Annotated in this window: 49 protein-coding genes, 1 pseudogene and 1 riboswitch (2 of these 51 cut by a window edge); of the genes and pseudogenes, 28 read left to right on the top strand and 22 right to left on the bottom strand. The window is 41.8% G+C overall.

The features are described from left to right. From TY16_RS06895 to TY16_RS06880, 4 genes are all read left to right on the top strand, one after another. On the top strand, positions 1 to 450 hold the 3' portion of the coding sequence (locus tag TY16_RS06895; protein ID WP_043931086.1) for a DUF5381 family protein. The gene continues 15 nt to the left of window position 1, outside the view; only the last 450 of its 465 coding nucleotides appear in the window; its start codon lies off the left edge, out of view; it ends in the stop codon at positions 448 to 450. Positions 451 to 816: 366 nt separating this feature from the next. Further along, a complete protein-coding gene (locus tag TY16_RS06890) occupies positions 817 to 1,326 on the top strand; it encodes a hypothetical protein (protein ID WP_043931085.1) in 510 nt (169 codons plus the stop codon). 348 nt (positions 1,327 to 1,674) lie between these two features. Continuing rightward, entirely contained in the window at positions 1,675 to 6,663 is a 4,989-nt protein-coding gene (locus TY16_RS25120; protein ID WP_052342628.1) for an immunoglobulin-like domain-containing protein, read from the top strand. 396 nt (positions 6,664 to 7,059) lie between these two features. Further along, positions 7,060 to 7,689 carry a lysozyme inhibitor LprI family protein gene (locus TY16_RS06880; RefSeq protein ID WP_043931083.1) on the top strand — a complete coding sequence of 210 codons (630 nt, stop codon included), beginning with the start codon at positions 7,060 to 7,062 and terminating at the stop codon, positions 7,687 to 7,689. Between the two features lie 101 nt (positions 7,690 to 7,790). Here the strand turns inward: TY16_RS06880 and TY16_RS06875 are convergent, their stop codons facing one another. Both TY16_RS06875 and TY16_RS06870 read right to left on the bottom strand, forming a co-directional pair. Next, on the bottom strand, positions 7,791 to 8,348 hold the full coding sequence (locus tag TY16_RS06875) for a DUF2812 domain-containing protein (RefSeq protein WP_043931082.1): 558 nt from the start codon (positions 8,346 to 8,348) through the stop codon (positions 7,791 to 7,793). After that, entirely contained in the window at positions 8,348 to 8,686 is a 339-nt protein-coding gene (locus TY16_RS06870; protein ID WP_043931080.1) for a PadR family transcriptional regulator, read from the bottom strand. Before TY16_RS06870 ends, TY16_RS06875 begins: the two co-directional genes overlap by 1 nt. Before the next feature lie 303 nt (positions 8,687 to 8,989). Here TY16_RS06870 and TY16_RS06865 point away from each other — a divergent pair, with 303 nt between their 5' ends. The 4 genes from TY16_RS06865 to TY16_RS06850 are packed head-to-tail and all read left to right on the top strand — an operon-like array spanning position 8,990 to position 11,773. Then, on the top strand, positions 8,990 to 10,066 hold the full coding sequence (locus TY16_RS06865) for a bacteriocin class II family protein (RefSeq protein WP_043931078.1): 1,077 nt from the start codon (positions 8,990 to 8,992) through the stop codon (positions 10,064 to 10,066). Positions 10,067 to 10,086: 20 nt separating this feature from the next. Further along, a complete protein-coding gene (locus TY16_RS06860; protein WP_043931077.1) occupies positions 10,087 to 10,854 on the top strand; it encodes a hypothetical protein in 768 nt (255 codons plus the stop codon). Next, complete coding sequence (locus TY16_RS06855; RefSeq protein ID WP_043931075.1) at positions 10,854 to 11,513, top strand: hypothetical protein; 660 nt, start codon at positions 10,854 to 10,856, stop codon at positions 11,511 to 11,513. The genes TY16_RS06860 and TY16_RS06855 overlap by 1 nt, the downstream gene beginning before the upstream one ends. Then, positions 11,510 to 11,773, top strand: a complete 264-nt coding sequence (locus TY16_RS06850) for a DUF4176 domain-containing protein (RefSeq protein WP_043931074.1) — start codon at positions 11,510 to 11,512, stop codon at positions 11,771 to 11,773. The genes TY16_RS06855 and TY16_RS06850 overlap by 4 nt, the downstream gene beginning before the upstream one ends. A 71-nt stretch (positions 11,774 to 11,844) precedes the next feature. On the opposite strand, the gene TY16_RS06845 is transcribed toward TY16_RS06850, so the two are convergent. Continuing rightward, complete coding sequence (locus TY16_RS06845; RefSeq protein ID WP_043931073.1) at positions 11,845 to 12,183, bottom strand: nuclear transport factor 2 family protein; 339 nt, start codon at positions 12,181 to 12,183, stop codon at positions 11,845 to 11,847. 121 nt (positions 12,184 to 12,304) lie between these two features. On the opposite strand from TY16_RS06845, the gene TY16_RS06840 reads away from it, so the two are divergent. After that, a complete protein-coding gene (locus tag TY16_RS06840) occupies positions 12,305 to 12,616 on the top strand; it encodes a hypothetical protein (protein WP_043931072.1) in 312 nt (103 codons plus the stop codon). 96 nt (positions 12,617 to 12,712) lie between these two features. On the opposite strand, the gene TY16_RS06835 is transcribed toward TY16_RS06840, so the two are convergent. Next, complete coding sequence (locus tag TY16_RS06835) at positions 12,713 to 12,946, bottom strand: DUF2188 domain-containing protein (RefSeq protein WP_043931071.1); 234 nt, start codon at positions 12,944 to 12,946, stop codon at positions 12,713 to 12,715. Positions 12,947 to 13,518: 572 nt separating this feature from the next. Between TY16_RS06835 and TY16_RS06830 the strand changes: the two genes are divergently transcribed. The 7 genes from TY16_RS06830 (at position 13,519) to TY16_RS06800 (ending at position 21,250) form a co-directional block, all read left to right on the top strand. Continuing rightward, positions 13,519 to 14,535: a glycosyltransferase family 2 protein gene (locus TY16_RS06830; RefSeq protein WP_052342627.1), complete on the top strand. Its 1,017-nt coding sequence runs from the start codon at positions 13,519 to 13,521 to the stop codon at positions 14,533 to 14,535. Beyond that, positions 14,532 to 15,617, top strand: a complete 1,086-nt coding sequence (locus tag TY16_RS06825) for a polysaccharide pyruvyl transferase family protein (protein WP_043931070.1) — start codon at positions 14,532 to 14,534, stop codon at positions 15,615 to 15,617. Before TY16_RS06830 ends, TY16_RS06825 begins: the two co-directional genes overlap by 4 nt. 18 nt (positions 15,618 to 15,635) lie before the next feature. Continuing rightward, positions 15,636 to 17,159, top strand: coding sequence for a lipopolysaccharide biosynthesis protein (locus TY16_RS06820; protein WP_043931068.1), 1,524 nt, complete (start codon positions 15,636 to 15,638; stop codon positions 17,157 to 17,159). 370 nt (positions 17,160 to 17,529) lie between these two features. Continuing rightward, positions 17,530 to 18,057, top strand: a complete 528-nt coding sequence (locus TY16_RS27065; protein WP_043931067.1) for an acyltransferase — start codon at positions 17,530 to 17,532, stop codon at positions 18,055 to 18,057. 386 nt (positions 18,058 to 18,443) lie between these two features. Beyond that, a complete protein-coding gene (locus tag TY16_RS06810; protein ID WP_043931066.1) occupies positions 18,444 to 19,535 on the top strand; it encodes a plasmid pRiA4b ORF-3 family protein in 1,092 nt (363 codons plus the stop codon). Between the two features lie 187 nt (positions 19,536 to 19,722). Further along, positions 19,723 to 20,484 carry a DUF6612 family protein gene (locus TY16_RS06805; protein ID WP_043931065.1) on the top strand — a complete coding sequence of 254 codons (762 nt, stop codon included), beginning with the start codon at positions 19,723 to 19,725 and terminating at the stop codon, positions 20,482 to 20,484. A gap of 148 nt (positions 20,485 to 20,632) precedes the next feature. Continuing rightward, positions 20,633 to 21,250 carry an acetate uptake transporter gene (locus TY16_RS06800; protein WP_043931064.1) on the top strand — a complete coding sequence of 206 codons (618 nt, stop codon included), beginning with the start codon at positions 20,633 to 20,635 and terminating at the stop codon, positions 21,248 to 21,250. Between the two features lie 309 nt (positions 21,251 to 21,559). Next, positions 21,560 to 21,642, top strand: a riboswitch (cyclic di-GMP riboswitch). A 658-nt stretch (positions 21,643 to 22,300) separates the two neighbouring features. Here TY16_RS06800 and TY16_RS25115 read toward each other — a convergent pair. The 4 genes and pseudogenes from TY16_RS25115 to TY16_RS06790 form a co-directional block, all read right to left on the bottom strand. Continuing rightward, entirely contained in the window at positions 22,301 to 22,894 is a 594-nt protein-coding gene (locus tag TY16_RS25115) for a DUF2628 domain-containing protein (protein ID WP_052342626.1), read from the bottom strand. A 138-nt stretch (positions 22,895 to 23,032) separates the two neighbouring features. Continuing rightward, positions 23,033 to 23,098 (bottom strand): annotated as a pseudogene (locus TY16_RS27265) (zinc-ribbon domain-containing protein); the annotation flags it as partial. A gap of 316 nt (positions 23,099 to 23,414) precedes the next feature. After that, a complete protein-coding gene (locus tag TY16_RS27060; RefSeq protein ID WP_269320274.1) occupies positions 23,415 to 23,549 on the bottom strand; it encodes a hypothetical protein in 135 nt (44 codons plus the stop codon). A 270-nt stretch (positions 23,550 to 23,819) separates the two neighbouring features. Then, on the bottom strand, positions 23,820 to 24,434 hold the full coding sequence (locus TY16_RS06790; RefSeq protein ID WP_043931062.1) for a PH domain-containing protein: 615 nt from the start codon (positions 24,432 to 24,434) through the stop codon (positions 23,820 to 23,822). A 327-nt stretch (positions 24,435 to 24,761) separates the two neighbouring features. Between TY16_RS06790 and TY16_RS06785 the strand changes: the two genes are divergently transcribed. After that, a complete protein-coding gene (locus TY16_RS06785) occupies positions 24,762 to 26,954 on the top strand; it encodes a glycoside hydrolase family 3 protein (RefSeq protein WP_052342625.1) in 2,193 nt (730 codons plus the stop codon). Positions 26,955 to 27,205: 251 nt separating this feature from the next. Here TY16_RS06785 and TY16_RS06780 read toward each other — a convergent pair whose 3' ends face one another. The 6 genes from TY16_RS06780 to TY16_RS06755 all read right to left on the bottom strand — a co-directional run bounded on the left by TY16_RS06780 (position 27,206) and on the right by TY16_RS06755 (position 33,855). Beyond that, positions 27,206 to 28,906, bottom strand: a complete 1,701-nt coding sequence (locus TY16_RS06780; protein ID WP_043931061.1) for an alpha-keto acid decarboxylase family protein — start codon at positions 28,904 to 28,906, stop codon at positions 27,206 to 27,208. A 360-nt stretch (positions 28,907 to 29,266) separates the two neighbouring features. Then, positions 29,267 to 30,310: an ATP synthase beta subunit C-terminal domain-containing protein gene (locus TY16_RS06775; RefSeq protein ID WP_043934564.1), complete on the bottom strand. Its 1,044-nt coding sequence runs from the start codon at positions 30,308 to 30,310 to the stop codon at positions 29,267 to 29,269. A gap of 293 nt (positions 30,311 to 30,603) precedes the next feature. Next, on the bottom strand, positions 30,604 to 31,017 hold the full coding sequence (locus TY16_RS06770) for a hypothetical protein (RefSeq protein WP_231505577.1): 414 nt from the start codon (positions 31,015 to 31,017) through the stop codon (positions 30,604 to 30,606). Between the two features lie 162 nt (positions 31,018 to 31,179). Then, positions 31,180 to 32,394 (bottom strand): aminotransferase, encoded by a 1,215-nt coding sequence (locus tag TY16_RS06765; protein WP_043934563.1) that lies wholly within the window; start codon positions 32,392 to 32,394, stop codon positions 31,180 to 31,182. Beyond that, positions 32,394 to 32,897: an Lrp/AsnC family transcriptional regulator gene (locus TY16_RS06760; protein WP_043931059.1), complete on the bottom strand. Its 504-nt coding sequence runs from the start codon at positions 32,895 to 32,897 to the stop codon at positions 32,394 to 32,396. The genes TY16_RS06765 and TY16_RS06760 overlap by 1 nt, the downstream gene beginning before the upstream one ends. 313 nt (positions 32,898 to 33,210) lie before the next feature. Beyond that, a complete protein-coding gene (locus TY16_RS06755) occupies positions 33,211 to 33,855 on the bottom strand; it encodes a 2OG-Fe(II) oxygenase (protein WP_043931058.1) in 645 nt (214 codons plus the stop codon). 705 nt (positions 33,856 to 34,560) lie between these two features. On the opposite strand from TY16_RS06755, the gene TY16_RS06750 reads away from it, so the two are divergent. Then, complete coding sequence (locus TY16_RS06750; RefSeq protein ID WP_043934562.1) at positions 34,561 to 35,379, top strand: histidinol-phosphatase; 819 nt, start codon at positions 34,561 to 34,563, stop codon at positions 35,377 to 35,379. Between the two features lie 951 nt (positions 35,380 to 36,330). Here the strand turns inward: TY16_RS06750 and TY16_RS06745 are convergent. Continuing rightward, positions 36,331 to 40,449, bottom strand: coding sequence for a phosphodiester glycosidase family protein (locus TY16_RS06745; protein ID WP_231505576.1), 4,119 nt, complete (start codon positions 40,447 to 40,449; stop codon positions 36,331 to 36,333). Between the two features lie 363 nt (positions 40,450 to 40,812). Beyond that, the gene (locus TY16_RS06740) at positions 40,813 to 41,703 is read right to left on the bottom strand and encodes a glycerophosphodiester phosphodiesterase (protein ID WP_043934560.1); all 891 of its coding nucleotides are present in this window, start codon (positions 41,701 to 41,703) and stop codon (positions 40,813 to 40,815) included. Positions 41,704 to 42,375: 672 nt separating this feature from the next. On the opposite strand from TY16_RS06740, the gene TY16_RS06730 reads away from it, so the two are divergent. Further along, positions 42,376 to 43,173 (top strand): hypothetical protein, encoded by a 798-nt coding sequence (locus TY16_RS06730; protein WP_043931056.1) that lies wholly within the window; start codon positions 42,376 to 42,378, stop codon positions 43,171 to 43,173. A gap of 359 nt (positions 43,174 to 43,532) precedes the next feature. On the opposite strand, the gene tatC is transcribed toward TY16_RS06730, so the two are convergent. Together tatC and TY16_RS06720 are read right to left on the bottom strand one after the other, a co-directional pair. Then, positions 43,533 to 44,267 (bottom strand): twin-arginine translocase subunit TatC, encoded by a 735-nt coding sequence (gene tatC, locus TY16_RS06725; protein ID WP_043931055.1) that lies wholly within the window; start codon positions 44,265 to 44,267, stop codon positions 43,533 to 43,535. 146 nt (positions 44,268 to 44,413) lie between these two features. Beyond that, positions 44,414 to 44,614 carry a twin-arginine translocase TatA/TatE family subunit gene (locus TY16_RS06720; RefSeq protein WP_043931054.1) on the bottom strand — a complete coding sequence of 67 codons (201 nt, stop codon included), beginning with the start codon at positions 44,612 to 44,614 and terminating at the stop codon, positions 44,414 to 44,416. 387 nt (positions 44,615 to 45,001) lie between these two features. On the opposite strand from TY16_RS06720, the gene TY16_RS06715 reads away from it, so the two are divergent. From TY16_RS06715 to TY16_RS06680, 8 genes are all read left to right on the top strand, one after another. Beyond that, positions 45,002 to 46,447, top strand: a complete 1,446-nt coding sequence (locus tag TY16_RS06715) for an alkaline phosphatase PhoX (RefSeq protein ID WP_043931053.1) — start codon at positions 45,002 to 45,004, stop codon at positions 46,445 to 46,447. A gap of 182 nt (positions 46,448 to 46,629) precedes the next feature. Next, positions 46,630 to 47,094 carry a hypothetical protein gene (locus TY16_RS06710; RefSeq protein ID WP_043931052.1) on the top strand — a complete coding sequence of 155 codons (465 nt, stop codon included), beginning with the start codon at positions 46,630 to 46,632 and terminating at the stop codon, positions 47,092 to 47,094. A 697-nt stretch (positions 47,095 to 47,791) separates the two neighbouring features. Further along, complete coding sequence (locus TY16_RS06705; protein WP_043931051.1) at positions 47,792 to 48,067, top strand: hypothetical protein; 276 nt, start codon at positions 47,792 to 47,794, stop codon at positions 48,065 to 48,067. A gap of 40 nt (positions 48,068 to 48,107) precedes the next feature. Next, positions 48,108 to 48,800 carry a peptidase E gene (locus TY16_RS06700; RefSeq protein WP_043931050.1) on the top strand — a complete coding sequence of 231 codons (693 nt, stop codon included), beginning with the start codon at positions 48,108 to 48,110 and terminating at the stop codon, positions 48,798 to 48,800. Positions 48,801 to 48,838: 38 nt separating this feature from the next. Then, a complete protein-coding gene (locus tag TY16_RS06695) occupies positions 48,839 to 49,537 on the top strand; it encodes a response regulator transcription factor (protein WP_043931049.1) in 699 nt (232 codons plus the stop codon). Between the two features lie 2 nt (positions 49,538 to 49,539). Beyond that, entirely contained in the window at positions 49,540 to 50,556 is a 1,017-nt protein-coding gene (locus TY16_RS06690; protein ID WP_231505575.1) for a sensor histidine kinase, read from the top strand. 202 nt (positions 50,557 to 50,758) lie between these two features. Then, a complete protein-coding gene (locus tag TY16_RS06685; protein WP_043931046.1) occupies positions 50,759 to 51,523 on the top strand; it encodes an ABC transporter ATP-binding protein in 765 nt (254 codons plus the stop codon). After that, positions 51,513 to 53,459: an FtsX-like permease family protein gene (locus TY16_RS06680; protein ID WP_043931045.1), complete on the top strand. Its 1,947-nt coding sequence runs from the start codon at positions 51,513 to 51,515 to the stop codon at positions 53,457 to 53,459. Before TY16_RS06685 ends, TY16_RS06680 begins: the two co-directional genes overlap by 11 nt. 114 nt (positions 53,460 to 53,573) lie before the next feature. Here the strand turns inward: TY16_RS06680 and TY16_RS27260 are convergent, their stop codons facing one another. The 3 genes from TY16_RS27260 to TY16_RS06665 all read right to left on the bottom strand — a co-directional run bounded on the left by TY16_RS27260 (position 53,574) and on the right by TY16_RS06665 (position 56,301). Then, a complete protein-coding gene (locus TY16_RS27260; RefSeq protein ID WP_043931044.1) occupies positions 53,574 to 54,839 on the bottom strand; it encodes an ATP-binding protein in 1,266 nt (421 codons plus the stop codon). A gap of 201 nt (positions 54,840 to 55,040) precedes the next feature. Continuing rightward, on the bottom strand, positions 55,041 to 55,856 hold the full coding sequence (locus TY16_RS06670; protein ID WP_043931043.1) for a protein phosphatase 2C domain-containing protein: 816 nt from the start codon (positions 55,854 to 55,856) through the stop codon (positions 55,041 to 55,043). Then, positions 55,849 to 56,301 carry an HIT family protein gene (locus TY16_RS06665; RefSeq protein WP_081772910.1) on the bottom strand — a complete coding sequence of 151 codons (453 nt, stop codon included), beginning with the start codon at positions 56,299 to 56,301 and terminating at the stop codon, positions 55,849 to 55,851. Before TY16_RS06665 ends, TY16_RS06670 begins: the two co-directional genes overlap by 8 nt. A gap of 143 nt (positions 56,302 to 56,444) precedes the next feature. Between TY16_RS06665 and TY16_RS06660 the strand changes: the two genes are divergently transcribed. Next, a complete protein-coding gene (locus TY16_RS06660) occupies positions 56,445 to 56,885 on the top strand; it encodes a GyrI-like domain-containing protein (protein ID WP_043931041.1) in 441 nt (146 codons plus the stop codon). Positions 56,886 to 57,019: 134 nt separating this feature from the next. On the opposite strand, the gene TY16_RS06655 is transcribed toward TY16_RS06660, so the two are convergent. Continuing rightward, positions 57,020 to 57,671 carry the 3' portion of a PTS transporter subunit IIC gene (locus TY16_RS06655; RefSeq protein WP_043931039.1) on the bottom strand. Its footprint extends 377 nt past the window's final position, so the window shows 652 of its 1,029 coding nt (coding positions 378-1,029); its start codon lies beyond the right edge, outside the window — the gene reads right to left on this strand; its stop codon occupies positions 57,020 to 57,022.

Raw genomic sequence — 57,671 nt, 5'->3', positions numbered from 1 at the left:
TATAAAACATCTACGATTTTAGGACGTTTGGCTGTATGTATTGGTTTTGTTATTACCGGGATATCCTTGATTCTGGCAAGTATATATTTGGAAGCAAGCTTTATTCGTAAATTCTTTTCGATTATAGCGGGGGTCCTTGGCATAATCTTTTTCGGAAGGATGGGGCTGATGGTTCTGATTCTGCTGTTCAGTGATAAGGAGATGTTTCGCTATGATCAGGAATCGATTATTGTGAAGAATCGGAAGCTCAACTTGAACAAAATTCGGAAAGTGGAAGTAGAGAACGAGATCCCGACCGGGTTTTTAGGAATCAAGACGCCGGCCTTTATCTTAAATACCCATGATAGGGAACAGATTTTCATTTATACCTATTATTGCATTTCTAAGAAAGACTATCCGGTTATAAATCGAACGCTGAAGGATATCGTGAGCGATAGGACTAAGAGGTAGGGGGCTGTCACTCCCTGTTTTTTCTTGTTTCAGGCGGATTGTTCCACGAGATGTTGCTGCGGGAGTTCGTTGAGATGCCTGGCACCACCCGAATTTTTTTGTTTCATGAGTAGGTGTTCCACGCAGGTTAGGATGGCTTTGCCAGTTTGGTGTGAGAGTGCTGGGCAGTATAGGCCTGCGCTCCTTTTTTGCGTGGTTAAGCAGGTGGATTTGGGTTGTTTTTGCTGAAAAGGAAAAATAAGTATGACTAAAGTACCATATTTGTTGAAATATTAGGAAATGTTGTTATAATAAAAAATGTTGTCTTTGTACACATTTTGATTGTGTATGAAAAGAACATATCAAAAAATAAGGGGGAAGTAATCGATGAAAAAGAAATGGTTAGCAGTAATGACACTGGCACTTGCTCTTGCATTGGCAGCTTGTTCAAACAGTGACCAGAAGGCAGATGATAAGGAGTCAAAAGATTCTGCGGCATCTACGGAGGAAAAAGCGAATCCGAAAAAAGCTCTTGTCCAATTCTATAATAATCTCGTAAGTGAAATTAATGCGCAGGACGCTGGTTTAGGTGCCTACATGGGTGCGGAAAAACCGACAGCTGAAGAGAAAACTGCTGCAGCAGAGTCTGCAAGCAATGTTGCTAAAGCGGTATCCGGTCTAGAAATTCCGGAAGAGTTGAAGGATCAAAAAGCGGATCTTGAAGCTGCGCTTAAAGACTTTAGCTCATCGTATGAGCAAAAAGCAGAGGAACTGAAAAAGCCCGCACCTGCCTTTGAGGCAAGTGACGCTACTTTTGCGGCTGGCCAAGAAAAGCTTGGAAAAGTTTTTGAAGCCGTTGGATTAAGGCAACCGGATTTGAGCAAAGAAGTGAATTAATAGATTTAGGCCCCGTTTTTAACGGGGTCTTTTTTATGCCTTTTAATTTATGCCTTTTAATTAGTTTTTTCTTATTGGAAGTTGTTCCACAGCGGTGCTTACATCCCTTCTCATACCCCCACTCAGGTACCTGTCCTACTCCGGTTGGTGAATAACCAAGGCCAGCACTTCGTCCCCTGCCTCAACTTTACGATTTTTTTCGATTTCAAACGGGTCTCTGCTCGTCAAGGATATTCCATTTTTTCCATAAATTATTTTCCAAAAGGTGCTAAACTATTTCCTTGTAATCAGCTACACTATAAAAGTCAATATCTAGTAAAAATGCTGGTTACACAGGGGGAAAGGTTAATGAGCAAGAAGGTTATTCCGCTGTTTTTGGTTATGGTGCTGCTGGTTGGCTTGCTGCCGCAAAACTTGGTGCTCGAGGGAAAAGCGGAGGGTTTGCTGACAATTGAAGCTGCCTCAAAATATAAAGGGTTTATTGCTTCCGAGGAGCATAGAATTTCTGTTCTCCAGGAGGACGGCACAGTTCTGGAAACAGCTTTTACCGACGAGAAATCGGAAATTAGTGAGTGGAAGGATATTAGGTTCCTATCTTCCATGGATGGTAGTACCGTTGGTTTGAAGAAAGACGGCACGGTTGTAGTTACAGAAGATTATCAACCAGAGTTAACCCAGCAGGTAGCGGACTGGAAGGGTATTAAAGAAATTTCTAGTAACTGGGCCTCTCTTCTGGGGCTTAAGGAAGACGGAACTGTCCTTTTTGCAGGAAGATACGGATATGATGTTAGCGGTTGGAAGGATATAGCCTCGATTTCTGCGGCTGATGAGATGTATGCGGGGTTGAAGCGGGATGGGACTGTTGTTGTAACAGGGCGTAATGCTCCACCTGCTGAGGTGGAACAGTGGAAGAATATTGTCGCTGTTACGGCTGGAAATACCCATATAGCCGGATTGAAATCGGATGGAACCGTCGTGGCATCCGGCTTATTAAAAGACCAGGTAAGCAGCTGGACAAATATTGTTGCCATTTCTTCAGGGGACGAGCATCTTGTTGGTTTGAGGAGTGATGGCACGCTTGTCGGTGCTGGCAGGAGTCATGAAGGGCAATTGAATTTTTCCGATTGGAAAAATATCGTTGCCGTTCAAGCAACAAATTATTTTACCGCTGCGCTAAAAAGTGATGGTACGCTCCTTGTTGTGGGTGATTCGTTTGGCGGGCAAAAGCAGGTGGGCAGCTGGACGGATATTACCGCCATTTCCGCTGGGGAAAAGCATATTTTAGGCTTGAAAAAGGATGGAACGGTTGTTGCCCAGGGCGGTACGGGCTATGGGCAGGCATTTGTTGGGAATTGGAATGATATTGTCCAAATTTCGGCGGGACGTGCCACTAGCTTTGGCGTTAAAAAGGATGGCACGGTCGTATCTGCCGGGAATACCGGCAATGGGGAACGAAAAGTGGAGGGCTGGACGGACATCATCCAGGTGTCTGCTGGAGATTCCCATACTGTCGGGTTAAAGCGTGACGGAACGGTTGTAGCTACTGGCTATAATTATAGTGGTCAAACAAAGGTAGAAGACTGGCGTGATATTGTCCAAGTATCCGCAGGGGAGTTCCACACAATCGGAGTAAAGTCTGATGGGACAGTAATTGCTGCAGGTCAAAATGAATACGGGCAAGGTGACGTTGGCAGCTGGACCAATATAAAGCAGGTCGCAGCTGGCTCGACATATACGGTTGGACTCAAGCATGATGGAACCGTTGTTGGAACCGGTCTTAGAAGTGACATCATGAACTTTGATGGATGGAAAGATATCAAGTCGATTGCTTTAGGATGGCGGCATGCAGTTGGCCTGAAACAGGACGGAACAGTTGTTGCCACTGGCCTGAATTCGTTTGGACAGCTAAATGTTGAAGAGTGGAAAGACATTGTTGCTATTTCCGCTGGAAAGGATTACACGGTCGGCTTGAAGAGTGATGGAACTGTGGTTTCAACTAGCTGGGATGTGAACGCCGCTTCATCCGCAGTATCAGTCGACAAAAGGGTTGCCAAGCCGGGCGATACGGTTCATATCATATCGAAGAATAACCGCTTTTTTACGAAACAAAGCAATGCATTTACCCTGAGTGGCTCTGTTGCCTTCACTGGTGAATTTGATGAACAGGGAGTAGCATCATACTTGGTGGACAAAGGTGATGTTGGGCGGGTATCAATTTCGATGCCTGGTACGACTGACTTTTTCGGAAACCCATTTGCAAAATCCGAGTTATTCCAGGTTGTTCCGTTAAAGTCGCTCACTGTGTCAAAAAGTGAGGCAAAGCCTGGAGAAAAAGTGACGTTCACAGCAGAATTTTACCAGCCTGTAAAGCCTGGTTTCAGGCTTGCGCTTACCGGGGCTGTCAAGCAGACTGGAGTGTCGATGACAGAAGTATCGGGAAGTAATGGATTGAAGTATATGTACCAATATACAGTTCCGGCCGATTACTCTAAAGGTTCTGTCCATGCGGAAGTGAAGGATATTGTTTTGACCGATGGAACCCGTTTTGATCCGTATCTGGAGGCTAACATATTTACTAAGATTGGCAGGACCGCTCCGGTTACGTCTCTGACCGTTTCCCATGAAAAAGCAAAGCTCTGGGATTTGGTGATAATTAGGGCCAGTTTTTCTGAAAAAATGAAAGCCGGCGTAAAGCTGTCGCTTGAAGGCGGAGCAGAGCTCCAAGAAGTTGTGATGTCAGAGGTTGAGGGCAGCGCTGGGAAGGAATTTGTCTATGGCTATTCAGTGCCATGGGGAGCTTCGGGCCAAGTACGTGCCTCATTAACTGACATGGTTGATTACGCCGGCAATTTTTACGACGAATATAAAAAAGACAATTTATTTATAACGGATGGTCTCCCGCCAATCGTTGAAAAGGTTGAATCTTCAACGGACAAGGCGAAGCTCGGGGATAAGGTGCTGGTTACCATGACATTAACAGAACCTGTCAACCCCGGCGTCAAGATGATTCTGCTTGGGGGAACGCCGCATCAAAATGTGGACATGTCTGTGGTCCCAGGCAGCAATGGACTTCAGTACAGCTACGAATACACTGTTACAAGCCAGGATCAAGGAATGATACAGGGGCTTTTCCATGATTTCCAGGACGACTTTGGAAATTCAAGCACCAATTCAACTCACGATTTATTTTTTGCTGATGGGAAAAAACCTGAACTTGTATCGGTGACCACAGATGAAAAGGTATATGGACGAGGCGACTTTGTTCATGTCGTTGGTGAATTCAGTGAGCCCCTCAAGCCTGGTGTGAAAATCAAACTGTCAGGCGCGGTTAATAAGGAATTTGCAATGTCGGAAGTGGCAGGCAGCGAGGGCAGGAGGTTTGAGGTCTACCTTGAACTAAACGAAAGCTCTTTTGGGCAAGTCCACGCTCAATTTACTTCTATTGAAGATATGGCTGGTAATACCGTTTCCATATCCAGACCAGGACTGTTCTATATCAGCAATGGAGCCAACGCGAATTTGGCTGGCATTTCTGTTGGCGGGTACCAGTTGAACATACCATTTTCGCCTGATGTAACAGAGTATGAAGCAATTGTACCGATTTCTGCTGGCACCGTCATGGTAAACGCAGAACCGGAAGACCCGAGTGCAGTTGTAACAGGGATAACTCCAGTCAACTTGGTATTTGGCAACAATGTTCATGTTATTAAGGTTACTTCGAAGAATGGCACGGTAAAGGAATACAAGTTGACAATTAAAGCTGTTGACACGGACAAGCCGATTTTTAAAGGAATCACAGATCCCAGCATTAAGGCTGGAAGCAAATTCGATTCGCTTGCAGGAATTACGGCTGTTGACACCATCGATGGCGACCTGACGGGCAGTATCAAAGTGACCGGAATTGTTAATACAGGCAAACCGGGAAATTATCTGCTAGAGTACTCTGTTTCCGATAATGCAGGCAACACAGCTAAGGCCACGCGGACTGTGACAGTTATCGATGACCAACAGCCAGTTTTCTCAGGTGTGGCAGACAAAACAGTCTTTGTGAATGCGAGTTTCAATCCTCTCGATGGAGTGAAAGCAACAGACAATGTTGATGGGGATTTGACATCAAGCATTGTGATGGACGGGTTGGTGAATTTGAAGGTTGCAGGTACGTACTCAGTGACGTACACTGTTACTGATTCATCCGGAAACAAGGCGGCCGCTGTGCGGAAAATAACCGTGAAACCGGCAGCGCCTATTCAGGTGAAGGCAGCTTCTGCTTCCTACAACAGTATCAAAATCAGCTGGGGTGCAGTGAGCGGAGCGACTGGATATGAAGTGTACATGGCAACTTCGCCGTCGGGAACCTACTCGTATGCAGGCTCAACTTCAACGACAAGTTTTACAAAAGGAAGCCTGGCAACCAATGCCACGTACTATTTCAAAATACGTGCATATCAGACGGTGGGCGGGTCCAAAGTTTACAGTGATTACTCAGCTGCGGGTTCCGCAAAACCTGTTCCATCCGTTCCAGGTTTCGTCAAAGCAGCTTCTGCATCCTATAACAGCATCAAAATCAGCTGGGGAGCAGTGAGCGGGGCAACGGGGTACGATGTGTACCGGGCAGCGTCCAGCACAGGAAAGTATACTTATGTTGGCACAACCAAGTACGCAAGCTTCACCAATACAGGATTAGCAACAAACAGTCCTTATTATTACAAAGTCAGGGCCTATCGCCTGGTTGGCACAGTTAAAGTATACAGCGGATATTCAAGTACGGTCACCGCCAAGCCGGTTCCGTCAGTCCCGGCATCCGTAAAAGCAGCTTCCGCGTCCTATAACAGCATCAAGGTCAGCTGGGGAGCAGTAAGCGGAGCAACAGGATACGCCGTGTACAGAGCTACCTCCAGTACAGGCACCTATTCCTATGTTGGGACAACGAAAGCAACCAGCTTCACGAACTCAGCCCTGACAACCAATAAGCTTTATTATTATAAAATCAGGGCATACCGGACAGTTGGAAAGATTAACGTATATAGTGGATATTCCGCAGCGGTTTCAACTAAGCCATTGCCTTCTGTCCCTGCGGGTTTCACAGCTGCGAGGTACACCTCATCAAGCATCAAACTTACATGGGGCAAGGTAGCCGGTGCGACTGGATATGAAATCTCCCGGTCCACTACTAAAAGCGGAACCTATAAAACCATTAAAACGACAAGCTCGGCTTCCTTTATCAATACCGGTTTGGCTAAAGGAAAAACATACTACTACAAAGTCCGGGCATACCGGTTAGTAGGCAAAACGAAAATCTACAGCGGCTGGACTGTAATTAAAAGTGCGCGGTTGTAGGGGGATGGGCTACCTGTCACTGGTACTCCGCACATAACAAGGTAAATTTATTTCATAATGTAAGAAACCAGGGAGACACCTCCCTGGTTTTTTTTTGTAAGGTCACAAACAAACTTTGTGGCAGAAAGGTGGTGGAACTGCTGGGTTATTTGCTTAAGGTAAGTATTTTGTAAAGGTGTTTGTGGTGAGTGGGTATTGATTTTTTAGGATACTGATGCATTTCGAAGTGAAGTTGTAAGAGAGGAAGACGGGGAGCGTGCAGGAACTTATTAGGTTATAGGGACTTGAGGGCGTCGACCAATTTTTCACAAAAAAGAAAGGGAAGTTGGCCCTAACGCTTTTGGAGGAAAATAGTGGAATTGTTATGATAAACTATTACTAGTGAGGAGGTTTGGGATGAAAAGTAAAAGATTGGTAGTAGTAGGAGTGCTTACGGCGGCATTTGGGTTATTGACTGCTTGTGGGAAGCCGGCTGATGAGTCAAGTAGTCAACAGGTCAACGGTGCTGCACCAAGTTCCAGCGAGCTGGAGGGTGATGGCTTAGGGGAGCAGGAGTTAGTCTTAACAGAGCAGGTAACCGTTGTAAATGAAGATGGGTCCACCGAAATATATAGCGAGGACAATAGCATTTCTGCTAGTTCAGACGGCGAGGAGTTCGGTAGTCAGGGGACGGGAAGCCTAAAGGATGAGTATCTAAAGAAACTGAATGAGATGGAAGAAGAGGACAGGCGTTCGGCCGTCGGGACAACCACTGCTGAACTGGAGGAACAAGAGGCGGAGCGGTATGAGAAGTGGGATAAGGTATTGAACAAGATTTATCGTGTGCTGGAGGAACAGCTTAGCCCGGAGCAGATGGAAAAGGTGAGGGAAGAACAACGGAGCTGGGTTAAACAAAGGGATGAAGCTGCGAAGGAATCATCGCTGAAATATAAAGGCGGTTCACATGAAGCATTAGAATATGTGGCCACGCAGGCGATTCTAACTAGGGAGAGATGTTATGCGTTGGTTGCGAAGTATATGGGGTAGGGGCAGATGCCTGGCACCACCAGTTTATTCCACATGGGAAGAGCGGGCAACAGGGACGGTTTGGCTAGCCAATGGGAAGCAGAACCGTCCCTGTTACTTTTTTATAAACCTGACCGTCGCCATTTGCTTACTTTGTACATATATCCAAGGTACGGGAGTCCGGTGAATACTAAGCAGATTACCCCAACTAACTGCAGAAGGGCAAATAGGGATTTTATTATCAATTCATTTGAATTAAAAATCTCAAGGGATGCAACAAAATTATAAGCAACAACAATACAGATATTAATGAGGAGAGTAATTAAAGCGGCTTTTCCCATGGACTTTTTTTCATTTTCATATTTTTCAAGGATGGAAGGTTTATCGGTATAGATAGGGGCAACCCCTTTGGGTGCGCTGAACAAGTGAATATAGTCGCCGCTGCTTCCTTCATGCTTCCAGCCCGCTTCCTCAAAATAAGCGAAGTAATCCTGGTCCGCTCCTTTACGGTAGTCAATTGCATATTGAAGGTCCTGCGGAGATGATTTTTTCAGCTTATATCCCAAAAAGTAAAACTTATCAAAGAGCCAGCCTTCCTGTGCCAGTTCCCCGAGTTTTTCCATGTCCTTCTCTTCATCAAAAGCCAAACCGCCACTCGCGATATACTTCGTTCGTGCCATTATTTTGAAGCCTCCTTCTTCATTAGAATGTTTTTTGCGTGCTGGATCATCATTTCCCGGCGATGTATATCTTTTTTCAGCAACTCCAAACCCTTTTCCGTTGCGATATAGGTCTTTCGCTTGTCAACTTCATCCCCCAATTGCTCAATCATTCCCGCTGCCAGGAGCTTTTTTATTGTTGTATACATGGAAGCTGGACCAATGGTAAATTCATTTTTCGTCAGTTCTTCAATGTTTTTCATAATTAAATATCCATGTCTGGCTTCAACCAGTGAAAGCAGAATATAAAAAGAAGTATCTGTCAGTTCACCGGTTTCCAGTACATCATTTCTTGCCATTGTATCCCCTCATTTATATCGTTTAATGATATATCATTAAATATAATATATCGTTTAATGATATAGGAGTCAATACAGAGGTTCGAAAATAATAAAATTTCCATTGTGTAATTCTCCTGGATTACAATTTGGATACTGGAAGATACTCTCGGTGTGTCAGGGCAGAGAAGGGACAAAATAGAAGTTGTAATTTTTCACTATGAAAATAGTAAAAAGTTAAATTTTGTTATAAAATAACTTTGATGGAACTTTGTACATATAATTTAAATTTTGGTATGCAAATGGGAAGTGAGGATTGCCTGAATGATTAGAATCAATATCGGTAATGTGAAGAGTGATATTGCCCGTGTTCAATCAATTTCCTCTAAGTTAAATCAAATCGAATCACAGCTTGTTTCCATAAAAAGCGGGCTTGATCCCAGGATTCAGGCTCGCCTGGGTATTGGAGCCTCGCTTTCATCCACAGTAAATAACGTTAGGGATTTGGAGACTCAAATCAAGGCTCTTACGTCTTTTCTGGAAATGGCTGCACAAAAATATGAACGTGCAGAAAAGCATATTGCGAACCGCGCCTTAACCGTTATGAGGATCGGGAGTGAAGGAGCACCAGGAAAGAGCGGAAGTACAGTTCTTGAGAAGGCAACAAACTCGGGCGGGGAAAAATCCCAACTTACTGCCCGGTGGGATTTAGGGTTAGCTGAGTTTCTTACTCACAATGAAATCAACTTGATTCGTGATTTATTAGTGGAGTTGCCGCTGGTTGGGCTCCCGGCATATTACCATCTTCCGCGCTTTGTTGTTGATGGTAAATACCTAAAGGTTTTTAACAGTGAGACATACCATGGCGGCCAGGGGCTGGCAAGAAGATATACAATTGAAAACATAAAAAATAATAAGTACCCCCATGCGACAAGGCTTTACAGAGTCTCTAAATGGGTGAAAGGTGTTAACTTTGTTTCAAGAGTGGCCCCATGGGTTTCCGGAGCTGCGGAGAGTTATAAAGAACTCACGACTGATAAAAACATATCGACAGAAAGAAAGGTTAGTAATGCGGTTATTGCTGGCGGGGCATCTGTTGGTGTGGGGATTGCAGGAGCAAAGATTGGAGCGGCGGTCGGCACCATGATTGCACCGGGCGTTGGGACGGTTGCAGGTGCAGTTATCGGTGCGGGTGTGGGTGTCTTATCGGCATATGTTGGCGATAAGCTCCTTAAGGCTGAAGTTTGGGGCAGCGGAAATAATAAGAAATCTACATTAAGTGTTGTGCAGGATGTTGTAGGTGATGGTGTTGAGGCGGTCGGAGGTGCTGTAAAAGGGGCGGCACAATGGGTTGGCAGTCTGTTTGGTTCAAAGCCCAACACCGGGGCTAGTACTGGTTAGACGTGAAAAGGAGACCGATCATGACATATGAATTAACAGCAAAGGAAATTGGCTTTTTATATGTGATCCTCGAACAGCCTTTGCCGCTATTTATTGATGACCCTTTTGCTGATGTTACTGCTGAAAAACTGGAGGAAGAATGGAAGTTTTTTTGCGGTTCCTCCTTTTTAAAGGGATTCTTGAAGCTGAATGAAGAGGGAAATCCATACATAGCAGATGAATTAATGGATCAGCTGGCTGTCATTCTTACAGCAGAGCAAGTGATTTCAGTTGTAGAGAATGACGAAGTGAGCAAGGTGCTTTATATTGGCGAAGGAACGGAAAAAAATATCGTGATAGACATTTTTGAAAATCACTATTCATTATCCCTTTTTGGCCGCCGCGAATTTTTAAAAGAATTGCTTGGCAGCGTTTCGACTGAAAACTCCCAAGTGAATGAATTCCATTTTGATATGGTTCTTTCGGAATTTGATCGTTTAGTAGAAGTATTTTATGATGAAGGGGCTGAGGGCCTGTTTCAACAATGTGAGAAGTTGAACTTGCCTTCACGTTCCATTCTATCAATTATTAAGGCAGTTAACTCCCCAGATTGTACTGTTTTTCTAACAGAAAGCCTTCGCCACAGAGAAACTGCGATGACGATTGTTTTTAATGAAGCAGGGACTATCAAACTTGTAACTTCTGTTTATTCAGGCAAAGGTGATAGAGCCATTCTCAGAGAGGCTAAGGTAGAAAGGCTGCCTCAACTGTTACTAATAGACGTGGAAAAAGTGAAAGGGGAAGTGTGATGAAAACAGGTAAAACTCAGCCTCTGTATCCAAAGTCTACAGACATGAAAAAGAATTTCCGCTTTATAACGGTGGCCTTTTTCATTCTCGGTCTGTTTGTTTCGTTGCTAAGTTTACAGTCATTCTCAATCCTGCCCTTGTGGCTGAAAATAAGTATTATTTTTATTCTTATCGGATACGTGGGCCTTTTTGTTTACGGATTTACACTTATAAAGCAATTTAAATTTGATAACTGGGTGAAATATGGAAGATTTATTTTACTTTTCCTTGTAATCCTTAGTATTCAATTACTGCTAACATCGAATGCAATGTTTATTGCTGGAGTTAAGGAAAATGTAATAAATGAGCAGGCAAACTTTCTGCAGTTTACCTTTCTTCTATATCTAGCTGCCGCGGTCGTATTTTTTATCCTGTCTCTTTTTATATCTTCACCCCAGTTGAGAAAAGTAAATAGTCAAAAAGCATATGTGATAGGCTCTATTTCCGCCGTGGTGGTCATCGCTATTGTATTTGTTATTTTGAATAAGGTAAAAGGGGCTGTATTTACAAATCCAGATACTGTTGCCACTGCTTATCAGTTCTTTATGGCGTCAGTGCTGACACTCTTCCCATCGACAGTTTTAGGAACTAGTATGAAACGTGGAGGTTCTAAGAAGTGAAAAAATACTTACCTATTGGTTCAATCGTTCTCCTAAAAGGCGGCACAAAAAGAATTATGATTTATGGAAGGCAGCAAAAGGAGTTGCAATCCGATAAGGTTTGGGACTATATTGCCTGCCTTTATCCTGAAGGAAACTTAAGCGAGGACTATATGTACCTATTTAATCATGATCAAATCGAGAAGGTCTTTTTTATCGGCTTCCAGGATGAAGAAGAACTGGAATTTGCAAAAGAAGCCCTGGCTTTAAATGTGAAGTGAGTTATTTGATTATATGGAAAGGCCTGCAGTTTGAACTGCAGGCCTTTACTTTATGCATGAGAAAAAATGCGTTATTTTACGAACCAAACGTTAATGATTTGATCTTTGGAAACTTCATAGATAGCAATGGCCTCGACTGCTTCACCGTTTGCCCTTCCTGTTACATATTCGTGGTCGATGACAATATTGCCTTTCACGGTTCTCGACTTAAGTTCGGCATGCTGATTGGGATTTGCCTGAAATAAATTAGCATACCTTTCCCTGAATTGTTCAATGCCGGAGAGGGTGACCTGGTTGGATGGGAAATCCCGAACCACCACATCCTCACTGTAAACAGAAACAAATGCATCTAAATCCTGCTTGTTATATGCGTCTAATTGCTGCTGTGCCAATTCCTCTGGACGCGTCATATTACGGACCTCTTTTCTATAGGTGGATTGTTTTTACTATACCTTATCATTTAGTAAATCTACCAATTTTGAATAAGGGAATTCTGTTGTATAATGATAAGTAAAAGGAGGTGAAAATGCTATGGAAGAAAGGCTTGCGCGAATGGAACATATGATAAGCCAATTAGTAGGGATGGTCGCTAAAACAACCAATTTGCAGCTAGAGATGCAACGTGACATGAGAGAAATGCAGGGTGACATGAAAGCAATGCAGAGCGATATGAAGGTTATGAGGGCGGATTTCGAAACTGAAAAGCAAAAAAATGCGGATCGGCATGACGAGATTGTCGGCAGGCTTAAGAGTATGGAAATAGACCAGGATTATATTTGGGAAAAAACTGCCCGAAATGAACGTGAAATTGAAGTACTTAAAAGAAGATTGAACCTCATATGATATTCTTCAGAATTTCCTCTTTCAATCATCCGAGTTCCTTGATAATTTTCAATTGATTAGAATGGCCGGGTTACCATTACCCGGCCATTTTTGATGCTAATTTTTATCCTTTGGTGGATTGGGGTCGTTGCCATAGCTATTGGCATTTGAAATTTTTCCATCTTTATTATGAATGCGGTGTTCAGTCTGGTCCTGCTTTGCTGCACGTCGGCCGCTTTCTTCCGCTGCCGCTTTAGTTTGATGGTGGCTGATTGTCTTGCCGTCTTGTTTATTATCCCAGCCGCCGTCTTTGTTCGGGACTGTATGGACAGCCGTTTTCCTTTCTGCCATAAGGGTTCACCTCGCTATTGGTGTGTTTTAGCATAAATGTTCCCTTTTATATGGATATGTGAAACATGGTTGAACTACAAACACCTATAATATTTTCTCAATATTCTGCACTTTAATAATTAATTTCAAAATCGCTGAATTAATTTTAAAATCGCCGAATTAATTAAAAAATCGCTGAATTAATGCTCAAAACCGCCGAATTATTTTTCGAGGGCAAAGAGCTAGTGGAAAAAGACTTCCAATTGGTTCGTAACACACCGAATTAATGGTTAAATATGTAAATATGGTTATTAAATGCTTAATTCAATGATAATTTGGTTTAAGTTTGAGCAGGGGATGATCTGTTTTTTTATAATAAATAAGATTTTAGTATAAAAATGGTTTTCCGGCAAAATCTTGTTATTCATATAACTTTAACCCGCTTGATATTAAAAATTTACAAACTACTGATATGATTCTAAAAGATTGTTCTATCTTCCGCGTGTCGTTATCCGCAGAAAAGGGATTAAAATTGTACTGAAAGAAATTTTTCCAATCAATAAAATACAAATTTGGCAAGGGGAACTCTTTCAATGACGGTTAGTATCATTATACCAATTTACAATGGCGAGTTATTTTTAGCCAAATGCATAGAATCGGTTATGAACCAAACGTATGACGATATAGAGATTATCTTAATTAATGACGGCTCAACTGATAATAGTATCACTATTTGTGAGAGCTATCAGAAAATGGACAAAAGAATAAGAGTTTTTGATCGGCCAAACTCTGGAGTTAGTGACACTAGGAATTTTGGGATTAGTGTATCCAGCGGAGAGTATATTCAATTTGTTGATTGTGACGATTCTATAAGTAATGACATGACTGAAGCATTAGTTGCGGAGATTCAATATGACCAAAGTGAATTGGCGATCTCTGGGTATAAGATTATGGATCTTGACGATAACTTAATTGAAGAGATTCGTATAGGACACGGTGGATGTATTGATAAAAGTGAGTTTTTCAACCTTTTCGGTGAATTTTTCGAAAAAAAAGGATTATTAAATTCGCCATGCAATAAAATGTATGTAAAAAAAATCATAGTAGATAACAATATCCTGTTCCCTAAGGATTTTTCACTGGGAGAAGATTTATTATTTAATCTGAAGTATATGGAAACGATTGATTCTATATCTCTTATTGACCAGTCTTTCTATTCATATTATCGGGTCAACAATCAATCTTTGACATTGAAATATAATAGCAAGAGACTGGAAGCTCAAGAATTTATTTATCAGGAATTACGAAAGTTTATGGCCAAATACGGAGTTTATCAAAGCAGGAATAAAATTATTCTGGAAAGCAAATATATTAAGGCTATTACAGACGCAATGATATCGTTTCTTCTAAACGATAAGATGGCTAAGGAAGAAAAGAGACGTACCATTAAAAATATCGTTAACACAAAGCAATTTAACGATTCTTTAAAACTAGCTAAATTAAACCTCAAATATAAACTATTTATTTTTTTATTGCAGAGTAATTTTGTTTCATTGACTTTGCAATTACTGAACTTAAAGAAAAAAATCAACTCAGTGGTGACTCAATGAAAAAAGTAATGATTACAGCCTATTTAAATAGCAACTTGGGGGATGATTTGTTTATAAAAATCCTTTGCGACCGCTATAAAGATGTAAATTTTTATATGCATGGCAGCCCAAGATACAAAGATAATTTTAAAGAAATAAAGAATCTCACTTATATTAGTCAAAACAAGATTTATTCTCTGATCGATAAAGTCTCTTATAAGGTAAATAATTTTTCTTTAATAAGGAGAATTACAAATAGACTTATGGATGCCCACGTTTATATAGGGGGATCCTTATTTATACAAAATGATAGCTGGAAATCAAAATGGGCAAAACACAAGCATTTACTTTTGAAAAACAAACCAAATTTCTTAATAGGAAGTAATTTTGGGCCTTGGACTGATCAAGAATTTTATATGGCCTATAAAAAGGCTTTTTCACATTATACGGATATTTGTTTTCGGGATATGAAATCTTACAACCTATTTAAAGAATTGAATCATGTCAGATATGCACCCGATGTTGTTTTTAACCTGGACGTTGATACGTCTGCGATGAATGATAAGGGGAAAGTAGGTATATCCCTTATTGATTTGAGTGAAAGAGATGGCCTTAAAGAGTATAAAAAGGACTATCTTGATACGATCAAAAAAATGGTCGATTATCTTGTTTCCCAAGGAAAAAAGGTAACGCTATTCTCTTTCTGTAAAAAAGAAGGGGATGAAACGGCTTTAAATGAAGTGTTGCGTTTATTGGATTCGGATGCCAGGAAGTCGGTGAATTCTTATTTGTATAACGGGGACCTGAATGAGGCTATTGAACTGTTAAGTGATATGGAAACCATCGTTGCTACCCGTTTCCATGCGATGATCCTGGGGATTAGATTAAAGAAAAATGTATTTCCGATAATATACAGCGATAAAATGCTTACTGTTCTGGACGATATGGGATTCCAGGGTGAGATTATAAAACTTAATGAGTTGAAAAAGTTTGATATTGAAAAACTGAATTCGACTATTAACTTACCAGACAGTATCGATGATTATATGGAGGAGTCGAAAAAACAATTTAAGGAATTAGATAAACTATTACTCAGAGAATAAGATAGGAATTTTTTAAAAATGAGAACAAAAAATTCAGTGAAAAATATTGCGTTTGGGCTGCTTAATCAAATTATATTTCTTCTTTTAAATTTTGCTGTAAGAACAGTCTTTTTAACCACATTAGGTGTTGAGTATTTAGGGATAAATGGACTTTTTACAAATATAATAACGATATTATCACTTGCAGACCTAGGCATAATCGGAGCTATGACTTTTAGTCTCTATAAACCTATTAAAGAGAATGACGAAGTAAAGCTAAAAATCCTGATGACTTTTTATAAAAGGTTTTTCAGAAAGGTTTCTGCAAGTGTTTTAATTATAGGCTTAGTCATTTTACCTTTTTTGCCGTATATCATTAAAGACTCTGATTCGATTCCTTATTTAAATACCATTTATATTCTCTTTGTATTGAACTCTGTTGTATCCTATCTTCTGGTTTATAAAAGAATCTTTTTGGTAGCTGATCAAAAGAATTATATAGTTTCTTCAATCACAACATTTTTTACTCTTGTCACTAGTATCGTACAAATATTAACGCTTTTAGTATTTGAGAACTTTATTTTATATACAGTTATATCGATATTAAGTACAGTGTTGCAAAATCTATATATTTCTAAAAAGGTGGATAAGTTATATCCTTTCTTGAAGGAACCTATCGATGAGGAATTAGACGGTGATGAGAAAAAGACTATATTCAAAAATACGTATTCTGCTTTTTTATATAGAATTGCTTCAACAGTCATTAATGGTACAGATTCTATAGTTATATCTGCCTTTATCGGCATTTCGTATGTGGGGCTTTACTCTAATTACCTAATGATAACGACCTCTCTTAACAGGATTATGAATCAAATATTTAATTCACTTACTGCCAGTGTAGGTGACTTAAATGTTAACGAAACACAAGAAAAAAAATACAGTATTTTCAATACGGTGCTTTTAGTAGCCTTTTGGCTTTATGGTGTATCATTAGTATCCTTGTGGCAGTTAACTGACCCCTTCATAACACTTTGGATAGGTGAAGAGTATCTTTTAGATAAACTTGCTCTTTTCGCTATTGTGTTGAATTTTTTCATTAATGGAATGCACAATGTCAATGTTATTTTTAGAGATGGGGCAGGGCTGTATCAACTAGGGAAATACAGGCCGATCTATGCAGCCATCATTAATATTGTGGTTTCTATTATCCTGGCAAAGTATTTAGGAGTAGCAGGAGTTCTATTCGGAACCATTATAAGCAGATTAGCCACTTTCTTTTGGTATGACCCGATGATTATTTTTAGAGAAAGCTTTAAACGCTCCTCTAAAGAATATTTTTATAAGTATTTCTTGTTTATATTGGTCATGGCACTCAGCGGAGTCATCATTCATTTCTTGTGCTCTATTTATCAAAATGGGACGCTGTTCTCATTTTTATATCAAGTGATGGTGTGTTTAATTGTTTCCAATCTAGTCTTGTTTTTATATTTTAGAAAAAAAGAAGAATTCAAAGTTTTGGTCAATCTTTTAATAGGTATGAAGAATAGATTGCGGCAAAATTAAAAGGCATTGTTAAATGTGATTTATTAACATACCCAACAAAAGGAGAATGCTGGATTTTCGCTTCAGGCAATTCGCTTTCCGCGGGCGGTATGGGAGCTTGTCTAGCTGCAGCTCCTAGCTCCTCGAGTCGCTTCGGTCCTTCAGCTGAAGTCAAAGAACGACTTCTGCTTCAGGCCCTCCAGCGCTTGTCGGAGCTGGGCAGTCGCTTCGCTTTTCTTACTCCTCGGCGCGAGCGCCTGTGGGGTCTCCCCTGGCCAGCTATTCCCGCAGGAGTCTCGCATCCTCCGCTACAATCAACTTGCTTAATAATACATTGTTGATTTAACACCTTCTAGAATTATTCTCTAAGTAAATAGGGAGCCTTGCTACTATGATAATTAAAATAATAAAGAGACTAACAGGTAAGAAAGATAAAAAGGTGAATTTCAAGCATTTAGGCGAGAATGTGGAAATCCACAGAAGTAATAAATTTCTTAGCCCAGGTGACATTTCTATTGATGATCATGTTTATATTGGGCCTGATAATCAATTTCTGGGGTATGGTGGTATTACGATTGGAAGTGGAACAATAATCGCTCATAATTGTGAAATTATGACCAGAAACCATAATTATGATAGCGAGGATCTTCTTTCAATACCATATGATACCAAATATATATATAAGCCGGTTGTGATAGAATCAAACGTTTGGATTGGTTCCAATGTCTTAATTGTACCAGGTGTTACAATTGGAGAAGGTGCGGTTATCGGAATGGGAGCAGTCGTAACTAAAAACGTTCCTCCTTGTGCGGTAGTAGGAGGGAATCCAGCAAAAATTTTAAAGTATAGAAATAAAGAGATATATGAAAAACTGAAAAAGGAAGACAAGATTTACTTGAAAATGAAGAACCACTTATAAAAATACTTGTAGTTAGGGCGCTTGAAAAACAGAGTCTTATCTACAGGTATTTTTTTATATTAATTCGGTACTTAGGGATTAGAAGGTAAGGGGAATATTTTGAATATTCCGCACTTTAAGAATTAATTTCAAAATCGCTGAATTAATGATAAAAACCGCTGAATTAAATAAAAAATCGCTGAATTATTTTTCGAGAACAAAGAACTAATGGTAAAATACTTCCAATTGGTTCTGGTACACTGAATTAATGGATAAATTTGTAATTTTGCGATGGTTAAATGTTATGTTCGATGATAAAAGGGTTCTGGTTTGTGTATAGGATGATTTGTTTTTTTATTAATGGTAAGATTTTAGTATATAAACGGTCAGAAATTGGGAGTTTTTAAATGAAACTACATTGTACGAAGAAGCTGTTGGGTAAGCTGGATGTTGTGCTTGATGATGGGACTGAGGAAAAGCCTTTGTTCTCGTGGCATGCGAATTTGCTGACGATGAATCGGAGGCAGGCGGTTGTCCTGGTGAATGACAGCAGCCGTTTTGTGGTTGTATTGTATGGTTTGAAAGCGAAGGATTTTAAGAAGCTGGACGAGCTTGCTGTACAGGGTATCCGGGAAGCGTTAACGTCTGAGGGGATTAAAAAAGAGGTTATAGATGCTTATTTGGAAGCGATGGGCAAGGTTGTTTTTTCAAAAACAAGTGACCGGAAGCTTGTTGCACGTTTAAACCGGCAGTGCATGGAAATTGAGTATTTTAGCGATGAGGTTTTAGAAAATGAGATGTTCCAGTTGGCCTTGGGAAAAAGGATAAACCGTATTCTTGTCGGGGATGGAAAAAACAGTTATCTCTACCCGAATGAGGTGATGTACCGGGATCTTGAGGAGTTTTCGGGTGGGCCTGTGATTGGTATGCCTGCTGTACAGCTGAAAATTTCGCTTTCGTTTATGGATGAGCAGCATAAGGTGTGGCGGAGGGTGATCGTGCCGCTGAACCGGACATTTGCTGATCTTCATACTATTATCCAGACGGCTTTTGGATGGGAAGATTCCCATTTACATGAGTTCTATCTATATAAAAGTGCGGATGAAAAGCCGTTTCTTCATGTTGCGGGTCCCGAGTTGATTTTATCGCATCCAGTTGAAGGGTTGGTAGCCCATCTGGAAGATGCCACCAGGTTGGCTGAGTATCTCCCGGACTGCAAGCTGTTGCAGTATGTGTATGACTTTGGTGATGATTGGCGGCATGACATTGAGGTGGAAGCGGTGATTGAGGAGTATGATAAGGCGCATCCAGTTTGCCTGGCTGGTGAGGGAAACACACCGCCGGAGGATGTCGGCGGGGAAGGCGGCTATGCCGAGTATCTGAGAATTACCTCTGACCCCAATGATCCTGACTATGATCATATGGTTAGCTGGGGCAGGTCGCAAGGGTATCGAAAGTTCGACATAAACCAGATCAACAGACTGTTGAGGCACGAATAGTAAAAAAATCCCCTTTGGTTGGGGATTTTTTACGTTATACCACTTTTTTAGGTACAGGCCCCGGCTTGTTTTTACAGGATGATATGAAACACATTCCTGTTCTTTTTTTGAAAAATGCAAAATTTTTTGTGATATTGATATCCATTAACTGGTAAGATGGAAGCAAGGCGTAATCAAGGAGGAGAAAATGAAAAAAATTACGGTTGTGATAGCTAGTCTGATTCTTATGCTTATCATTAGCGGTTGCGGTACGAAGGTGACCAAGGAAGAAGTCGTTTCGGGGGCAGTCAAAAAGTCGTTGAACAGCTTTGAAACCGATATGAAGACGGAATTTAAGATTAGCTCCAATGGACAGGACATCAGTTCAACGACAGATATTGCCTTGGTTTACAAGGATGACCCTTTTATAACGCATATGAAAATGAGTATGATTGAAGGGGAAATCGAGTTATACATAGATAAGGAATCAGCCTATATGAAGATGCCTGGGGAAGAAGGCTGGATCCAGGCTCCGACTGGCAGTATCCCCGAGTTTGAGGAAATGGCCAGCGGAGATTCAATTAAGAAAGACCTTGAAAAAATAAACGAGTTTAGTGAGCTCTTTTCTTTTGAACAAAAAGACGGCGGCTATGTCCTGGACGTCAAGCTTGACGAAAATTCTTCCGACAAAGAAAAGGAACTTGTCACGAGCGTACTGACGGAGGAATTGCAAAATCAATCCATCAAGGTATCAAAGGTAAACAAGTTCAATTATTCCTACACAATCGATAAAGACTATAACTTGAAAAATGTGTTGACCGAGGCTGACCTGGAAATCGTTATGGACGGCCAGACAACGCAAATCAGCATAAAAGCAGATGCAGACTACAAAAATATCAACTCGGTCAAGGATTTCTCCATTCCGGCAGAGGTCACTGATAATGTGATAGAGATGGATTTAGAGAGTTAAAGAATTTAATGAACAAGGAGGGACGGTTCCGGTTTGTCGGAACCGTCCCCTTTCGTTAGCGATTTCACAATTTTGCCACCTGAATTCCATTGACTCCTCTCCTAAACTTCTATACCTTTAGTAAGTATGAATTTTTTAGGAGGAACTCATGGATACTCAGAAATCAACACAAGTAAAAATCACAGCGGCAGATCCATCTGCGCTTGGCCTATTCGGACTCGGAATGGTCACGTTTGTGGCATCATCACAAAAATTAGGCTTAACTGAAGGGCTTTCCTTAATCCTGCCATGGGCTTTCTTTCTCGGGGGCATTGCACAGCTGTTCGCGGCTGTACAGGATTCTAAGCATAATAACATTTTCGGGACAACGGCGTTTGGCGCATTTGGACTCTTCTGGTTCGGCGTCGGCATGACCTGGCTGATCCAGCTGGGAGCATTCGGCGAAAAGCTTGCTGCTAATGCTGATCCGAAGCAGCTTGGCTTCGCATTTCTCGGCTATTTAATCTTCAGCATCTTTATGACGATCGGCGCTGCGGAAACTCATAAAGTTCTGTTTTCCATCTTTGTCATGATCGACTTCCTGTTTATCGGTTTAACTCTAAGTTCGTTCGGCATCATGTATGAAGCCACCCACATGATCGCAGCAGTATCAGAAATGCTGATTGCGCTGCTATCGTTCTACGGATCAGCAGCCATCGTACTGAACACACACTTTGGACGAGTCTTCCTGCCGATTGGGAAGCCGTTTGGGGTTTTTAAAAAATAAGTTTGGTAGCTAAATGGTCCGGCAGAGTTGCCGGGCTGTTTTTTTATTTAAGTCTGTGTTAGTAGACTATGTTGAATTTATTGTTTTGCTGAATGCAGTGTATTTTCGTATCTTCTGAATGCTGATAAATTTTTTTAGACTGGCTCTATTGGATTAATCAGCCTCTCCAGAAGCCAACTTGGCAACAAAGTTTATTTCTCATTGAATTAAAGAAAAAATATTTTTACTAGAGTATATTGAATCTTGGCAGACTTTACCGATGTGGATTCCTTTTTGGAGGATAAATAATATAGTACAATTGACCTATCAACTTGATAAAGGCAAACCTATTGAAAAATAGGGGCGCAAAGTCGCAGATCTAAGGTATATACTAAGATGGCTGGACTGCCGGGTAATATTCAACAGGGAGTTCATCTAAATGTTTAAATCCATTATTTGTTTCCTTCGTCGGAATCACAAGTACAGCTACTATACGGACCAATGCGTAAGGTGTGGTAAAAAACGCCCTAGCTAACCTTTTTTTAACCCGATTAATGAATGAGATATTTCATTAATCGGTTTTTTTTGTTTAGATGCCTGTCACTTCTGACTTTCCTTGTTTCACGAGATTTTGTTTCATTGGGTTGTAGGTGGCGGAGAAGACCGTGGGTAATTTTAAGGCGGCCCCTTTCATGACCGCCTGATTACTTTCCTATGATTTTATTCTTCCCAAGAGGCTTGACTTACGACGGCGAGGTTTCCTTGTGAATCCTGATACAGCTCACTTGGAATGAAGCCGGTACCCACCAGCAGGGTTTCGCCTTTTACCTTCAAAGTATTGAATAACTCCGCAAAATCAGTTCTACTGAAATAGAGGGTCCAGACATCTTTGATGCTAGTGGAATCTTTATTGGGTAGATCTTTACTGCAAAAAATTCCTTTTCTAACTCACTAAATCCATAATTATAGTATCTGACAGCGAGGCATTTCCTATAATCGCAAACTCTTGATCTAGTTGATTTGCCATATCATATTGGACATCTATAGCTTGCACGGTCAGGCCGTGTTCTTTCATGTAAGATTGAAAAGGTCTTGTTCTGTCGTAAGTGATGTTTCGTCTTCTGCTGAATTGGAGGTCGTAGTATCAGTTTCGGTGTTATCCGTTCCTTTATCAGTTCCTTCGGTTGTATCATCTGTAGTATCCGTATCACTTGTGTCTGTGTTGTAGTTGGCAACTGCTGCCCCCGGTTTGTCCTTGCTTATAGAGTCTTGAGCGGTACTGTCGAAAACAAAGGCCATGGCTATATTAATTGATAAATAAACTACAAATAACCCCAGAACGATAAATACTCCTCCCCAGCTGGAGCCACCTTGTTTACGCAGTGCATCCTCTTGGCCTGTCGGGTTATGGGGGAGTAGATTTTTAACATTCTTTATCTTGTCTTGAGCATTTTTGTAATAATAATAGTTTCCAGACATGCCTAATATGACAGAAGTGACAATGCCTATCGAGTAGTTCATCTCGTCTAAGATAGGATTGTTAATAATAAGCGAAATAATATCAAAAGCCAAGAAAGCGCCTAAAATGATCAATACAATCTTGTACATTTTTCGGTAGCCTAGCCAGAACATACCGGCAAAAAACGCTGCCCAGTTCCAACCCATTAAACCATTCCTCTTAGGATTGCTCCATTTTCGCAAGTAATAATCCGACTTGTTTCCAACAAAAGTCCGTAGTTCATGAGTGCCCGACACTGACTCGGAAGTGTTAGGAGAAATTTCAGTAGCTTGAGAGTCTACTGGTTTACCGCATGAAGAACAAAATCTTCCGTCTTCTTTAATTTTTGCACCACAACTAGTACAAAACATGACCTCACCTCAGCATTTTTCTTTGTTTTCACTATATACACCTTATTATTACCATGATTTATAAAAAATTCCATTAATAAGGATGGGAATAAAAGCGGCTGTCTCTTTTGGTACAAGCTGGTAGGGATAAAAGAATTGTATTTTTTAAAAAGGGTAAACGGAGGGGGGCTTCTCTGAGTATCAGGGCATTCTTTGGAAACGCCTCATACAAAAAACAGATTAACCGCTTTTCATCAGTGAGTTAAGGAAGATAAAAAAAAGGAGGCAGGGAATTTCCCCTGCCTCTTTTAATTAAGTACCAATGTTATTTGTCATTTTAAGTTTCATCTTCATCGTGATAGGCTTCAGGGGAAGTAGTTTCACTGCAATCCCAACAATAGCTTCTGGTGCTTTCCCATTTCGTCAGCTGGTCCCCACAATAAATGCATTCATTTGGATCAGATTGTATCATCAACTGTTCCTCCTTTGCATTTTTTTTGGCCATAAGATAAGTGGAACACAACCAAATTTAAGGGATTGTCCCTTAGAGTTTTTGCTTTACCCTATTTTATTAGTGTTTAAACCTTTTAATGACAGACCAGGGGAACGCATTCATCTGGACAAGCAATGACTTTGGGAAATTGGGGAAAATAAAAAGACATTGTACTGTTCAAGGGTTTACAATGCCTTTCTATGTTTATCATCTTATTCAACTGTGTAAAATGTGTGCTTTTTTTCTATATTAGTTGTTAATATATTTTTCAAAAACTGGCCCGAAATCTTTTTGGTGGTATTGTTCGCGGGTTGATTTCAGCCACTCGAAGCCAAATTCGGTCAGCTGCTTGTACTGGTCGGCGAGCGGTATATCAACAGGCCTTGAGGTTTGCAGGATGGTTGTAGCTTTATCAAGGCTTGCGCTGGCCATTTGGAGCATAATATTGTTTTCGATTGTCACTTCGGATATGTAGAGAAGGGCTTTGTAGAGGTCGTTCAGCTTGTTGATTTGCTTTTTGTCCACATCGATGCTGTACTGCTGGTTACCCAAAGTAAATTTAATCTCGATATCGAGGTCGACTCTTCCCGCTGTTTCAAGGGTGACGTCTGTGATTTTGTGCTGGGAATATGGATAGCGTTTCAGAGTACGCTTGGAAGAAATGGCATTTTCCCCGTCAACATGAATGAACGCCAAGTTGGTGAAGCAATATTCATCCGCCTTTGTCTTGATCAGGAAGTAAATTTTTTCATTATCCTCATGGCGGACATAGTCATCGGCATCTGTTTTGTCAAAGTCTTGAGGCTCGATAATTTTTCCGATATCGGACAAACCAAGAGCTTCGGAAGCCAGCTTTTTAAACATTTTCTTCTCCCCTTTTCCAAGTTATCAAACAACTTAATTTTACCATACGAACCTTTTGAGAATAACCCTTTTTATGGAAAAATCTAAATGTTGAGTGTAACTAATCCTGTTACTATTCGTCCTCTTGCTTTTTCTAAAAAAATCACAAATTTACCTAAAAAAATCAAATAGTAAGTAGGTCAGGCTTGGACAGATAATAATTGTAAGCGCTTTTAATATTTGGAATATTCAAATTTATTACTTTTGCACTATTGGATTGAAAGGAGGGCCTATTTTATCGTACTTTTTACCTATTAAAAGCGCCAATTATGTATAGGGGGAGTTCAAGTGTCTTCAAAATCCACGTTAGTCCGAAAGAAACATTCAAGATTCAGAAAGACTGTGTTAACCAGTACGTTAGCTTTATCTTTGTTAGTACCTGCAGTGGCATATGGTAATGGGAATGAAGATTTAGGGTATGTAAATCCTGCTCAACCTAACACCCCTGGAGGCTCCGGCGCAGAGACGGTTACATATCGTGTCCCAGCTAATCCTGCCACTGGCCAGCCTGAAATTGAAGCATCCAGAAAAGGTGTCCTGAAGGATGGCGGTTACCAGTTCAGGGATCTTGATGGTGATAAAGTACTTGATACGTTTGAGGACTGGAGAAAGCCAGTTGACCAGCGGGTTGCTGATCTTGTATCAAGGATGACGCTGGCTGAAAAAGCAGGATTGATGCTGATCAACACACATACTCCGCTTGCAAACCCGGCAGATGGAAAATATGTAAAAGATGATGATCCGATGATTGTCGGGAAAAACATGCGCTACGTCATCTTCCGGCAAACTCCTTCGGTCGATGTGATTGCAAAGTATACAAACCAGCTTCAAGCATTGGGGGAGACATCAAGATTGGGGATTCCGGTGGTGGTGACGTCGAACCCACGGAATCATGCTTCAACTGATTATACCAACAATAGTGAAGGTGCGGGCATGCATACGTTTTGGCCTGGACCGCTTGGTTTTGCGGCTGCACGTGATGCCGAAGCCGTAAATGAATTTGGCCAAATCGCTGCGAAGGAATGGAGATCGGCAGGTATTCGCAAGGTTTATGGCTATACAGCCGATATTGCAACAGATCCGCTATGGGCAAGGATTGAGGATACGTTTGGCGAGGATCCTGAACTGGCTTCCGAGATGGTTTATAACGTTATTAATGGTTTCCAGGGGGATAAGCTTGGCAGTGACAGTGTGTCGATTACAGTTAAGCATTTCCCTGGCGGCGGCGCACGTGATAATGGACTGGACCCGCATTTTGTTGAGGGTAAATTCAATCCGTACCCAACTGAAGGCAGTCTTTTGAAGTATCATATTCCGCCATTCAAGGCTGCTATTAAAGCTGGTGTCACATCCGTTATGCCTTATTATGCGTATCCGAGCAATACGAGTGCTGACCAGGGACTTCCGTGGTATAGCGAAAACCAGCAATTTGAGGAAGTTGGCTTTGCATTAAACAAAGGAATTCTCGATTTCCTGCGTAACGGACTTGGCTTTAAAGGATACGTTAACTCAGATACAGGCGCGGTTGGAAACAATGCCTGGGGTGCAGAGAACTTAACCCCTGAAGGGAAAGTGGCCAAAGCGATAAAAGCGGGAACAGATATTATTTCCGGTTCCTCAGATCCACAGCTGATTATCAATGCAGCGAATTCAGGTTTACTTTCAGAAGCTGAGGTGAATGAATCTGTAACCCTGCTGCTGACAGAAATGATGAATTTAGGCTTGTTTGAAGACCCGTATGTCGATCCGCAAGTTGCGCTAAAGGTTGTGGAAGATGCCAAATCACAGCAACTGGCTGATGAGGCCCACCTGAAGTCCATCGTTCTGTTACGTAACGATAAAAACATTCTTCCTCTGAAGGATGCAAAGCTTAAGGGAGTTAAGCTGTACGTCGAGTTGTTCACTGGAGGAGATTCTTCAGCTGCTACTGCGAACTTGAAGAAACAAATTAAACAGCATGACAGCAAAGTTGTGATTGTCGATTCGCTTGCAGACGCAACTCATGCCTTTGTTTGGGTGAAGCCGGCACAGTCGAACTGGGACAACAACCCGCGGATTTCAGTAGGACCTGAAACTGGAATTGCTAATGTCGACCGGATTGTTGAGATTCAAAAAACAGTTCCAACCGTTACGGCAATTAATTTTATCAGCCCATGGCTAATCGACAAAATTGAACCAAATGCAGCCGCGGTACTTGGAACATTTGGAACGAAGACGGAGGCAGTTATTGACGTAATCCGCGGCGAATTCAATCCGACTGGACAGCTGCCTTTTGCTATACCTGCAAATGCTGACGCGGTGGATAAGGAAGTTGGTGATGTTCCAAGCTTTGCGCCAGAAGAATATCAACAGTATTCATATGTTAATAAATCTCGTGACAAATACGAATATGGCTTTGGCCTTTCCTACAACCAGGGTAAAGCAGTCGGCAAGCCAGACCATGGTGGGGAAACTGGGAAACCTGATCATGCGGGGAAATAATTATTTAACAGGGTTTTTCGGCCATAAAAATTAATTTAGAACACTAAAGAGGACTGTCCCAAAAGCTTGCTTTTGGAACAGTCTTCTTTGGCTTCCTGATAAAGTGCCCGGCAACACCTGATTTTTTTGAAGTAATGACGTCTGGATTTCTTCGAGACTTGGCGTGTAGGCATGTATGCATTTTATTTAGGGCATCGACCCATTTTTTCAAAAAAAAGAAAAAGAAATGGAGGACGAGGCCTCCATTTCTACTACGTCTTCTGTTCCTGCTTGTGATTTCGTATCCGGTGCATGTATTCAGGAGCATCCATCGGGTCAGCAGCGATCATCTCAATCAAACAGAGTTTTTCGGCACATTCCTGTTCTGCCTGGGTTATTGCCTGGTCTAGCTCTCCATTTGTTCGGACTGTTTTTGTAAATAGTTCGCCTCCAAAGGCTTCGGCGAGTTTGGTGTATGACCAGCTCGGAATTTTGTTGTACTGCTGCTCCTCGGGGCTGGTTTCGACATTTAAATATTTTTCAATCGTGTAGCCGTCATTGTTCAAGACGAAGATGATCGGCTTGCATCCATAATAGAGCATCGAGCTTATTTCCTGGGCAGTCAACTGCATCGAGCCTTCTCCTGTGAAAAGCAGCACCCGGCGGTCCGGTGCGGCGATACTCGCACCGTAGGCAGCGGGTGTGGCGTACCCGATTGACTGCCAGCCTCCCTGCATAATATAGGTTGTATTGGCAGGCAGTTTCACCTGGGACATTCCGTAGTAGAAGGTCCCGGTTTCGGCAATCACAATATCGTTTTCTTTTAGCATGTGCTGAAAACGCGGAAAATAGTTTTCTGCTCTAAGCGGCTCATCGGAACTGCCGCTGATTTCCTCGTACGGGAAGGAGATTTTTTCGGGCTTTGACTGGCTTATATATCCAAGCTTTTGCATCTCTTGCAGCATGTCGGCAGCGCGTACATCCCGGTATTGGGATTCAGCAATATTGACCTTGGTAGGCTGAATTTCAATTGTGGTATCCGGATTCAGTTTTGCGGTGAAGTTCGCTGTGTTGGTGTCGGACCACAACAGTCCTACCGCGATGACACAATCGGAGTTTTCAACGATGCTTTGGACTTCGGAACTGCCGAAGGAGCCAGCATACACTCCGATATAATTCGGATGGGTTTCGTGAATGGTTCCTTTGCCGTACATCATGGTCGCAACGGGAACATTCAATGTATCTGCAAGCTCCCGGACCGCTGTTTGAAGTCCGAACCGCATCGCTTTTACATCGACGAGGATGACCGGCCGCCGGGCAGGTTCCAGCAACTTGCGGACATGTTCCACCGCAGCGAGAAGTTTATCCTGGTTCGAAGCTGGCACCGGAGATGATGGTCCCTCCCGTCCTGTGATGGGCTTTGCCACAACATCATCAGCTACCACAAGGTATACGGGCTTTCTTCTTTCCTTGGCAATCCGGATCGCTGCAGGAATTTCCATCCTGGCGTTATCCGCTGTAACGATTGTTGTATACGCCGTTAATGGCTCATACACCTTCCGGAACACATCGAAATTACCGTCCATAAGTGTGTGGTGCATCAGCTTGTGCTCTTTTTGAGCCTTCTCGGGAGGGGAACCGACAATATGAATAATTGGCACATGCTCGCTATTAGCGCCGGCTATTGCATTGGTTGCGCTCAATTCTCCGACCCCGAATGTCGTAATTAGAGCGGACAGGCCCTTGATTCTCGCATACCCATCCGCGGCATATCCAGCATTCAGTTCGTTCCGCCCGTTGTAAAAGCGGATGCCATTACATTCTTGAAGCGCATCAAGCAAGGTGAAATTATAATCTCCCGGGACACCGAAAATTTCGGTAATGCCCTCTTGTTTTAGGCAATCAAATAAATACTCGCCAACCGTTTTTTGCCCCATTGGGGTTTGTTGGCTGGAGTTGTCCATTGAAGTCATGTTCTTTAAACACGCTCCTTTCCAATCATAGCTGCTTACTTATAAGATTTACCCTTGTTGCAGGAGAGTTAAGCGTTGGATTGGAGAGAGGGAGGGAAGGGAGTGGTTTTGCGAGCTTATGAAGACTGGAACAGACCCAAAAATCGTGCGTAACCATCCTTCATTCGGCTTATGAAGGCGGGAACAGACAAAAAATCATGCGTAATCATCCTTCATTTGGATAATGATTTTGTGGGAATTGATTTGGACTGGAACTTTCTGAAGATGGGCTATACAAAGGTAAAGTTGTATGCGGTATGATGAAAAAGGGGACGGTCTCGTTAGCCAACTGGCAGAGGAGATCCGTCCCTGTTTGCTCTTTTACAGTTTCCCGATAAATTCTAGTTCTGACACATTTTTAGAATCTGCCGCACCGTTCAAAATTTCTTTTATATCGTTCAAAGTTTCATGAAGGGTTACTGACAGGCCTGCTTGTTTGGTAAAGGGTTCGGCAACATAAAATGGCTGGGTTAAATAGGCTTCAAGCCGCTCGCCTCTTTGATAGGTTTGTAATTCAGATGCCGGAATCCGTTCAATCCCGCGAACATTCACTAAAGAACGGAGTTCCCGGTAGCGGCGGAGAAGCTTTAGTGCTTTTTGTTGAATTGTGAAGTGTTCCTGATCTAGATGGGCGCCTTCGAGCACAGAGGAGGTTGAACTTAGAGGATTGACGGCTGGATAGCGGTGCCGTGCTGCAAGATCAGCGTCGAATTGCCATAAGGTTTCCAGTGGCCCATAAGGTAAATCTTCATCAACAACCTCGCCTGTTAAATCAAGCAGGAAAGTTGTGACAGAATGGATTCCGATTCCTTGGAGCTTCTCCTGGAGTTGCTGGATACTTCCTGTTATCACATGGGATCTGTCGGCAACGAACATAATATCTTTGTCCACGCCGATACCTGCAATGGTCTCATAGGTTTCTTCGATGGTGTTCGTAATGATTTCTACATTTTCAGTGAGTTCATCAACTCCCTGGTGTTCACCTTCAGGCATTAACAGAATTGTCTTAAATCCTTCATTTTTCAATCGAAAAAGTAACTCTGACAATACCACGAGCTGCCCCATTCCAGGACGTGCAACCAAACCGACAGTTCCTCCTTTTGCTAAAGGAGCAAATAAATCCAACGTTTTAATTTTGGTTTCGATCATTTCGATTTTCTCCCCTCTGATAATCAGATCATCCAAACTGCAATCTGCCAATGATGCTAGTGCAACCAACGTTCGAACCTCAGCTCTGCCAACAGGTATTTTTCCGGTGCACAGGTTCGAAACGGTAGCAGGCCGCAAGCCAACTTGCCTGGCTGCACTTGTTAGATTCGGTACTTTTCTTCGTAATAAGCTTACATTTAACCTTAAGTCATCCAGTTTTTCCATAGACTACCCTCCTTTACTTTATATAGTAAATTAAATTACGTTTGAATGCAATATAAATTACTTTATAAACTAATTTTTATTGCTTTATAGAGTAATTTTGTTGAATGAACTAGTCTTAACTAGGGTTTTAACCCCAAGTCTTTAATTTGTTAAAGGGCAGGTAGGTGAATAGAGTGGTGTATCAACATAGGAATTCATCCTTTTGAAACCTTCTAAAAAAAGCAGAAAGCTTGGAGCCGTATAATTTGGTCTCCAAGCTTTATTTGGTGAGCAGCGCCGGAACATTATTCCTCTTCGGCCCAGGCATTGTAGTGCTTCAACTTTTGAAATCTCTTTTTCTTTTTCAAGTATTTTTCGTTCAGTACAAGGACTTTGCCATCCTCTGCCGTCTCATATTTTCTGTAAATTAATTTGTATTTTTCGAAGGCCAAGTGCCCTGGGATGTAAAGTGCCAAGACGATGAAAAATAGAGCGGCCGTTTGCTGTAAATAGTGAAATTCTTGTCCCAGGAGATAGATTGTCATAACGGCTTGCGATGTAAATCCCACCATCATGATGATGATGAAATTACAAACATGAAAGATGAATTCCTGCCTGCCGCCACTAAACATCCGCTCCAGTTCAGTCTTGAAAAACAGAGTAACAAGTATGGATACTGCAATACAGATTAGAGTAATAAAATAGGCTACGATTGTCACCCTTAGTACGCCTCCATTCCCATTCGTCATCTTATCTGGATTGTAACATAAGGGGGAGGTTTCTCAACTTTCTTGGATTAGGGAGAATTATTTAATTACGCAAAAAAACCAAATCCCATCATTTTGGGGATTTGGTTTTTTGTAAGGTAGGTGTTTCACCTTTTACTGATGCTGTTCCACAAAATTCCGGGAAGAGTCCTTCTCCGGCTTTTCCAATGTATCCAAAAACCGCCCAATTCGTGTGATCGCTTCCTGAATTTGTTCCATGCTTGTCGCATAGGAACATCGTATATAGCCTTCACCGCTTTCCCCAAAGGCGCCGCCCGGTACGACTGCGACTTTTTCAGCCAGCAGCAGCTTTTCCGCAAATTCCTCCGATGAAAGTCCGGTACTTTTAATAGAAGGAAAGACGTAAAAGGCTCCGCCTGGGTTGTGGCAATCGAGTCCGATGTTATTAAAGGCTTGAACGATGTAATTTCTTCGCCTCCGGTAGCTTCTTCTCATTGCTTCTACCTGGTCATAGTTATTTCGTAACGCCTCAATCGCTCCGTGCTGAAGCATGTGCGGTGCGCACATCGTCGTATATTGAAAGATTTTAATCATGACTTCGGTAAGCCACTTAGGCGCGGCAATCCATCCGAGTCGCCAGCCTGTCATTGCAAAACCTTTCGAAAAACCGTTCAGTAAAATCGTTCGCTCATACATTCCGTCAATGCTTGCAAAACTAGTGTACTGTTCGTCATACGTTAGTTCTGCATAAATTTCATCAGAAACGACGAGGAGGTCATGTTTTTCAATAACCTGTGCCAGTTCCTGAAGCTCTTGTTTTGTAAGACATGCTCCGGTTGGATTATTCGGTGAACAGAGCAGAATTGCTTTTGTTTTGTCTGTAATCGCCGATTCGAGCAGTTCAGGTGTAAGCTTAAATCCGTTTTCGGCATGAGTTGAGACAGGCACCGGTATTCCACCCGCCAGCGCAACCAAAGGAGAGTACGATACAAAGGCTGGTTCGACAATTAACACTTCATCACCCTGATTGAGTATCGTGCGGAAGGCCAAATCGATTCCCTGGCTCGCTCCGATCGTGACAATGATCTGATTTACGGGATCGTAATTTACTTGGAATCTATTTTTAAGATAAAAAGAAATTTCCTCTCTTAGCTCAAGGAGTCCGGGATTAGCTGTGTAGGAAGTGTAGCCTTCTTCCAGTGAAGAAATGGCCGCTTCGCGAATGCCCCAGGGTGTGACAAAGTCCGGTTCGCCGACCCCTAATGAGATAACACCTTTCATCGTGGAAGCAAGGTCGAAAAACCTTCTGATTCCTGATGGTTTTAAATCTTTTACAGTTTCGGAAAGATAATGCTGATACTCGTTCATCATGGAGAAACCACCATTCTCCGATCACTGTCCTTGTCTTCGCCGAAAATGACGCCATCATGTTTATATTTTTTCAGCATAAAGTGTGTGGTTGTTGACATGACATTATCAATTGTTGACAGCTTTTCGGAAACGAATTTGGCAATTTCGGTCATCGTTTTTCCTTCAATTGTGATAGACAGGTCGTACGCGCCGGACATTAAGTAAAGGGAAGTGACCTCGGGGAATCGATAAATCCTCTCCGCCACCTCATTGAATCCAACACCACGCTTCGGGGTAACCTTCACATCAATCATTGCGACAACTGGTTCCTTACCTTCGACTTTAGTCCAGTCAATAAGCGCGGGATAGCTCACAATCACCTTTTCATCTTCTAATTTCTTTATTGTTTCTTTCACCTGATCCACACTCTGATTCAACATCTTCGCGATATCAGCAGTCGGGATCCGATGATTCTCTTCCAAAATTGATAAAACCTCTAACTCCTGATCGGACAACTTCATTCGAGTTCCTCCTATACATCAAACAACAATATTCATATAATACCACTTTTGAAAAGAGGCTAAAAGAATAAAGGGGAAGTTGGCAGAAACTTACGAATATTGAAGGAAGGCGAAGGAGGGAAGATGCCCATCTTACATGGCGAATAAGAACCATTTCTGTTTGCTTTGCAGTATTTTTAGAGGTGAAAGCCTGAAACAAAAAGGCTGCTCCAAAATTGTCGCCATTCACGACCTTTTGGGCAGCCTTGCTTTTTATTAAAATCAATATTTTCATTTCTTCTTCTGTCATTCCTAACCTTTATCTTTTTCTACCTTAGAGAACTAATTTTTTCCTCCTCACCCACTGTGTGGCGACCCATTTTTCTCCGGTTATGACAGGCATCCCGCTATGGAAAGTCAACTCGTTTAACGCCTGGACTTCATAAAAATATTCAAAGTAAACGGCCATTCCTTTTTTTGGTGTAACGGAGAAGTTCAGTCGTGGAAAGACTGTTTCGCCGCCTTCTTCGACATCGTTCAAATACATGACGAGGGTGCTGATGCGGTTATTTTCCGCTGCTCTGCTCTTTAATGAAAAATAATCAAAATGAGCTTTGTATTCTTGCCCAGGGAGATAATGCAGAACTTGAATTTCCTCACCATGTTCAATCGGAATACACATAATCTCTGAAACTCTTTTTTCGATTTTTGCGACCAGTTGGTTTTCCATCTTATCAAAAAACATGCCACTGCTTGTTCGAATCTCATTTTCCAGATGATTCTCACTAATTTTAGAACGCTTCATACGATCTTTGGCCAATCGAATCAACTCATCACATTCTTCACTATCCAACACATTATCAAGAACCACTACCAAGGGTTCTTCTATTTTTGCCACGATCTTTATAACTTTATCTTCTGTATTGATAGTACTTTTTTCGTGATTGAAAATCGTTTGTTCTTTATCTACGCTCGACATATTTTTCTCACCTCTGTTATTTTCTGGCTATACTAATTATATAACAAAGGTTTTGAATTTAAAAAAATTAGCACAAAGGAGGATGGTTCTGTTGCGTTCACTCCTCGATATTCCTTCCCAATCAATTAGTAGGAGTACAGAATCTGAGGTAACCTAATCTGCAAAGGGAGGAATCACCCGGAGATCACCCCGAGATCAAAGGAAGAGTTAAAGCTTTGGTTAAGCGAGTACTACTTTTCTTCATTACATACATATCCTTTAATAAAAATATCTCTAAGGAGACCTATATAGCCCAGTCCTTGAAACTAAGGCTAATCTAATTAAAGGGGTTTGCCACATAGAGATCTTCCAATGACGTCATACAAATTGAGAATTCAGCAAGGTGATAATGCCTAAAAGTAGCCTGTAAAAGGAAGGATGTAGTGAACACTTATTGTCCAATGATGCCTTGAAAATTACGGAATTGGCTCCAAAAATGAAGGGACTTAGGATACGATATATGTAATAATCGACGGGTTTGTAAAAGTGAGCCCTTAGAATAGGATACTAACACCGAGTCGACACTAAATGATGAAATGGCGGTCCTAGTGTTTTGGGTGGGACGTTTTTTTCTTACTTCTGTATAGAATTTCCTAAGCCTTCCTTTAGGCAAAACTAGAACCGTCACCATTGTAAGAAGTTAGGAGGAGAATTGACGTGAATGAAGTGACACCTTCTGTAATATTCGATTTACATACACACCATGACCGCTGTGGCCATGCGCGGGGGAACATTGAGAACTATATTGAAGCTGCGATTAGAAAAGGAATGACAGCTGTTGGGATTTCGGACCACTCTCCTTATTTTGCCGAAGAAGAGGATCGGCCATTTCCCGGAATCACGATGGCGAAGAGTGAATTTGAGGGTTACGTGCGGGAAGTTCTGCAGTTAAAAGAGAAGTACGCCGGGAAAATTGATGTGTTATTGGGAGTAGAATCAGACTTTTTCCCCCAACATGTGGAAATATACCGGGGCTTTTTAGACAAATATCCGTTTGATTATATTATCGGCTCCGTCCATTTTGTGGAGGATGTCAGCATTTTTAAAAAGGGCCGCTGGGATGGACTTTCAAAAAGCGAAAAAGTACGTGTAAAGGAAGCCTATTACTCCTTGATTGAACAGTCGGCAAAAAGCGGACTGTTCCAAATTCTTGGCCACATCGATGGCATGAAGGGATTCTATCCTTCTTTCTCTTCAATAGAGACCGATGCCATTGAAAAAACTCTCAAAATCATTGGTGAAAATGATGTTGCCATTGAAATTAACACTTCTGGCAAAACAAAGGACTCAGGTGGCTGGTATCCTTCCGACAAAATATTGGAAGTCGCCAAACATTACGGAGTAGCAGTCACATTTGGCTCTGACGCCCACGATCCCGAAAGAGTGGCCGACGACTTCGAATTCGTCCGGGAACGCCTCAAAGAAATTGGCTTTACCGAGTGGGTTTATTTTAAAGAGAAGAAGAGGGTAGCTGTGCCGCTGTAACAGGGGAGGGCAGTAACGGGGTCTGACCTCGTCGGTTATCACAGGGGACGGCTCAAGTTTGGCGTCCTTATTCTACTTTGGTAGGGTAAAGTTTTCTGGAAGCTTCGCGTGGTCAGGTTTGACTTCTAGACCTACGACGCCTATTAGTAGGAGACAATTCGAATTTGCCCGGCCATGTCTAAAAGGTAGGTATCAGATTCATTAAAGAGTTCATGAAAAAATGCCCTTCGTACACTGTACAAAGGGCATTTTTTAACAAACTGGGAGAGAGTTTGTTCATTATAGTATTGGGGGGCGGCGGCGGGGAGGCCGCCATTTTTTCTTGGAAAAAGTCTTTGAGAAAAGAAATGGTTATTGTCCGAACAAATTTCGTAGCCCCAACATTAACTCCGTGTAATGCTGAAACCAGAGAGTGTATTGCTCGAACAACGCTGTCTGCATTTATAAGTATAGGATTTAAATATTAAGGAAGTTTTAATAGAATATGAATTTTTGTTTAAACAAGTAAATAGAAATCTGGTAGGGAAGGATGACGGACAGCTCTATCGTGATTCCAGGCGAAATTGTCTAAGCAGCCACTCCAATGTTTTCATTAGCGCATACTTCTCAAAATAATGGTGGTCTAGTAAATGCCTTTTACTCGACGAATCTCACTCAGCCGCCCTTAGTTCCGTCTAGTAAATCCATTTACTCGACGAATCTCACTCAGCCGGCCCTAGTTCCGTCTAGTAAATCCATTTTCTCGACAAATCTCACTCAGCCGGTCCTAGTTCCGTCTAGTAAATGCCTTTTTCTCGACGAATCTCACTCCGCTTGCCCTAGTTCCGTCTAGTAAATCCTTTTCTATACAATTCTCACTCGTTTTTTCTCAGGATTACCTTATCGGAGCGGAAATCATAGAGTCAAAAAGAGGGTGTCCCAAGCATAGGGACACCCTCTTTTCCTGTGATTCTACTCTTCGTCCTCGTCAAAATACTCTTCGTTTTTTACTGTGAATTGATCGATTGTTTCACCATCTGAGCTGATGGTTGTAAATGTGATTGTGTCCTTTTCGACTTTTGCGTGCATCGAGACCGCGATTGGGTCCATGTTAACATAGTCGAATTTTTCATCAGCGACTGCGTCATAGTGTTTTTTACCCGTCGTGCCGGCTACGATGTAGACAGTGCCGTTTGAGTCTTCCTGGCCATCCTTGATTTTCTTTGTCCTGCCGTAGGAATGGTCATGGCCGGAGAATACGATATCGATGCCGAGTTCATCGACAACCGGTGGTAGCTTCTGCTTCATGACGGCATTGCCTCCGAACGGATTCGTAAAATATGGCGGCTTGTGGGTGACAAGAATTTTCCATGGTTTGTCGCTATTCTGTACATCCTGCTTGAGCCACTCGAGCTGTTTATCAAGCACTTCAGCGCTGTCTGTATAACCGAGAACGCTTATGTGCATGTTGTTGTATTCGACCGAATATGTTCCGCCCTTGTCCGCGTCAGGCCCGTTTTCCGGATTGTTGAAAATCGCCTTTGCCAGGCTGCCATTCGGGTCGCCCATGTATTCATGGTTGCCGAGCGCTGCAACAAGGTCGGTGGAGCGGATGGAGCTATAGCTGCTCATCAGGCCGAGTGCGTCGTTCCATTGTTTGAACTTGGCCGATTCATCAATCAGGTCACCGACATGGATCATGAATGATAGATCGTTTTTGCTTTGGTTCTCAAGAATTTTGCTATAATCACTTAAATCGGAAGGGGATTGCGTATCACCGAAAACGGCAAACTCGAAATTCTGCTTCCGCTTCTCAGTCGTAAATTCCTCGATTGGTGACCAGTTCTCCCCGTCCCCAACCTGGTAAACATAGGTTGTATCCTGCTGAAGTTTACTCAGGTTTACTTCATTGACCCTTACAATCCCGTTCTTTTTAATATCAAGCTCGCCTGAGAAAACCTGGCTGCTTGACGTACCAGTTGCTGTTTCTAATGCATCCTCGCCTTTGCGCTCGTAATCCTGTTTGCGCGCAAACTTTACCATCGCTTCAGCCTCAGTCAGCGGGCTCGACATCCAGGTGAACGATTTCGTCTTATAAGGGTCTCCTGTCGGATTGGAAAGGATGTTCTTGATTTCATTTTCCGCAGCAAGGGCAGGGTATGTCTGTGTGTTCATCTTGAACGAGTACTTGCCGTCCTTAACCGCATACAAAGCGACTTTTTTGACTTCATCTGTAATTGGGCCAGAAATCAGTCTGCCATTTTCATCCGTTGTGCCGAGTGAAATCGGTTCGCTGCTGCCTTCAATCTCGGCAAAAATTTCCGCGCCGGCAGCTGGCTGATTTTTTGTATCTTTCACTGTCATGGCGGTTGGCTTGCCGATTAAAATAGGATCGGCTGTAATCGTAAAGGCGCCTTGTACTTCCTTGCTTACTTGTGCCATTGAAAACGTCGGAACAAAGTTGCTACCAGTGTTATTTTGGAAATTCAGCGTTGCTTCTGATATCTCATAGGTCAGCTTGCTGCCTTCTTTTGTGTCGGCAGGTATGCGGACCCCAATGGTAGCGGCATCAACTGAAGCAGATGTACCGTTGTTAATGAGATTTAATGTAAGGGTTCCGGTTTCTTTGTCATAATCATACGTACTTTCTTTGAACCCATTTCCGAACTGGACTGCCTCCACAGGGAAGTTTTTATCAACCTTCAGCTTGATGGTTGAACCTGATAGACCCTCTGGATTTGTTGCCTTTACAGTTAGGTTGAATAGATCACCGAGTAGCGGCTGCTCCTGCTGATTGACAACTTCCATTTTTGCAGCCCCAGTGTTTACGGTAAAGTAAACGGTCTTAATGGCCTGGTTACCGAATTTGTCCGGTACCATCAAAGTGATTTTGTGGGTTCCATCTGCCCATTTCAGGCTGCTGAGAGAAACGGAGCCATCCATATCATACGAGTAATGGCCTTCCTTGTTCGTGTAATTCACGCCATCGACATAGATGCTGATTTTCTCCCAGTCGATGCCTTTTTTGAACGGGTCATCTTCATATTCGCTGACATTCGCCTTGATACCTACTGTGTTTGTGTCAAAATTTTTCCCGTCAACATTGATGGATTCAATGACTGGAGGATTCAAATCATCCATCTTTTCACCGTATACGGCACGGATATTGTCGATGTAGACTGTCCCATTTGACATCGGACCTGTAATCCCGGACTTGGTCGACATCATCCTGAATGTTTGGGTGGAGTGCAATTTGAATGGTCCAGTGAACGATGCCGGAATTTGGGCTTCGATGTACTTCCAGCCTGTCCAGTCGACGCCAGGTTTTTCTTTTGTCAGATCGATCGATTGGTTCTTGCCGTTTCCATCGACAACCATCATCCTCAGCCAATAGCCCTGCGCTTCAGGAGTTGCATACACCCACATGCCGATGCCGGTCGGGTTGTCATTGATTGGCGTATGGACACCAGGCCCTGCATAGACGCCAAGCGTTGTACCGGTCTGTGCATTTGTAAAATCAAAGTCTAATTTTAAGCTTTGGTTGCCGAACCTTACCTGGTCAGGATAGTTGGAAAGGGTGAGTATTCCTTTTTCACCGCGTCCGGCAGTTGACGTTCTCCAGCCAGTCATGCCTTTTTCATAATCAAAGATCACCTCAGGCATTTTTCCAACCGAGACCTTCATCGGGGCGGTGAGGCTGGTGCCCTTTAGTGTTGCGGTAATTGTACCCGATACATTTTTATCCCCGGTATGAAGGATTCCTGCTTCATCGATTGTTCCCATTCCTTCAGGGATTGAGAATTCGATGTCCTGGAGGTTCCAGTCGACAACCCTTTTTTGGAACTTTGCAATCAGGTTGAGGTCGACTTCACTGTTTCTGGCGACTGTCAGTTCAGTGGAACCAAAACTCAGTTCATCCGGCTTGGCAATTTCGATGATACTCCTGCCGACCTGCTGCCCCTGGTGGCTTAAGAGAATCTCGAATTGGCCGGCCTTTCCGTTTGAGATGAACGTTCCGGTTTCATCAATTGTGCCGAAGGATGGGTCGGATAGTGACCAGCTTAACCCTGTTTGGGGAAGGGGAGCGGACGCCATCGATTTGTCCCTTCCTTTTGCGGAAAACTGGATAGTTGAACCCGTTGTAAAGGATTTATCATAAGGCTCGATATGTGCCGACGCGAAAATATGGTCGGAAGGTTCTTTTGTAACAACGAGCCAGGTATTGGCTACACTTCGTTCATTGCGGTCGGACGGTTTATTGTCGAGTTCAAGAGTATCCCCGCCAAGTGTACGCGTTGTGAATGTTGACGAGCCGCCGCCATCCAGATTCAGGGCACTTACCGCCCCAAGGTCAATCATCAATTGTGCCAAATCAGCCATCGAAATACCTGCTGAATACGGCTCCTGTCTACCGTCAATGACGGCGAAAAAGACATCGCCATCCTGTTTGATACCGACTGCCGTCCGGGGTTCCTTATCTTGTCCCGTTTGCGGAGTCTGATAAATTTTACTGTCCTTTACAAGGATGGCATTGCCGCCAAGAGCTTCCTTGAGCTGGTCCTTCATTGCGGGGTATTGGGCTGCATCGCCGATCACGGCTTCCCCTGACTTGGTAATTCCAAAGAATTTGTGCGATCCGCTATTTGTTCCCTTTACGGCCTGTCCATCTTTATAAACAACGCCATGCGGCTCACCCGTTGCCATATTATAAAAATCGGCATTCACGGCAGCTACAACTTTATGATTCTCGCTATCCGCAGCTTTTGCCTGCTGCCTCACTGGCTGCAGACCGTATGTATTGCTGTCATTCGGTGTTCCTGCCTCGATTGAGACAGTAGGGTTTTGGATATCGACATCGACTACAAAACTCTCAATCTTCTTGCCATCTTTTCCTTCAAAGCTATAATGCTTTTCCTTAACACCTGGTGCAATGTCTGCCTGGTACTGATTGATCGGGACAGGTGCGATAACAGACTGCAAATCGAACGGTCCGAGCGCAGAGGTAAAGCTTGGCGAAATAATACTTCCTGCGAGGGCAAAGGAGAGAGTAACGGGCAGTATTCTTTTTTTCCAATTTGAACGCATGCGCATGGGTTCCTCCTAAATTAAAAAGAATAATAGAATGGCAATAAACAACAATACTAGTGTAGCGAACAGGTATAATTTTATTATTGAGTGAATGTTAAGAATTTACAAACTTTTTTTAGGGAGAAAGCCTCTGCGTTGACTTGGGAAAAAAACTGTGACTGCCTAGTTCTTGACAAAGACACCCTATCGAGCAATAAGGAGCAGTGTCAATCTTGATTAAATTGTTACTCATGCTAAAAAACGGCGGGAAAGAAGCGGTTCGCCCTTCGTAAATAAATATGTTGCTGTATAAAAATAAGGCCGTAATGATTAATTTTTAAAAGCCTGCCCATTCTACTCGAGAAGTAGAGCGGACAGGCTTTTTTATCAGTTCCGTTTTTTCAGGACTTCTTGAAGGCGGTCAGGAAAGTTGGTGAAAATGCCTGTTACGCCCCAGTCCAGCAGTTTTTCCATATCAGCTGTTTCGTTTACTGTGTATGGATGAATCAGAAGACCGCTTTGACGTACCTTTTGCACATAGGCTTCATCGATTGTGTCATAGTTCATGCCAAGTCCGATACTGTAAGATTTGTACTCTTCTAACTCTTCATCTGTCAAAGTTGCTGGCTGATCGTACCAAAGCAGTTGGACCAATGGAATGGTTGAATCCATTTCGTGGACAATTTTCAGGCTGTCCGCACTGAATGATTGAACGATTACTTTGCTGGAAGGTACATTTTTCCCTGTCAATTTATACTCGTTCAGGATTTCCACTAGTTTTTCTTCCATGCCAGGGTAAACTTCAGGAGATTTTGTTTCAATGTAATAGCGGGCGCCGGTACCGAATGTTTCAATGACTTCCTGCAATGTCGGCACTTTAAGACCAGCGTATTCAGGCTGTGCATACTGCGGATATTTCTCATTGAACCAAGAACCAGCATCAAGCTGTTTGATCTCGGCGAGTGTAAAGTCCTTTACAAGGCCGGTCCCGTTCGTTGTGCGATCCAACGTTTCATCATGCATCGCAATGAGTTCGCCATCTTTTGTCATTTGAAGATCAATTTCTATGTAGTCACCTTTCATTTGCTGACCGAGCTTGTAACCAGGAATCGTATGCTCAGGAGCATGGCCCGATGCACCGCGATGCGCAACATTCAGTATTTTGTTGGGATTAAGAGAAGGCTTAATCAATTCCGCCGCCTGTACCTGGCTGACTGCTCCAGTCCCAATACCGACAATTGCTGCAGACATCATGACATTTCGGAAAATACTTTTCATCAACATTTAAAATCCCTCCATTCATTTAGTCTCTTAAAGAGTAATAAACGAAAATGAATTCAGTATGAAGAAGGAGTAACAATAGAGTTATAAAATTGTAAATAGTTAAAACGCAATTAATTTAATTTTATGATTTAATATCATTTTTAAAAGAGCCAATCTCGAAAATACGAGGATTTCGCTAGAAACATATTCGATTGATTATAAGGGTGAAATTGAGGAAAATCCTAAAAAATTTCTTGAATTAGGATTTACCGACAGGGTACGGTATAAGCAGGAAAAGGTTATTACTTTTAGCATCCTGCTTAAAGAGAGTAATACTGCCTCAGTTACTTCTGAAGGAGAGATAGCAGATATTTATTGTAATAACTAAGGGGTCCAGAACGCAGGTGCCACATAGGGGACTGCTCTTTCAAAAGTAGCATTTTGAATGTATAGGATGGAGTTTTATGGAAGAGACGCAAGTGAAAGCCGGGTACACTCCTTGGCTCTGGCCCTTATTTCAATGAAAAGAAATGAAGGAAGAAGCCTCCGATTCCTAATTTTTTCTTTGCTGCACTTATGGGCTTATTTTGTAATTAAAGAGCTGTGGGTATCATATTTCCTATGCGGGGGCTAGAATCTAATATACAATGAAACCTAAAAGTTATACACGAAAGGAAGTTCCACCATATGACACAATATATCCCTCCTAAAGGAGAATATGAAGTATTCAAAGATGACAGTCATTACATGGAAAAGCTTAAGGAATGGGGCTTAAGAGGCAAAAACACTTTTTTGTACAAGGACAAGGACCAGCATAGTAATGTTACAATAAAGGGTTTCGAGGTATATGGCAAAAACGGTGAGTACAACAGTCTTGTTATTGAATTCGCCGATGGACGTTTAACTTGTATCCATCCCGCTTATCTGAAGGAAATGCAGTCTTCTTCTTTTGTAAAAGAATTGAGCAGCCAACAAACAGAAAACATTGCTGTTGAAAAGGAGAACAAGGCAATAGAAGAGCCAAGAACAGATGAAGAACATTTGCCGGAAAAAGCAGAAGCGGAGAGCCAGAAAGTTGAAAATCCTGTGCAGGATAATGCCTCAACACCTGCTGCAAAAAAGGCAACCAAGAAAAAGGAGAAGGCACCGAAAATAACCCTCCCGGAAGATAAAGTTCATTTCACTGGAAAAGTGAAACAGCTGGCTTTAAGCTGGAACCATTTTAATGAAGAAAATGATGAGGTTGTCGTGTTTGAAGATGTTAGGATTGAACAGGAGGAACCGATTGAGATTGGGCTTGCATGGGGTTCACATAGCAAAACCCTTAAAAAATTGGAACTCGAACCAGGTATGGAATTGGAGTTTGACGGCAAAATCGTTAAAAAGAGCCTGCCAAAAGGCAAGGATGTAGAAGATGAATCACTTTTGCTCGATGTCCCTGTTGGATATAAAATCAATAATCCATCGAAGATTGTAAAGAAGTGATGTTTTATTAATAAGTGATGTTTTATTAATAAAGGCTGTGTTAGCAGATTTTGTTGATTTTTATTAAGTGTTGATTGGAGCGGAAGGCGCGAAGACTCCTGTGGGAGCAGCGGGACAGGTGAGACCCCGCAGGAGCAAAGCGACGAGGAGGCTCACCGCACGCCCCACGGAAAGCGAAGCGCCTGTAGCGGAAATCAACACACTTGTTTAACATAGCTTTAATCAAAAAGAGAGTGCAGGATAAAATGGGCCTGCACTTTTGTTTTGCCTTAGTATTCAATGTTATTGTCATTCAGTTTTAGAACGTTTCAGGAATGGTTAGTGAGAATAATGCCATCTTTTTCACTTATTTAACCTGATTATACTTGAGCCTGGATTCCTGTTTCAGCGGGAATTCTTTTTTTATAAATGAAGCTGGAAAGAGAGACGCTGATTTCGTAAAGCGTCAGTAAAGGAACGATGACCAAGATATCGGAAACCAGGTCCGGCGGCGTTATTAGAATAGACACGACAACCAAAGCAAAGTAGGAAACTTTTCGTGCTTTCTTTAGCCTTGCAGGATTTAAGATTCCCAATCTTGTAAAAAACATAACAACGAGCGGCATTTCAAATATGAATCCAAACGGGAGGGTCAGGTTAATCATAAACCCGAAATATTTTTCAGCTGTGAACATTGTTTCAAATTCCCCGGCAGACAGGCTTGTAAGGAAGCCCAGCACGATTGGAAAGAGCACGAAATATCCAAAACAAATCCCCACTATAAATAACAAAAATAAACCTGGAATAAACCTAATCGTCACTTTTTTCTCTTCTTCATTTAACGCAGGTGCGACAAACTTCCATATTTGATAGGCTGCCAGCGGAATAGTACCTGCAATCGCAAAAACACATGCTAACGTCATATATACCCATAAAATATCACTTGGGCCGAGCACTGCCAACTTCCCGTCATAATCCCTGATCAGCCAGCGATACAAATCAGATACAAAAACCATACTTACAATTAAAAATAGGATAAAGCCGCACATTGTTATGATAATACGGCGGCGAAGTTCCTCTAAATGTCCAATGAGATGAATATCTTTGTCTTGCATTTGCACAGCATCCCCCTTTATGTTGGCCAGTAAATCTAAAAGAAGATGTAAGCACAACTTGTGGCTTACATCTTCTTGTTTCGGACACAGCCGCTTCGCCCGCTTACGGATCCGGGCAGCCACAATTGTGGCCGGCTACCCGATGGCTAAATCCCTTTTTCTTCAGAAAGTACTTTCTTTTCTTTTGTTTGATCTTCGTCGGCTACGAGCTCTCGAGTAGATTTTTTAAATTCCTTTAATGTTGATCCAACAGCTCGCCCTAATTCAGGCAATTTAGATGGACCGAAAATAATTAACGCAATTACAAGAACGAGAATTAACCCAGGAATCCCGATATTTTGTAGCAAGGACTACACCTCCAATTTAGTTGTAAATAAGTCTTGAGTGCCTTTTTTCAAAAAGCAGTTGGTTATGTAAACACCTTGATTATAGTGATAAAACGAGCAAATGTTTATAAAACGAGTGTAAAGAATAGTAAAAATAGTATTAAAATTGTTAAAGCAGAATAGTGTAAACTTTAGTTTTTCTATGATATTTACCCCATAAGGCAAAGATTCTTAGAAAAAATACCGCAGCTACCTTAACGTATATCCGCATTGATGACGTTTGCAAACCTCCTTTACATATCTTAATAATTTTTTACTTAACCCTTACAGGAAGGACACCAATTATTCAAAATTGCAGATTATTCTAAACTTGTTCGAAAATATACCGGTGAAGGAGATACATATTCTATGGATACTAAAGAAACTTCCAAAAATGGCTTGGACAGACGTGCTTTTTTGAAGGCTGGAGGAATGGGCACACTTGCTCTTACACTTGGATCAACGGGTGTTCTTACACTTGGTTCAAAGGTTTTAGCAGATAAGAATGATAATCCTACAAGCGGCTTCGGTGGATATGGCCCTCTGGTTCCAGATCCAAATGGAATTCTTGATCTTCCAAAAGGCTTCCACTACAAAATCATTTCCAGAGAAGGCGAAGCGATGACCGATGGAAGCAAAATTCCTGGAGCGTTTGATGGAATGGCAGCTTTTGAAGGACCAAATAATACAACGATTCTTGTTCGTAACCATGAATTAAGTAATAGCGCAGAAAATCCTGTTGTTGGAAAAAATCCATACGATCCAGCGGCCGCAGGCGGAACTACTGCTCTAGTTGTAGGTGCAAATCGTGAGGTTATCAAAGAATATGTAACATCTTCCGGAACAATCCGAAATTGTGCTGGCGGAGCGACGCCTTGGGGTACATGGTTGACGTGTGAAGAAACACGTTCATCAACACATGGTTATGTATTTGAAGTTGACCCAACACAGCCGGAAAACGAATTGTCCAGAACTCCGATCAAGGAAATGGGACGTTTCTCACACGAAGCATGTGCAATTGATCCATCAACCGGGTATGTATACTTAACTGAAGATGCCAGCCCAAGCTACTTCTACCGTTTCATTCCGAATGACACCAGCCAAACAGTAGGCTCTTTACATAAAGGTGGTAAGCTTTATGCGGCGGCAATTGAAAAAGTAACAGATCCAAAAGCAAGCACGTTTAAAACCGGGCAAACATTCCAAATCGTTTGGAAGGAAGTTGATCCTCACTTATGCCGCGAGGAAGCTAAGGCTCAAAACTGTATCGAATTCTCTAGACTAGAGGGAGCGTTCTTCCAAAGCGGAGTCTTCTGGTTTGATGACACATCAGCCGGCGAGAAAAAACTTGGACGTGTGTACCGTTATATTCCTCACACAAATACATTGGAATTGTTTTATGAGGGAAATGACGCCAAAGATATGGAATATCCAGATAATATCAGCATGACTCCTTGGGGTGACCTTTGGATTGCGGAAGATGGCTCTGGCCAAGACCGCCTACTCGGAATTACACCAGAAGGAAACGTCTATGTATTTGCCGCCAACCGCTTAAGTGATTCTGAATTGGCAGGCCCAACCTTCTCGCCAGATGGAAAAACACTTTTCCTCAATATCCAGGATCCAGGCAAAACCTTTGCAATCTGGGGACCATTCCAGCGCAGAAACTCGGCACGCGCAAGGGAAATGTCCTATGCAACTCCTGCGAAACTCGCACCACAAGTTTCCGAAAAAGTGGCTAAAGCAGCCGAAGCACAAGGCATGTCCATCCTCGAAGCAGCTGCATTCGAACGCGCTGGGGTGGATATTGGATAAATAGGTAGGTAAATAGAAATCCGGGGTAGGTGCCTGTCACTCCCCGGTTTTTCTTGTTTCACCAGGTGTTGTTCCACAGAAGAGGCTGTCTGCCATTCTTCTGCAAACAGGGCGGCTTGGTTACTACTATTTTTTATTTTGATACATATCCTTTGATATAGCCTATCTCAAAGGAGGGCCATATGTATCGGACCAAACGTCGTCCTGCACTGTTGCTAACTATTGGCGTGGTTTTTTTGATGATTGTTAGTTGTTTACTTTTTATTGTATTTTCCCCAAGCCATATGGCTAAACGGGTTGTAAATGAATTTTATTCTTATGAACAGCTTGGAAACTTCGGTGATTCCTGGCAGTTGCTGCATCCTTTTATGAAGGAAAAATGGCCAAAGAGTACCTATATTACCGATAGGTCACATGTATTTATGGGGCATTTTGGTTCGGAGACCTTTGAATATTCGATAGAGGGCGGCAAAAAGATTAGCGGATGGAGCATGTCAAAGGACACACCAAAGTTTAAAAAAGTTTATAAGTTTGAGGTTATTCAAGACTACAAGGGAAAGTACGGAACGTTTGCGTTTGTACAGGATGTTTATGTGGTGAAAAATGCTGAAGGGGAGTATGAGATAGTTTGGGATTATAAGCAATAGGCGGTGAGGGGTAATCCAACTTGGTCACCTGCTAAAACTTAAGAGATGAACCGGGGTAAAATTGTGTGATCCTGCTATAAAGAGGCTAGAGAATCCAATAGAGCCGGTCTCATAGATTGATTAATCAGGGTTCGGGAGAGTCGGATTAATCCAATAGAGCCAGTCTCATAGATTAATCGGAGTCTGGAGCAAGCAGATTAATCCAATAGAGCCGGTCTCATAGATTAATCGGAGTCTGGGGCAAGCAGATTAATCCAAGAGAACCCGTCTCGTAGATTAATCGTTATCTGGAGCAAGCAGATTAATTCAAGAGGACCTGTCTCATAGATTAATCGGTGTCTGGGGCAAGCAGATTAATCCAAGAGAACCTGTCTCATAGATTAATCGGCACCTGGAGCAAGCAGATTAATCCAAGAGGACCTGTCTCATAGATTAATCGGTGTCTGGGGCAAGCAGATTAATCTAATAGAGCCTCTCTAATAGCATTCATAGACCTGAACCTTATAAATTACAACCTAATTTTTCAAATGACCCGGCACTTGCAGCCGGGTTTCTTTTTTTGAAGGATGAATCAATTAATGAAGGATTACCGCAGTTTTTGTTGAAATTCTTATAAAGGAAGGAATATCCATCAGTTTTATCATTGGTCTGAAAAAAGCGGGTTGAAGTTAAGCCATAACTGTCAGGTGGGATTCAAATGAAAATAGTAGATTTTTTCTTTGAAAAACAAACAAGAGAAAGCAGCAAACCTTTTAAGATTATACATACGCTCATTACTTTTTCTTTCATAATCACAGCACTTCTGGCATTTAAATTTGGACTTGGCTTTTTTGTAAAATCTGGATGTTTGCTTGGCGGCATGATGTTCTTAGTCGGTGGAATAGAAGGTTATTTAGTTAAAGACCAGAGAAAAACAATAGCTGCTCACTTTTTTGTATCGGCTTTAATGTTTCTAAATTTCTTCCTGCAATGAAGGAATGCAGTGTAGTTAAATTTAAGATAGGGATGATTACATGAAGCAAATTATCGCTCTTGGTGGTGGGGGCTTTTCTATGGAGCCGGAGAATCCATTACTAGATCAATATATTTTAAAGCAATCTCATAAAATTAAGCCGAAAATTTGTTTTGTGCCTACAGCCAGCGGTGATGCAGATGGGTATACATCACGGTTCTATCGTTATTTTGGAAATCTTGAATGTGAAACGTCTCATTTATCGTTATTCAATCCGCCAACAAGGGATTTAGAGGGGTTCGTATTGGATAAAGACATTATTTTTGTCGGCGGCGGGAATACGAAAAATTTATTGGTGCTATGGAGAGAATGGGGCCTCGATCATATTTTCAGAAAGGCTTGGGAACAAGGTATCATTCTATCCGGAGTCAGTGCAGGTTCTATTTGCTGGTTTGAAGAAGGTGTTACGGATTCATATGGAGACGGACTCGAACCGTTAGATGCTTTAGGATTTTTACCGGGAAGCAATTGCCCACATTATGATGGGGAATCGAATAGAAGGCCTGCTTATCAATCGTTTATATCAAGACATATGTTAAAGCCCGGGATCGCGGCAGATGATGGAGTAGCAATCCATTACATTGGCGAGGAAATCCATAAAATCGTGAGCTCAAGACCTAACGCTAAGGCATATAAAGTGTATATGGACAAAGAAATCCAAGAGACTGAACTGGAAACCGAATATCTTGGTTGACCGAGACAGCAGATTTTAATGTAAAAGGGAGAACGGTTGTGTACAAAATTTTGCTTATTGAGGATGACCCTCAGCTGTGCGAATTAATGAAGGAAAATCTGGAGCGGTATGGCTATGAAGTGCATCTACCGGAACATTTTTCAAAAATAGAGGAAACATTTGACAGGGTGAATCCCGACCTTGTCCTGCTGGATATTAACCTGCCTTACTACGATGGGTATTATTTGTGCAGGAGCTTTCGCAAGCAGTCTAATGTCCCGATTCTGGTGGTTTCGGCGAGGAGCCATGAGATGGACCAGGTTATGGCCATTGAGTTAGGGGCAGATGATTATATTACCAAGCCTTTTACGTTTGAAATTTTGCAATCCAAAGTAAAGGCCTCTATCCGAAGGGTTTACGGAGAATACGCAGCCAAGGACACGAATACCGTATGTTGTGGTTCATTGTGCATTGATGCCAAGGCACTTACTTTAACTTATGGACGTAATCAGGTCGAGTTATCGAAAAACGAATACAAACTGCTGAAAAAATTGATGGAGCACAACGATGAGTTCGTGTCCAGAGAAGAGCTGATTGAAGAAGTGTGGGATTCGGTCACCTTTGTGGATGACAACACGCTCACAGTGAATATGACAAGAATCAGGCATTTGCTGTCAGATCTGGGGACCAGTCACGTGGTAAAAAGCAAAAGAGGAATCGGGTACAGACTTTCCGATTCTGTATCCATGAGGGATTGATGATGCAAAAAGTAATCTTTATAAATTTCTTAAAAGACAAACTACCAACCATCATTCTTTACCTGGCCGGCGTGGCCGCCATCATTACCTTTTTCCATCTAAGTGAGCCCTCCAACACGGAGATTTTCTATCCCGTTTCGATTGCCGTTTTTTTATTAGCAGCATGCCTCGCCATTGACTGGCTACGCTACTACCCCGCCAACCGGGCGATCGTTCTTATGCTGATGAATCAGGATACGGAGCTGCAGCCGCATACGGAAGAACAGAAGGCCTTTCAGAAATTAATACATAAAATGACCGGTCAATACACCCGGAAAAACAATGAAATGAAGGAACAAAATAAAGAGCGGCTCTATTTTCTATCCCACTGGCTGCACCATTTAAAAACGCCTGTGTCGGTAATCGAGCTTCTTACGAACAAAGGAAATCAAGCTCAGGACAACGCTGATATTTTTGAAAAAATAAGGCAGGAGAATAATCGGCTCCATACTTCTATCCAGCAGGGTCTTACGATGATCAGGATGGAGGGCTTTGAAAACGATCTTGAGGTGAAGTCGGTCGATTTGCTCCCTACCTTGCGAAAAATGATAAACGACAGAAAAAAAGAATGTATCTATCAATCTATTTACCCGTCCATCGAATTCGAAGGCGAGAGAGCGATGATTGCGGCAGACCCAAAGTGGAACGAGATTTTACTGGAACAGATTATTTCAAACGCAATCAAGTATTCCACTCCCAAACCTGGGAGCAAAAAGCTCATCCTGCAAATAGAAAAGACCGGTAAGCATGTCAGCTTAACCGTAAAGGATGAAGGAATTGGTATTCCAGCGTATGACCTTGAGCGGGTATTCCAGCCCTTTTTTACGGGAGATAACGGAAGGACCCACTCGAGCTCCACCGGAATTGGTTTGTATCTGAGCAAGAAAATTGCCGAAAAGCTTGGTGCCGCCATAACCATTGAGTCTGAACCGTCTAAAGGGACCGCCGTCACAATCGGGTATTTAGCGGGAACCGGTTAGGTGCCTGTCACTCCCGGTTTTTCTTGTTTCACGCAAGTATGTGCCACAGCGGGCGTGGAAACCAATAATTTCAATGGGCTGTCTAGATTCCAAATTTCACGGGATACCTTACAAAAATGTAAGGTATCTCTTAGTGTTTCCGATGGTTGCGTTTCTGCGGTTATCTTAAAATGATGGTAGCCGAACGACGGGAGGAAAATTTATGGTTATTTTAGATGTGAAAGATATTGTAAAAATATACGGAGGGTCAAGTGGAGAAGGCTCGACGACTGCATTGGACGGGGTGAGCCTGTCAGTTAAGGAAGGGGAGTTCATTGCCGTTATGGGTCCCTCGGGGAGCGGAAAAACCACTCTGCTGAATGTTCTGAGCGGAATTGATCAGCCCGCTTCGGGGGAGGTTGTTATCTCGGGCAAGGAAATAGGCGAGATGAAAGGAGACGACCTTGCTCTTTTTCGCAGGAAAAAGCTCGGGTATGTGTTTCAGGACTTCAATCTGCTGGACAGCTTAACGGTAAAAGAAAACATCCTTCTCCCAATGGTGCTTGAGAAAAAGAATGCAGCCGAAATGGAGGAGAAGCTCGGCGAACTGGCGAAGCTTTTTGAAATCGAACCAATTCTGTCAAAATATCCTTATACCATTTCCGGCGGCCAGCAGCAGCGGACCGCTGTAAGCCGGGCTCTTGTGAATGAACCGGCGATTCTCTTTGCTGACGAGCCAACCGGGAATCTGGATTCCAAATCATCCGCAGTCATCATGGAGCTTTTTGAAAAAATTGTTACCGAACTTTCCACTACGGTGCTGCTCGTGACCCATGATGTGTTTGCCGCCAGCTACTGCCAGAAGGTTGTTTTTATCAAAGACGGACTCATTTACTCGACAATTGTAAAAAAAGGCAGCAGGAAGGAGTTCCTGAATCAAATCATGGATAACCTGGCTGTCCTGGGAGGCAAAACCCATGACATTTAATGGAGTCATTTGGAAGATGGCCAAGGCCAACTACAAAAAGTACATTTTCTATTATTTGTGCAACAGCTTTGCCGTTATGTTTTTCTTTATGTACTCAACCGTTTATTTCAACTCCCAGGTTGAGAAGGCAAGAAAGCTCGACGGAATCCAGGATGCCCTGGCGATTCCAGGGGTTGCCCTGATTGTTTTTACCATTTTCTTTATTGCAATGGCTCACACTATTTTTATGAAAAGAAGAAGAAGTGAGTTTGGGCTTTTCATGACGTTGGGCATGTCCAAACGCGATATTATGAGATTGCTCATTTTGGAGAATGGGGTTATTGCGGCCTCTTCGATTGCAACCGGTATACTGGCCGGGTCTGTATTCTCGAGACTGTTTTTCATGATGTTAATGAACCGTGTCGGGATTGAGGATGTTTCATTCCATATAAGCGGCAAAATGTTCCTGTACACACTTGGCGTGTTTTTGGCGGTTTTTTTACTAGCAGTAGGGAACTCGCTCTTTCTTACGCTAAAAAGCAGTGTGCTGCTAAGCATGAAGAGCAACAGGGTTTCTGAAACGATAAAACTGAGAAGTCCCATCATCGGCTTATTTGGGCTGGTGGTCTTGGTCGGCTCCTTACTAACCATGTATGTTAATTATCAGAATTCATCAGACGGGTTTTTGCCGCTTTGGACAATCGGCGTTTTTGGGGGTCTATATATTACGCTAAACCAGTTTACCAGCTTCCTAATTGCAGCCGCTAAGAAAATACCGGGCTTTTACTATCCGAGGATGCTGTTTTTTACAAGTCTTGATTACAAATTTAAACAGCTGACATCGATTATCACGCTTGTTTCGATCATGACTATGATTACGATTTTTTACAGTACATTACTGCTAACGTTCTATAAGTCCTCCGAAAAGGATGCCGTCAGCAGCAATCCTTATGATGTGGCCTTTTACCAGAATGAAACAAAAAATAACCTGCCTGAGGAAGAGCTGGATGCTGTGCTTAACCAGCCCGAGCATCCCATTGAAGAACATATCGTTGTACCGATACTTTCGCACTTTCAAAAACATCCATATGCTGAGGGATTTGAACCCTTTTCTATAATGGGACTCGATGACTTCACCACCTTAACATCTCGTTCTGCGACACTGAAGGATGATGAATATCTCCTCTATTTAAATATGGAGCCCCAATATGGGGATGTCGATGTTAACCAATCCCTTCAGCTAACCATTGGCAACGAAAAGGCAGAGTATGACTTTAAAGAGAAAGTTGTTCAAAAGACGATTAACCCATTGCCAAATGCGCATGAATTTATCGTTGTGAGCCAAAACGAATTTGAATTTCTGACTGAATCGTTGAATGCGTATGAATATAATCTCCATTTAATCAATATGGCTGACTGGAAGGCAACCGCATCTGCTGTAGAAAAACTGAAAAACAAGTTTGCTGAGTACAATCGAAGCACAGCGCCGATTGAGGATACGCGCATAGAGTATACAACCGAAGAGGAACTGCTCCAGGTCGCCTCCAAGGTAGGCGATTACAGCAACAAGAGGAACTCCAATGGCATGATATTTTTCGTGACCACCTTTTTAAGCATCATGTTCTTCTTTGGTACATTCATTCTCCTGTACCTCAACCTTTTTTCAGAGATTGAGGAGGAAAAAGCCAAATACAGAAAGCTGTATAAAATAGGAATGGCTTTGAAGGAAGTAAAGAGGAATATCTCAAGTGAACTGATCACAATCTTCTTTATTCCAACCGTGATTGGAACCGTATTGGCTGCCCTTTACGTGGTTATCTTGTCTGAAGATGTTGGAGGAATTATGAATAACTTAGACATGTTGTATCACTTTTTTATGATTTCATTTATTTATCTAACCATCCAAAGTATCTACTTCTTCTATTTAAGGAATAAGATGATGAAGTACTTAATATAACAACTTTAAACCTCGGCTAGCGGCACATTGGGATGCCACTAGCCGAGATTATTTTATAAATAGCCAAAAAGCGGAAATGGGCAAGCTAGTGAAGCAATTTCGGTATGAATAACCTCATGAGCCAGGATTTTTCGCAGGGATAGTTATCGGAAGAGTTATTTTCACTTTCGTACCTATATGTTTAGTACTCTTAACCTCGATGTTTCCGCCCAAGTTCTCAATAATTCTGTATACTACCATCATTCCAAGACCGGTTCCCTCTAAGGAATTTGAATAGAAGGGCAATCCTAAATTTTTCAGTTGTTCATCCTCTATCCCTTTCCCGTTATCTTCTATTGTAATTTTGCAAGCGGTATCTGTAACTTCACAATAAATCTCAATCAAGCTGCTATTGGCTTCAATACTATTATTAAAAATATTGACCAGGGCTTGGGTAAACTGCTCAAGGTTACCAGGAATGGTGCATGACGGGATATTATGCGTTTTTATTTGAGTATTCCTGCTGGAAGCAAGCGGGCTTATCAGGTCAAATGAATTGGAAAGGGCACATTCTAATTTAAATTTACCGCTTTTATCTGTATATGGCTTTGCAAATGTTAAATAATCAGTTACAACCTTATCCACCTTATCAATCTCATCCAGCGCTAATTGAAGAAAATATTCCTTCTTTTCGTGGAGAAGGTCTGGATCATCCTTCAACAACTGAAGTACTCCCCTGGTAGTTGTTAATGGATTTTTAATCTCATGGTTCACAGCCGCGGCCAACTGGCTTAGGACGTCCATTTTTTCCGCCTGGATAATTTTTCTCCTCACTAAATAATTCCTATGAATCATTTCAAACATACAGCATACCAGGATAATTCCAAAGGCATTAAATAACATATAATCAAGCCAAATACCAAGATGGAACAAATGTTTTTGAAAGCTGGAACTTGCTATTAGAAATATCAAGGAAAACAGAATATTTATAGCAACCCCCATTACGATTTTTAATTTTGAGGACAAGCGGAAATAGAATGGAGATATAAATACGGTTAAAACGAAGAGTATGATAAAAATGGATATGGATATGAATACACCTGGTCCCCCTTGAATTAACCTTACTATGATTCCAAGAATAGTAAGGATAAGGCCTGTTAAAGGACCGCCATATAAAATGCCGAACCAAAAAGGAATCCGGCGTAAATCATACTGAATCCCTGCAATTTGATAAATAGAAAAGGACATACATATTATCATTACTATACTTGAAACAAGTAAAATTGAGCGTTTATGGGCGTATCTGCTATTTGGATTGCTTTCCCTCCAAATTTGATGAATGATAATGCCTAAAAGAATGACTAACAGATTGATTAAGAGATTTATTGTCACATTTACCATTAAATCCGGTGCTCCTTACTAGCATATTTTCTTTTAAAAAAGGTTCTTATATTGAAGAAGGGAATTCTCTAATACAAAATTATACTCTTTGTTGTTATGTAAGAGAAAATTTAATTGTAGTGGATTGCTTGTGATGAGTTTTGTTAGGGGAAATTAAAAAAGTGTAAAGGAGATTCCTTCCATATCTCCTTTAACACTTATCTACTGATTGCTTGGTCTGGTGCTACCCTTTGAAATAGTAACTGTCCATGAGACCACCGTAGTGCTATCTCTGACATTATGATTCTTTATGTTTTTTAACATTGACAGAATGGTACTCTCGGGGTCATTAAGGTTATTGAACGCATTGTAAATGGTTATTGGGTTTGAATATGGTTCATTTGGGCATTCAATTAAACCATCAGTGGTAAGGAAAAGACGATTTTCTCCTTGTCTTAATTCCCTTATCCCAACAGTGTAACAAGGAACTTCTTGCTCAAAAGTATTGACTTGTCCTATCCATTCATAAAATTGTCTTTGATTTAACTGATACTGACCCAGTGCAGCTAATTCTTGATGAAATAAATAAAGAATACAGTCACCGACCGAAAACCACCACACATACTTATCTTTCCTTACCACAATTAAACAAGCAGTTTCTCCTGTCACTTTTCGGCAAAGGGATAAGAACTCTTCAGATTGATACATATCTAATATCGTATCTTCCAACTTTTTGAAAGTTTCATGGTTTGTCTGTAAGGATAATAGATCTCTAATCTGGGACTTTTTAAGAGCGAATTGGTCTAAAATTAGTTTTGCACTCTCTGATGTATTATGAGCGTCAAGGAGAATGACGAATTCCCAATCTTCCTTTTCATTCAAGCATACGAAACAACCATCTTCATTCTTATCCTGTCCTGCAAATGAATTACCACCATAACGTCCCACTACAATATGGCTAAGCTGAAGAACATCTGGCTGATCAACGAAATTTTCCTGGCTGCCAACCCAACTGAAATCTTCGAAGAAATTATTCATGTCGATTATTCTCTAGGAACGTTTTAATGCGATTACAAAGTTTACTAACATCGCTATTGTCGCCCATAGGAGCCTCTTCCCAATCGTAAACTGCATTTGGTCCCCAATATTCTTTAGGTGTGTTCGGATAACGAGGAACCAGGTGCATATGAAGATGGGGAACAGCATCACCCAAAACATAAGAATAGATGTGTTCAGCATTTTCGCTGACCAATAGTGCCTTACTTACTCTTGCGATAATCATCCCAAAAGCCTTTGCTTCTATCATAGTCATATCCCCAAGTGTTGGAGCGTGTCGTTTTAAGTCAATCATAATATGGCCTAAATAATTGGGATTTCCATTTCTATCAATGTGGCCAACATATACATATTCGTCTTCGTAAATCGTTACTCCTGAAGTTGGGATAGTACCAGCGTGTTTTTTACAAATAAAGCAATCGGCCAAAGAAATTCACCTCTTTTAAAATATTTCCAATATTATAATATAATAGAAGGTAATATGGTATAATTTTCTAAATATTATTTACCCTGTAATAAATATTTAGAACACTTTGGAATCTATTGAGGATAGGAGACGTGAATTTATCGATGATGATGGTTGAAAAAGAATTTAAGATTGTTGGGATAAAAGGTAGTGGGGAGTTTGATAATTTTGGAAAGGAAATACCCTTGCTTGCAAAACAGCTACTGAGCCGATCAAACGAAATCCTGAATAAAACAGAAACCGAAATTGCATTATATGAGCCTAAAAAGAATGAGGAGCATAGGATAGGCCATTATTTAGTGGGATTAATTGTGAGTGAAAAATTAGAAGAAGTGCCTTCAGGAATGAATTATGTTGAAACTAAAACAAGTTACATAACCACGAGAGGGAATATCTCTAATCTAAGAGAACTTCATTCTAATTTATTGAACTGGGCAAAAGAACAGGGTTATCAAAGAGATCTTGATTCTTATATTGTCGAGACATATCATCCTATGGGAGATGGAGAAGAGGAAGTACAAATTTACTTGCCAATTCAAGATTAAAAGCTCAAATCTACAATAGCTAGGCAGATTCAAAAAAAACTAAACCAGGGATTGGTTTAGTCTTTTTCATGAATTAGGGACAAGTGCTTGTTTGTCTTCTGGCAAACGAGAACCGAACCTAATTTTCAAGTTGTCTATTGCAGTTCCATCTTCAAGTCAGTTGCTTTTGTCCATCCTTTTAGGCTGATAAGTTTATAGATCGATAGTGAAATAATGATTGGCAGGATAATTCCAACCGCAATATAGATTGCCAGGACAATTGGGCCTTGTTCCGCCAAGATGTTGATTGGCGCTATCAAGGAATTCAAACCGAGCCCGGCGAGCGCATAAGGTACTTTAAAATCAAAAATTACAGTAGCAATCGGCGCGCAAATAACGGCCGCGATAAATGGCGGAATCGCCAATCGAGGATTTTTCACTAGGTTAGGGAATTGAACCTTTGGTGTAATCAGTGATTGAGCAATATTTGCGCCAACATCGTTTTGTTTATATGACATTGCCGTAAATGCTGCAAACTGTACGGTACAGCCAATTAATGCCGCCGCGCTGGATACAGGGTCAAGCTGAAGTGCAACAGCAATCGCCGCGGAGGATGCTGGTGACATAAGGAAAATGCTCCAAACAAGCGAAATGACCATCGGACCAATAATCGGCGATCCTTCAACGGATGTTGCAATTTGCGCACTTAGCCAGTTAATAAACGGAGTCGTAATCGCTGCCAGGAATACTCCCGAGACACCTCCGACAAATACAGCGGAAAATGGAATTGCCATCATATCGAGCTTT

The organism is Bacillus sp. EB01, from assembly GCF_000613125.1.
Taxonomy (GTDB): Bacteria; Bacillota; Bacilli; order Bacillales; family Cytobacillaceae; genus Bacillus_D.
Note: the sequence above shows the minus strand (reverse complement) of the source record. Positions and strands in the feature narration are given on the sequence as shown.

Excerpts from the sequence above, each read along its gene's own strand:
- TY16_RS06835 (WP_043931071.1), bottom strand. The coding sequence starts at position 12,946 with ATGGCAGAAAGGAAAACGGCTGTCCATACAGTCCCGAACAAAGACGGC.
- TY16_RS06755 (WP_043931058.1), bottom strand. The coding sequence starts at position 33,855 with ATGTCGAGCGTAGATAAAGAACAAACGATTTTCAATCACGAAAAAAGT.
- TY16_RS25115 (WP_052342626.1), bottom strand. The coding sequence starts at position 22,894 with ATGGGTTGGAACTGGGCAGCGTTTTTTGCCGGTATGTTCTGGCTAGGC.
- TY16_RS06760 (WP_043931059.1), bottom strand. The coding sequence starts at position 32,897 with ATGAAGTTGTCCGATCAGGAGTTAGAGGTTTTATCAATTTTGGAAGAG.
- TY16_RS06805 (WP_043931065.1), top strand. The coding sequence starts at position 19,723 with ATGAAAAAAATTACGGTTGTGATAGCTAGTCTGATTCTTATGCTTATC.
- TY16_RS06875 (WP_043931082.1), bottom strand. The coding sequence starts at position 8,348 with ATGGCACGAACGAAGTATATCGCGAGTGGCGGTTTGGCTTTTGATGAA.
- TY16_RS27065 (WP_043931067.1), top strand. The coding sequence starts at position 17,530 with ATGATAATTAAAATAATAAAGAGACTAACAGGTAAGAAAGATAAAAAG.
- TY16_RS06790 (WP_043931062.1), bottom strand. The coding sequence starts at position 24,434 with ATGTTTAAAAAGCTGGCTTCCGAAGCTCTTGGTTTGTCCGATATCGGA.
- TY16_RS06860 (WP_043931077.1), top strand. The coding sequence starts at position 10,087 with ATGACATATGAATTAACAGCAAAGGAAATTGGCTTTTTATATGTGATC.
- TY16_RS06780 (WP_043931061.1), bottom strand. The coding sequence starts at position 28,906 with ATGACTTCAATGGACAACTCCAGCCAACAAACCCCAATGGGGCAAAAA.
- TY16_RS06825 (WP_043931070.1), top strand. The coding sequence starts at position 14,532 with ATGAAAAAAGTAATGATTACAGCCTATTTAAATAGCAACTTGGGGGAT.
- TY16_RS06715 (WP_043931053.1), top strand. The coding sequence starts at position 45,002 with ATGGATACTAAAGAAACTTCCAAAAATGGCTTGGACAGACGTGCTTTT.
- TY16_RS06745 (WP_231505576.1), bottom strand. The coding sequence starts at position 40,449 with ATGCGCATGCGTTCAAATTGGAAAAAAAGAATACTGCCCGTTACTCTC.
- TY16_RS06830 (WP_052342627.1), top strand. The coding sequence starts at position 13,519 with ATGACGGTTAGTATCATTATACCAATTTACAATGGCGAGTTATTTTTA.
- TY16_RS06865 (WP_043931078.1), top strand. The coding sequence starts at position 8,990 with ATGATTAGAATCAATATCGGTAATGTGAAGAGTGATATTGCCCGTGTT.
- TY16_RS06700 (WP_043931050.1), top strand. The coding sequence starts at position 48,108 with ATGAAGCAAATTATCGCTCTTGGTGGTGGGGGCTTTTCTATGGAGCCG.
- TY16_RS06840 (WP_043931072.1), top strand. The coding sequence starts at position 12,305 with ATGGAAGAAAGGCTTGCGCGAATGGAACATATGATAAGCCAATTAGTA.
- TY16_RS27260 (WP_043931044.1), bottom strand. The coding sequence starts at position 54,839 with ATGGTAAATGTGACAATAAATCTCTTAATCAATCTGTTAGTCATTCTT.
- TY16_RS06890 (WP_043931085.1), top strand. The coding sequence starts at position 817 with ATGAAAAAGAAATGGTTAGCAGTAATGACACTGGCACTTGCTCTTGCA.
- TY16_RS06765 (WP_043934563.1), bottom strand. The coding sequence starts at position 32,394 with ATGAACGAGTATCAGCATTATCTTTCCGAAACTGTAAAAGATTTAAAA.
- TY16_RS06710 (WP_043931052.1), top strand. The coding sequence starts at position 46,630 with ATGTATCGGACCAAACGTCGTCCTGCACTGTTGCTAACTATTGGCGTG.
- TY16_RS06820 (WP_043931068.1), top strand. The coding sequence starts at position 15,636 with ATGAGAACAAAAAATTCAGTGAAAAATATTGCGTTTGGGCTGCTTAAT.
- TY16_RS06680 (WP_043931045.1), top strand. The coding sequence starts at position 51,513 with ATGACATTTAATGGAGTCATTTGGAAGATGGCCAAGGCCAACTACAAA.
- TY16_RS06800 (WP_043931064.1), top strand. The coding sequence starts at position 20,633 with ATGGATACTCAGAAATCAACACAAGTAAAAATCACAGCGGCAGATCCA.
- TY16_RS06870 (WP_043931080.1), bottom strand. The coding sequence starts at position 8,686 with ATGGCAAGAAATGATGTACTGGAAACCGGTGAACTGACAGATACTTCT.
- TY16_RS06810 (WP_043931066.1), top strand. The coding sequence starts at position 18,444 with ATGAAACTACATTGTACGAAGAAGCTGTTGGGTAAGCTGGATGTTGTG.
- TY16_RS06670 (WP_043931043.1), bottom strand. The coding sequence starts at position 55,856 with ATGAATAATTTCTTCGAAGATTTCAGTTGGGTTGGCAGCCAGGAAAAT.
- tatC (WP_043931055.1), bottom strand. The coding sequence starts at position 44,267 with ATGCAAGACAAAGATATTCATCTCATTGGACATTTAGAGGAACTTCGC.
- TY16_RS06880 (WP_043931083.1), top strand. The coding sequence starts at position 7,060 with ATGAAAAGTAAAAGATTGGTAGTAGTAGGAGTGCTTACGGCGGCATTT.
- TY16_RS06730 (WP_043931056.1), top strand. The coding sequence starts at position 42,376 with ATGACACAATATATCCCTCCTAAAGGAGAATATGAAGTATTCAAAGAT.
- TY16_RS06690 (WP_231505575.1), top strand. The coding sequence starts at position 49,540 with ATGCAAAAAGTAATCTTTATAAATTTCTTAAAAGACAAACTACCAACC.
- TY16_RS25120 (WP_052342628.1), top strand. The coding sequence starts at position 1,675 with ATGAGCAAGAAGGTTATTCCGCTGTTTTTGGTTATGGTGCTGCTGGTT.
- TY16_RS06740 (WP_043934560.1), bottom strand. The coding sequence starts at position 41,703 with ATGAAAAGTATTTTCCGAAATGTCATGATGTCTGCAGCAATTGTCGGT.
- TY16_RS06660 (WP_043931041.1), top strand. The coding sequence starts at position 56,445 with ATGATGATGGTTGAAAAAGAATTTAAGATTGTTGGGATAAAAGGTAGT.
- TY16_RS06855 (WP_043931075.1), top strand. The coding sequence starts at position 10,854 with ATGAAAACAGGTAAAACTCAGCCTCTGTATCCAAAGTCTACAGACATG.
- TY16_RS06705 (WP_043931051.1), top strand. The coding sequence starts at position 47,792 with ATGAAAATAGTAGATTTTTTCTTTGAAAAACAAACAAGAGAAAGCAGC.
- TY16_RS06685 (WP_043931046.1), top strand. The coding sequence starts at position 50,759 with ATGGTTATTTTAGATGTGAAAGATATTGTAAAAATATACGGAGGGTCA.
- TY16_RS27060 (WP_269320274.1), bottom strand. The coding sequence starts at position 23,549 with ATGATACAATCTGATCCAAATGAATGCATTTATTGTGGGGACCAGCTG.
- TY16_RS06845 (WP_043931073.1), bottom strand. The coding sequence starts at position 12,183 with ATGACGCGTCCAGAGGAATTGGCACAGCAGCAATTAGACGCATATAAC.